Below are 45,103 nucleotides of genomic sequence, written 5' to 3' on the forward strand. Positions count from 1 at the left end.
GTGGGGGGCAGTCCTCCCGCGGGGGCGGGAGGTTGAAGTGAAGAAGCGGGCAGCCCTGAGAACAGGACCGCCCGCGCGGGAAACGGATGTGTTGATTCTACGTCAGTCACCGGCCTGCTTGAAGATGAACGGGTAGGTGACGATCACGGAGCCTCCACCCTTGGGCTCCGGGAACTTCCAGGTGCGCACGCGGCCAGCCACGCAGGTCTCCAGGTCCGAGTTGCCCGCCGTGGACTGCGCGACGTTGGACGTGGCCACCGAGCCGTTGGCGCTGATGACGAACTTCACGGAGACCTTGCCGCCCAGCTTGGGGAAGCGGTTGAGCAGGCTCTCGTAGCAGTAGCGGATCTGCCCGCGGTTGCGCTGGATGACCTGGCGGATGAGCTCCTTGTCCAGCGAGCCCATCACTTCCGGATCCGACGAGGTGATGCCCACGTCCACGCTCTGCTTGCCGCCGAGCGTGCCCACGCCGGTGCCGTAGCTGCCGCTGCCGCCGCCACGGCCCTTGGTGCCGATGCCGCCGATGCCGATGCTGTCACCGGTGCCGCCGCCACCGCCGCCGCTGCCGCGCAGGCCCATGCCGCCGAAGCCGCCCGCGTCGCCCGCCTTGGCGCCGAACATGTTGCCCATGGCGCTCTTGAGCTCACCGCCCAGGCCCGACTTGCCGAAGATGGTGGAGATGCCGCCCTTGCCACCGCCGAAGATCTTCGCGGTGAGGGCGCGCGCCTCGTCCTTCTTGTTCGGGTCGCCCTTGGGCGCCGCGCGGTTGTTGGTCTTGGGCGCGTCCTTCTTGCCCATCTGACCTTCGTCGTTGCGCTGCTTCTGGGCCATCTCGCCCGACTTCTTCTCCTTCTGCTGGTTCAGCTTCTCCAGGAACTTGTTCTTCTGGGTCTCCGGAGCCTTGATGATCAGCTTCGCGATGCGCGCGTCGTTGCCCGCGAGCTCATCCGCGTACTCGTCCCCTTCCCCACTCTGGTTCATGGAGTGGATGACGAACGCGGTGCCGATGAAGAACATCACCAGGAAGATGTTGAGCGCCGTGTAGTCGATGTTCTCGCCCACCGGCACGGCGACGCGCTTGGGCACCGGCTGGAACTGCGCCTCCAGCGTGAGGCCGCCCAGGTCCACCCAGACGAAGTCGTCCGCTTCCAGCGTGAGGCCGTAGGCGTCGCCGTCCTGGGAGGCCTTGCCGGACTCCATCACCGCTTCCAGGTCCAGCGTCTCGCCCTTGCGGGTGAGCTCGCCCTTCATCTTGCGCGCGAAGCGCACGGTGAAGGACTGGCCGTCGGTGCGCAGCACCTCGAAGGTGGGGGCGCCCAGCTTGGCGTCGCCCATCACGAAGTCCACGCCCTTGGCGCTGCCGACCGTGAAGGCCTTCTTCGCGCCGGGGGGCACGAAGAACTCGCCCACGCGCTGGTCACCCCAGAGCAGGCGCAGCGACACGCCCTGCGGGCCGTTGGACTTCGTCTTGCGCACGGTGCGCACGCGCGGCGCGGCTTCCTGCTCCTCGTGCGCGTCGTCCGACTCCGGAGCCTTGGGGGCCTTGGGAGCCCGCGCGGGCGCCACGGCGTTCTTCTGCGTGGGCGCGACGGAGGAATCCAGCGCGGCGACGGGAGCCGGAGCCGGCGTCGCGGCGGGCGCGGGCGTCGCGACCACCGGAGCGGGCCCGGCAACGGCCTGCGCGATGGCGGCGGCGGGGGCCACCGGCGCGACCGTGGGGTTCTTGTCCGTGGGCGCGTCCGCCTGGGCGACGGCGGCGGCCAGGTTCACCGCGGCGACAGCGGCCGGGTTCTCCAAGCGGATGGTGGTGCCACCCACGCGGACCTCGTCACCGAAGGAGACCTGCCCCTTGTTGACGCGCTTGCCGTTGACGTAGGTGCCTTCGACGCTGCCCATGTCGATGATGGACATGGAGCCGTCGGCGGCAACTTCGATGACGGAGTGGATGCGGCTGACCTTGTCGTCCTCAAGGCACAGGTGCGCGGAGGAAAGACGACCAATCTTGATGATGTCGCGCTCGTAGTCCTTGGAGGCGACCAACGTGTCGCCCTTGAAGACCTTGAGTGTCAGGGGTACGGCCATGGAGGGCTCCCGGTAGGCTTTGGCGCTCTTGGACAACGGTGCCGGCGGAAGGTTCCCGCCGTCGATTCAATCCGTGGTGGGGGGATTACAGCTCGCCCACGGACTGCATCACCTTGTCCTCGAAGTCTTCGCGGATGCGGATGAGGTTCGAGTGCTTCACGGTCTTGCGCGCCTCGACGTACTCGCCATCCGGCTTCGTGAGGTCACCTTCAATGGTGTCGTCCTCGAAGTCGACGCTGGTCGTCTTCTGCATCCTGGCGCCGCCACCCTCACCCGCCGCCTTGCCGCCCTCGTCCTGGGCGAAGGCCGGGGCCACCGACAGCGTCACCAACAGCATCAGCCACTTCCGCATCCTGCCTCCACGTGGGGCCTTCCCAAGGCCCACTGGTGTTTCCGCATGGTGGGCCCCTGCCTCGAAAAGCGAGGGGCCCACAAGGTTCGCATCTTCCCGAGCCGCGCCGCCAGCGTGAAGCCACTGGCGGGCGTCTCCCACATCACAGCAGGTCGTCGGTGGGCTCGTCGGAGTCCGCCGGTGCTGCATTCTTCTGGGCAGGGGCCGTCTGCGTGCCACCCGCCGGAGTGGCGGCCGGCTGCTGCGCCCCCGTGCCCGAGGCCGGCGTGGCCTGCGGAGCGGTGCCGTTGCCGGACGCGGGCGTCGCTCCACCCGGAGGCGGCTGGCCCTTCTGCTTCGCCTCTTCCGCCTTCATCGCGGCCTGCTGCTGCGCCTGGAGCGCCTCCATCTGCTTGGCCTGGGCCTCCGCGGCGGACGCCTCGCGCTTGGCCTGCACGATGCTCTCCGCCTCGCGCAGGAGGCCGAAGACAGGCGCCTCCGCGTTGATCGCGACCTCGCCGCCGGCGAGCGCGACGTACTTCTTGTAGAGCTCCACCGCGCGCTCGGGGGCGTCCTTCACCTTGTGCAGGATGATGCCGCGGTTGAGGTACGTGGCGCCCAGGTCGGGGTTGAGCTTCTCCGCCTCGTCGTACTCCTGCATGGCCTTGTCGTACTGGCCCTGGCCCTTGAGCGCGATGCCCAGGTCCACGTGCGCGGCGGCGTTCTTGCCGTCCGACTGCAGGATGCGGCGCAGGTGCTCCTCCGCGCCGGGGAAGTCCTCCGCGTTGAGCGCCAGTTGGGCCAGCTCCACGTGCGCGGGCACGTAGTCCGCCTTCGCCTCCAGGGCGCTCTTGAACTGCAGGCGCGCGCCCTCGGTGTCGCCCTCCTTCAGGAGGATGAGGCCCACGGCCTGGTGCAGCTCGGGGTCCGTGCCGTCCAGCTTCACCGCGCGCAGCGCGACGAGCTTCGCCATGGCCAGCTGCTTGCGATCCAGGTAGCTGCGGATCATGACCTTGAGGGCGTTGGTGTTCATCGGGTCGCGCATGAGCGCGGCGCGAGACAGCTCCATCGCCTTGTCGTGGTCGTTGTTCTGCCGGTAGATCTCCGCGAGCCGCGCGCGCGAGCCCGCGTCATCCGGGTAGCGCGTGAGCACGTCCTGGTAGAGCGCCACGGCGCCGGCCACGTCGCCGCCGTTCTGCTTCATGATGGCCAGGTTGTCGGACGCCTGGCGCAGGGACGGCTTCTTGGTGAGCGCGGACGCGTAGCGGGCCTTGGCCTCGTCGCCCTTGCCCATGCGCTCGGCGATGACGCCCAGGTTGTACTCGGCCTCCGCCAGGTTCTGGTCCGCCTCCAGGGCGGCCTTGAACTTGCGCTCCAGCGACGGGTAGTCGAAGGCCTTCGCCTTCTTCTGCGCGTCGAAGGACTTCACCGCGTCATCGAACAGCAGCATGGCGCGGTTGGAGATGGACACCGGGCCCGTGGGGGCGGCCACCGGCTTGGCGACAGCCGCCGGGGTGTTGGTCTGCGTGGTGGAACAACCGACGGCGGTCAGCGCCAGCGTGGCCAGCAGGAGGGGGCGGAACGGGTGCATGCGGCGATTCATTAGAGGAAGTCCTCCGGCTCCTGATCATCAACGGTCTTCTTGGGGGCGCCGTCCTTGGACGCGGCGGCGGGCTTGGCGACCTCGGACTCGGTCTGCTGGCGAAGCGCGTTCGTCAGCGCGGACAGGTCCTCGTTGAGCGCCTCGCTCTTGGCCATCTTCTCCGGCTCGGACTTGGAGACCGGGGGCGGGATGTCCTGCACGGCGGCCAGCAGGTCGCCGCCCAGCACCAGCTCCTTGTTCTTCAGCGCGAGCTTCTCCTCCAGCACCTCCGGGTAGCGGTCCGGCGCGTAGGTGGTGCGGAGGATCTTCAGGCTCGCCGCGGCGCAGTCGTTGAACACGCCCAGCTCGCGGCTCTTGGCCACCGCGCCGGAGAAGGCCTCCGTGGCCTTGTCCTTGAGCGGCTGGGCCTGGTTGGCGAACTCGTCGCGCAGGGCCTGCTGCGACTCCTCATCCAGGCCGCGCGGCATGGGCGCGTTCACGACGAGCTCCGCCATGTGGTCATACGCGAGGCCAATGCGCTGCAGCGCGCAGATGGCCGGCTCCGGGGCGCCCAGGGCCACGGTCTGCACGTACTTCTTCTGGACGACCTCCAGCGCGCGGCCCTTGTCGGCCAGCGAGCCCTTGAAGCGCTCCGGCGACGGCGGCACACCCCAGTACAGCTTCAGGCGCTTGAACTCGTTCCAGTCCGGCTCGATGGCCAGCAGGTTCGCCTGCGCGGCGGCGGCCAGCGCGGGCTTCTCCAGCGCGGTCTGCTGACGGCGGGGCAGCTGGTCGAAGTACTCGAAGATGCGCTTGTTCATGCGGCGCACGTCGTTCGTCTTCCGCATCTTCGCGTAGATGTCGGTGATGCGGCCCTCGGCCATGAGGAACTTGCTCTGGCTGCGCATGTTGTCGCGCTCGTACTCCTCCAGGAGCTTGATGGCCTTCATGTACGCGCCCTGCTTCACGTACAGGTCCACGACGGACAGGAAGGCGGCCTCCGCGTCCTTCGACTTGGGCCACAGCTCGATGTAGTGCTCGCGGTTCTTGAGCGCGGCCTTCAGCTGGCCCAGGCCCTCGCGGTAGGTGGCCGCGTTGAACAGGGCGATCTGCGCCTTGGACTCGTCCCACTTCTGCACCACCGCGGGCTTCGCGGGGCCGTCGTCGTTGGAGGCCTGCTTCGCGCGGCCCTTGGCCTTGCTCTTCGCCTTGGCCTTCGCGGCCGGCGCGCCGCCCTTCTCGTTCAGGTTGCGCTCGTAGCCGCGCACGTAGAGCTCGTAGGTGCCCGCGGCCTCCTCGAAGTCACCGATGGCCTCCAGCGCCTCCGCGTTCGCGTAGATGGAGTCCGGCACGTACTTGGACCGGGGGTACTCCGCGAACAGGCGCTTGCGGACCTCGATGGCCTTATCCAGGCTCTTCGCCTTGTAGTAGTCGACGGACGCGTTGTAGAGCGCCAGGTCCGCGATCTCCGTCTGCGGGAAGTCGTGGACGAAGTTCAGGTACGCCTCGGCCGCCTTGGAGAACTCCTTCTTCTCCTCCAGCTGGCTGACCAGCTTGAACGACGACTGCTCGATGAGCTTCGCCAGGTCGTCGCGGAACTTGCCGGTGGCCAGCTTGTCGTTGGAGTAGAAGCGGCGGGCCCACTCGTTGACCTTCGCGAAGTCGCCCAGCAGGTTGTACGAGTCGAGGATGAGGTTGGCGGCGATTTCAGCGGCGCGCTGCCCGTCCTCGAACTTGTACTCGGGGTAGCCGAGCGCGATTTCGGAGAAGCGCAGCACCGCTTCGTCGAAGTGGTTGTGGCGGTAGTAGATGTTCGCCGCCTTGAAGGCGATCTCCACGCGCTTGTCGCCCTTGGGGACGTACTTGAGGTAGCGCTCGCACGCGTCCAGCAGCGACTTCTTCAGCGTGGGGATGGCGATCTTCTTCTGGATGTCCGTGCCGGCGGACTCGGACTTGGCCTCACCGCGCGCTTCAGCGGCCTTCACGACTTCGTCGTAGGCGAGCACGGCGTTGTAGGAGGCGTTGGTCAGCCACTTGCCCGGCTTGCCCGGCTTGGGCTTGCCCTTGTCGTCCTTGGCCTCCAGCACCTTGGCGTCCTGGAGGACGACGAGCGTGTAGTTGGCGGCGGCCTTGTCGAAGTTCTGGAGGTTGTCGTTGAGGAGCTCCGCCCAGAAGAAGCGCAGGTCGTACGCCTTGGGGTTCTCCGGGAAGAGCGTGAGGTAGTCGCTGTACACGGCGTCCGCGTACTTGAAGGTCTCCTCGCTGCGCGTCTTCTTGCCCTCGTTGTGCCAGGTGACGGCGAGGTTGGAGAGCGTGCGCTCGGACAGCTCCTTCGCCTCCGCGAGCGCCTTCTTGTCCTTGTCGTCCTTGATGACGCCAGAGGACTCGACGTCCTTCATGATCTTCACGAGCCGGCGCACCTGGGCCACGGTGCGCTCCTTGTTGCCCATGCGCAGGATGCAGTCGACGATCTTGCCCTGGAAGCCAGGGGCCTCCGGAGACAGCGGCTTCTCCTTGATCAGCGAGTTGTAGGTGATGGCCGCTTCGCGGTCCTTGCCGTCGCCGTAGTACAGGTTCGCGAGCTGCTTCATCATCGCGAAGCGGTCTTCCGGATTGGTGGCGACCTTGCCGAAGTCCGCGCGGGCCTGCGTCACGTCACCCTCGCGGGCGAAGGCGCGCACGTAGTCGGCGCGCGCTTCACGCACCAGCGAGCCCTTCGCCTTGGACTTGCCGTCCTTCTCCACGGCGGCGGCGCCAGCCAGCTCACCGTAGAGGACCACGGTCTTGTACTTGTCCTTCGCGGACTCGTACTCGCCCATGTTGAAGTAGCACCAGCCCTGCTTGTAGAGGGCGAAGGCGTAGACCTGGTTCTCCGGGAACTCGGCGGCCTTCTTGTACGCGGCGAGCGCCTTCTCCAGCTCCGGGCGCTTGCCCTTGGAGTTGTTGAAGTAGTACTCGCCGAAGGCGAAGTACGCGTCCGGGATGTACTTGGACGTGGGGTGCTTCTCAATCAGGCGCTTGAACGCGACGAGCGCCTTCTTGTCCTGGCCGTCCTCCATCAGGTACTGGCCGAGGAAGAAGAGCACTTCGTCCGTGCGCTCGAACTTCGGGTACTCCTGGACGATCTTCGTGTACTGCTCGACGGCGTACTTGCCGTTCTCCTTCACCTTCGCCATCAACTCCGCCTTCTCCGCCTTGGCCTTCTGCTGGGCCGCGGCGTCGTTGCGGTTCATGGCGACGATGAGCTCGTCGTCCTTCCGGTTGGCTTCGAAGAAGAAGAACTTCGACTCCTCCCAGTAGAGCTCGCCCAGGCGGAACAGCAGGCTGGGGGCCTCCTTCTGATCAGGAGACAGCGAGATGATCTTCCTCAGCGATTCGATCTGTTCGCGGCGCTTGGAAGCGACCTGCACTTCCACGCCCAGGCGGAACTGATCATATTGAAGCGCGGGAGCGGCCTGCTGGGCTTCCTTCGGGCGCGTGATGTCGCCTGCGAGGGACTTGTCCACGGTGGTGGTGGACTTCTTGCCCAGGTCAGCGTCGCGCAGTGCTTTCTTCTCCTGGGCCGAAGCCATGGAAGTCAGGAGAACGAGGCAAACGAGTAGCGAGCGGCGCATGGTCTTCCTAGGAGCGGGTGACCGGTGTCCACGGATGCCTGCTTGCTTGGCAAGTGTCCGGGAATCTTCGGGAATTTCCATGAGGGGACTCGTACTATGCGCGGTTTGCGCAAGGCGGGTCAACCCAGACGACGGGACGTCCGGTCCGTTGGATAGCAAGCGGGAAAACTTCAATTTCGCTGTGCGCCTGCACCGCTCCAGGCAGCGACAGGAAGGTTGCACCGGCTGTCCCAACGGGTATGGGAGGCTGGCGGCTGTTCGTCTGGTCGCCCTGCCTGGAGTGGTTGTCGGATCATGAGTCTTCTGCCGGAGAGCGCCAGCTTCGAAGAGCTGGTGCAGGACTACTTCCTCGCGGTGCGCGGCGCGGGCCTGATGTTGTCCGCGCTGGACACCGAGCTCGTCATCGCGTGGGCTCGGGAGGGCGTGCCCTTCGAGGTCGTGGCGCGCGGCATCTCGCGTTCGGCGGAGAAGGCGCTGTGGGACGCGCGGCCCGGAGAGCCGGTGCTGCGTTCGCTGCGCGCGTGCCGGCGCCAGGTGGAGACGGAGATCCGTAAGTACCGCGACCTGTCCGCGGGCCAGGGAGAAGAGGCGCCTGCGGCCTCCTCGAAGAAGCGCCCTGCCCGTTCGTGGGAAGAGGTGCGGCACGCGCGGTTGTGCGCGGCGCTGCGGGCGCTGACGGAGCGCGAAGCCGCGATGGCGCCGCGGGTGCACCGGCTGCTGGACACGGTGCTCGCGTGCGTGCCTCGCGAGCCCGCGGCCATGGATCAGCAGGAGGCCTGGGCGCTGCTGGTGCTGCTGCGCGCCCTGCCCTTCTCGGAGCGACGCACGGTGTGGCGAGATGCGCGCACCGGTGAACAACAGCTGATGACCGCCCGCGCGCGGCGTGTGTCCCGGCGCTTCCGGCTCCAGGCGGCCGTCAGACGGCGGCTGGACATGAAGGAAACCTGAAGGGTTGTCCTCCCACCACGGGCCTGAACGAAAGTTCAGCAGGCTGACGAGCAAGGGGGACGGTGTTATGGCTGGGCGCGATGGCTGCCAAGGCGAACGGCGAGGCGTGTGGGCTGTGCGGCGGGCGGACGTACGTCATCGAGCGGCGCGGAGAGCTCGCGACCGCTCGGGTGTGTACGTGCTCGGTGGACTGCCCGATGTGCGGTGGACGCGGGCACAGGCTGGTGCAGAAGGAAGGCACCTTCAGCGCGAAGGTGGGCCCCCGGATGTATGAGGTCCTGGAGCCGTGCGTGTGCACGCTCCGGCGCACGCGTGTGGCGCTTTACAACGATGTGCAGATGCCGGGCGTCATGGCGCACGCGTCGTTCGACAACTACCGGCCCTTCAACGAGGCGCAGGACCGGGGCCGCGGCGTGGCGATGCACTTCGCCAATCAGTACGTGAAGGGCGCCACCAACAAGGGCTTCGTGCTGAGCGGACCGGTGGGCACGGGCAAGACGCACCTCATGGCGGCGACGCTCGGGCACCTGGTGCTGGAGATGGGCGTGAAGACCCGCTACGTCGAAATCTCGCTCCTGTACGCGACCATCCGGCGCGGCTTCCAGGACGGCAAGAGCGGCGGAGAGATCATCGGGCCCTTGTCGGAGGTGGAGGTCCTCGCCATCGACGAGCTGGGCAAGGGGCGCGGCAGTCCCTTCGAGATGGAGACGCTCGATGAGCTGATCGCCCGGCGCTACAACGCGGGGCGCACGACGCTCTTCGCCACGAACTACTCGCTGGAGCCAGAGCGCAAGGGCGTGCGGAGCAGCGCGCCTTCAGGCTACCGCACCACGGACGACGCCCGCTCCGCCATGAAGGACGCGGAGCTTCTGCGCGAGCGCGTGGGCGAGCGCATCTACAGCCGCCTCTGCGAGATGTGCACCTTCGTGGAGCTGCCGCGCGACACCCCGGACCGGCGGCGCACGCGGCAGGAGATGGACGCGCCGCCGCCCATGGGTGGCATGCGCAACCCGGGCCGGTGATCAGCGCTTGATGGCGCGCACCAGCGAGTTGCCCGCGTCCGCCACGTAGAGGGTGCCATCCGGCCCCACCGCGAGCCCGGCGGGCAGCACCAGCTGGGCCTCCCTGCCCGCGCCGTCATCCGCGCCATAGCGGCCACTGCCCGCGAGCGTGGTCAGCTTCTCCGGTTCACCCGACGCGTTGAAGGTCAGCCGGCGCACGCGGTAGTTGCCGGGGTCGGAGATGGCGAGCGAGCCGTCCGGCAGCAGCGCCAGTCCCAGGTACGGCAGCAGCTGGCCCTCCTTCGGATCCCCGTCGCGGAAGCCGGGCGTGGAGCCCGCCACCACGGTGGTGACGCCGTCGCGCACGCGCACCACGCGCGCCATGCCACTCTCCACGACGTAGGTGGTGCCGTCCGCCGTCTGGGCCACCGCGGAGGGACGGTAGAGCCAGTCGCCCTGAAGCGTCGTCACCGGGTTGCCGGGCGTCACCATGTCGATGCGGCGGATGACGCTGTTGTTGAGGTCCGCCACGAGCAGCGCCGTGCCGTCCGGCGTGAAGGACAGGCCCGCGGGCTGGTTGAAGGCCGCCGACAGCGCGGGACCGTCCTGGTAGCCGAACGAGGTGCCCGCGAAGACCTGCGCCTTTCCGTCCGGGGTGATGCGGCGGATGAGCGCGTTCTCCGTGTCGGACACGTAGAGGTTGCCCAGCGCGTCCGAGGCGATGCCCATGGGGCCGTAGAGGCCGGTGAGCACCGTGCGGATCTTCCCGTCCGGCGACACGCGCTTCACGGTGTTGCCCAGCGAGTCCGCCACTGCCCAGCCCCCATCCGGCAGCACGGCGACAGCGAGCGGCGCGCCCAGTTCGTCCGGCCCCACCTTCGCGCCCGAGTGGCAGCGCTTGCCGGGCTGTCCCGCCACCGTCGTCACGGACGCGGCGAACGGCCCCATCGGAGTGGGCGCCGCCGGGGGCTGGAACTTCACCAGGTCGCCCGGCAGCTTCCGGCCCAGCGCCTTGTAGAGCACGTTGGCCACGATGCGGCCCGCGCGCGGATCCGCCACGCGGTCCCCCACCCCGGCCAGCTTCTGCACGAAGTCGATGCCTCCCGAGGAGAAGACGTACGCCTCCCCCTGCTTGCGCACCACCATGTGCGCGAAGCCGAAGCCGCCCTGGAGCGACAGCGAGGGCGACTCCGCGAGCACCTCCACGCCGGAGGGCTGGCGGCCGTTGGACACCAGCTGATCCACTTCGTAGCCGTTCGCCATCCACAGGGTGTCACCGGCCTTCAGGCCCGTGCCGTTGAAGGCCCAGTGCTCCGGATGGGTGATGACGGTCGGGAAGGGCCACTGGTGCCAGCGCGCGGCGAACTGCACGCCCAAGAGCGCGTTCTCCGGACGGGGCGCGGGCAGGTCGCGGAACTTCACCGTCCTGCGCTGGTCCTTGTACGGGTCCTCGGGCGCGCCCTTGTAGCAAGTCACGACGCGGCGCGGGCGGCCGTCGGCGGAGGGCTCGAAGCGCACCTGCCAGTAGGCGTTGTTCGCGCCCAGGTTGATGATGGACCGCTCTTCGGACAGCGCGCGGTCCGCGTGGTCGCGCTGCTTGGAGGACCAGTACTCGTCGTGGCCGGACATCACGAACACCTTCGCTCCACGAAGGAAGTCGTAGCTTTCGTCCATGTCCTCGTCGGTGAAGTAGCCCACGTCCAGGTCTTGCGACTCCAGCCACGTGACCAGGCTCAGGTCGTCCGTCATCAGGTGCCCGGAGCCCTGGCCCCGGTAGTAGGGCCGGTCGTAGGAGGACTGGAAGGCACGCGAAACGCCGTGCGCCTTCATCACGCCCTTCTGATCATCGTAGAGGCTGGTGCCGCCCCAGGTGTTGTACGCCGCCCAGTTCGCGGTGGGGATGAGCACCGCGACCTCCGAGCGAGGGTTGGCGTCCCGCACGTAGAAGGGCACGTAGCGCGATGGCCGGTCGTCGCGCACGAGCTTCACCACGTACACGCCGCGCACCCAGTCCTCGCCGATGGGGATCTCCAGCGTGGGGGACCAGGAACAGGCGATGATCCCCGTCGTCGGATCCGCGGGGCAGTCCGCCTGCCGCGTGCCCTGCACCGGGCCGCCGCGCGCGACCTCGCGGGCACCCACGCCGCCGTAGTAGCCCAGGCGGTAGACGAACCAGCTGAACTTGCGCTCCTCGGACAGGGACACCGCCACGCGCAGCGACTCGCCCTGCGTCAGGGTGGCCTTGAGCGGGTAGCCTTCAATCTCACGGCTGTTGGCGTTCTTGTCGATGCGCCAGCCCGTGGTGCCCTTCTTCTGATTCTCCTTGTGGACGGCGTCCGGGTCGCGCTCGGGCAGTGAGCTGCCGCCGTCGGGCAGCGTGCCCGCGTCCGGCTCCTCTTCTGGAGTGCCCGCGTCGTATTCGGGAACGACGATGCCGCCGTCCGGACCGATGACGCCCGCGTCGTCGTTGCTCAGCGGCGGATCATCATGGCGGTCGCCAGGGGGAGGCGTGCCGGGTGCCGGACCGGAGTCCTTGCAGCCCGAGGTCCCCGTCACCAGGAGCGCCAGCACCACCCCCAGTCCCATCCAGCGACGCCCCTGAGCCATGGCCCAACCCTCCAAGGTGTTCGGGGAAGAGGGTAGGCATCGACTTCTCAGAGGGAAGCGCGCTGCCCCCAATGGGAAAGGAGGTTCGACAGACGATGTCGACTCGTCCCCAGGGACAACCCGCAAGTCCTCGGATCAACGGAGGTTGCGCGGGCGCGATGCGTGTCAGCTACCGAGCAGTTCGCGGTGCAGCCGGGCCGTGAGGGTCTTCAGATGCGTCTTGTCCACCAGGAGGGTCACCTGCAAGGGCGAGGTGCTCACCGCATGGACCCGCGCGGACAGGGCTTCCGCGGCGGAGAGGGCCTTGCGCAGCGGCACCCAGTCCGCGTTGAGGCCCACGCCCACACAGGTGACCGTGCCCCAGCCGTCCTGCCAGTCCACGCCCGCGCCAAAGCGCGTGGCCAGCTCACGCTGGAGCGCCTCCGGGCCGTGAATGTCCGCGAGTGGAACCGCCAGGTACGTGCGTCCCGGCGCGCCCGGCAGCCCGTCGTGGGCGAGCGTGCGGCCTCGGACGGCGCGCGCGTCCAGGAACTCCAGCAGCTCCTGGAGGGGCACGCTGGCGTGCGCGACGAGCACGGCCATCTCCGCGTCCGCCGTCACGCCCTTGACGCGGCTGTCGGTGGGCACGGCGAGCTCCTGCACGCGGGTGCCGGTGCCCTGGCCGTGCGCGGTGCGCGCGAGGATGGTGATGCCGCGCGCTTTCGCCCACTCCACGGCCTGCGCGTTGAGCACCTTGGCGCCGGCGCTCGCCAGCTCCTGCATCTCGTCGTAGCTCAGCGACTCCAGCTTGCGTGCGTCCGGCACCACGCGCGGATCCGCGCTGAAGACGCCGTCCACGTCCGAATAGATTTCACACGCCTCCGCGTCCAGCGCCGCCGCCAGCGCGACCGCGGTCGTATCGGAGCCGCCGCGTCCCAGCGTCGTCACCTCCTTCTTGTAGGAGACGCCCTGGTAGCCCGCGACGATGACGACCTTGCCGTGCGCCAGCTCGTCCTGGATGCGGTAGGGCCGCACCTCCACGATGCGCGCCTGGGCGTGCGCGTCGTTGGTGATGATGCCGCTCTGGCTGCCGGTGAAGCTGATGGCCGGGACGCCCTGCTCCTGGAGCGCCATGGACAACAGCGCCATGGAGATGCGCTCGCCGCAGGTGAGGAGCATGTCCAGTTCGCGCCGGGGCGGGTCCTGGGACACGCTCTTGGCCAGTGACAGCAGGTCATCCGTGGTGTCGCCCATGGCGCTCACGACGACGACGACCTGATAGCCCGCGTCCCGCTTCTGCTTCACGCGCCGCGCGACCTTGCCGAGCTTCTCCGCGTCAGCGACCGATGAGCCGCCGTACTTCTGCACCACGATTGGCATCCACGCCTCGCTTCCGGGGCAGTGTAGAGTTCGCCCCCGCGCATGCCAATCACCGAGAAGCCCATCATCGAGGTGCGCAACCTCACCCGGCGCTACCGCGATCGCGTGGCCATCGAGGACCTGTCCTTCACGGTCGGTGAGGGCGAGCTGCTGGGCTTCCTGGGCCCCAACGGCGCGGGCAAGTCCACCACGATGAAGATCCTCACCGGCTTCCTGCCCCCCTCCGAGGGCAGCGCGAAGGTGGCGGGCTTCGACGTGTCCACGCACCCCATGGAGGTCAAACGGCGCATCGGCTACCTGCCGGAGACGCCGCCGCTGTACCCGGAGCTGACGGTGCACGGCTACCTGGCGTTCGTCGCGGCGCTCAAGCAGGTGCCCGGCCGCGCGGTGAAGGCGGAGGTGGCGCGGGTGGCGGGGCTCACGGGCATCGACGACGTGATGGGCCGCGTGCTCCAGAACCTGTCCAAGGGCTACCAGCAGCGCGTGGGCATCGCGCAGGCGCTCATCGGTTCGCCGCCGGTGCTCATCCTGGACGAGCCCACCGAAGGCTTGGACCCCGCGCAGCGCGCGGACCTGCGCGCGTTGATCCGGAGCCTCAAGGGCAGGCACACGGTGCTGTTGTCCACGCACATCCTCCCGGAGGTCACGGTGACGTGCGAGAAGGTGCTCATCCTCCACCAGGGCCGCGTGGTGGCCCATGACGCCATCGACCAGCTGGCGAAGGCGCATGGCCAGGCCGAGCACGCGTCGTTGGAAGAAGTCTTCATCAAGCTGACCGCCGCCTGAACAGGAACCCACAGCGCATGCGCACCGCCCTGGCCATTGCCCGCAAGGAGCTGGCCGTCGCCTTCACCACCCCGTGGGCCTACGCCGTGTTCACGGCGATGGCGGCGCTCTCGTCGTTCTTCTTCGTCAGCCTGCTGGAGCAGTTCCAGCAGGTGCAGTCCCTGGCGCGCGAGCACGGCTGGAGCAAGCTGCCGCCGGACTCCATCGTCTACCGCAACCTCACGGACGGCGTGGTGGTGCAGCTGTGGGGTGTGGTGTTGATCCTCACGCTCTTCGTCGCGCCCTTCCTGTCCATGCGGCTGTTCGCGGAGGAGAAGCGCCAGAAGACGTTCGCGCTGCTGCTCACGACGCCGGTGCGGCCGGTGGACATCGTGCTGGGCAAGTACCTGGGCGGCCTGGGCCTCATCTTCGTCACGCTGGGGCTGACGCTGGTGTTCCCGGTGCTGCTGTCGGTGGTGGGCACGGGCCCGTCCGGCTCCGCGCTGGAGTGGCCCACGGTGCTGCTGGGCTACGGCGCGGTGCTGCTGTGGGGCGCGACGTGCATGGCCGTGGGGATGTTCATCTCCGCGTTGACGGAGAGCCAGATGCTGGCGGCGTTCCTCACCTTCACCGTGCTGTTGCCGTGGATGCTCCTGCGCGGCGTGGCCCAGTCCACCGCGGAGCCGCTGCGCTCGTTCCTGAACTACCTGTCCTTCGACACGCAGTTGCAGGGGATGATCCAGGGCGTCCTGGAGGTGCAGGCGCTGGTGTTCTTCGCGTCCGTCATCCTGTTCTCGCTGCTGCTCACCCACCGCGCGGTGGAAGCGCAGCGCTACGCATGACCATGAGAGCGACCCACGTCACCCGGGTGCTGGGGCCCTTCGGCCTGCTGCTCCTCGCGTCCAGTCCCTTCACGCTGTTCCTCACCTCCGGCAGCGTGGCGCTCGCCGCGGGCAAGGCGGTGCTGGGCGCGGCGATGCTCACGGCCTACGTCGTCACGCACCGGCAGGAGCTGGGGCGCGCGGGCACCCGCCGCACGGGACGGTTCCTCGCGTCGTCCGTGCTCACCACGCTGGCGGTGCTGGGCGTGCTGGTGACGCTCAACGTGCTCGCGTTCCGCAAGAACCAGCGGTGGGATTTGACGCAGGAGCGCATCTTCTCGCTCGCGCCGCAGACAGTGCAGACGCTGGCGGGGTTGAAGGAGAAGGCGCACGCGCTGGCGCTCGTCCCGCCCACGCATCCGTCCTATGGCGAGTTGGAGGAGCTGTTCCGGCGCTACCACGAGGCGGCACCGGAGTCCTTCGACTACGCCTTCGTGGATCCGCGCCGCGAGCCGACCCTGGCCGCGAAGTACCAGCTCAAGGACAAGCAGACGCTGGTCGTCGTCTCCCGCGGCGAGGGCGATGCCGCGCCCCACACCACCCTGCCCGTCCCCTCCGAGCAGGAGCTGACCAACGCCCTGCTCCAGCTGAGCGCGACGGGCGCGCAGAAGGTGTACGTCCTCGAAGGACACGGCGAGTGGTCGCTGGAGGCGGCCGGTGAGGGGCTGACGGAGCTGCGGCGCCAGCTGCTGCGCGAGGGCTACCGCCCCGAACCGCTCAACCTCCTGGGCCGGAAGGAGGTGCCTCGCGACGCGGGCCTGTTGATCATCGCTGGCGCGAAGCAGGCGTATACGGCGCCGGAGGTGGCGGTGTTGCGCACCTATCTGGGCGAAGGCGGCCGGCTGCTTTACTTCACCGACGCGAACACGGACGACGGGCTGGGCCTGTTCCTCGCGGACTACGGCGTGCAGGTGGACGAGGGCGTGGCGGCGGACCCGCAGTTCAACTCGGGCAACCCGTTCGTCCTCCTGTCGAACTTCTACGGCAAGCACCCCATCACGCGTCCGTTGCAGGAGCGCGGCTTCAACATCCAGCTGCCCACGCCGCGCAGCTTCACGCTTGTCCGCGAGGGCTTCCTGCTGCCCGGCGTGACGGTGGAGCCCGTGCTGCTGAGCTCACCGTATGCGTGGGTGGAGTCGCGGCCCCTGGAGGACACCACTCCGTCCAGCGGCGAGAAGATGGGGCAGCTCACGCTGGTGGCCGCCGCGTCCCGGGACACGCGCACCGCGGAGCACAAGCGCTCCGACGAGGCGCGGCTGGTGGCCGTGGGAGACTCGGAGCTGCTGTTGGATCCGAACTGGGGCTACGAGGCAAACCGCAACCTGGTGATGAACTCCCTGGGATGGGCGTCCCATCAGGCGGAGAAGATCACCCTGCGCCCTCCCGACCGTGAGACGTCCACCCTGGAGCTGGGCGAGGAGCAGATGCGGACCCTGCGCTTCGTATCCACCGACCTGCTGCCCTTGTCGCTGCTGGGCGTGGGACTCGCGGTCTGGTTGTCACGGAGGAACCGGTGAGGACTTCCACCGTCTTGATGCTGGGGCTTTTGACCGTGGGCTGTTCGCGCGACGCGGAGAAGCCCCCTGCTCCGCCGAAGCTCTTCGCGACGGAGCCCGCCGAGCTGCCACGTGGTGCGACTCCGGACCCGACGCCCGTCTTCACGCACCTGACGGTGAAGGCTCGCGGCGCCACCACGGAGCTGGAGCGGACACCGGAGGGCTGGCGGCTTGTTTCTCCCGTGGAGGCGAAGGCGGATCCGTACGCGGTGGAGGCCCTGGTGCAGCAGCTCACCTCGGCGAAGTTCAAGTCCACCGTGAACGCGTCACCGACGGACGCGGACCTGAAGAAGTACGGGCTCACGTCCCCGGCGTTCACCGTGACGGCGCGGGCCTTCCTCCCGGATGCCAATGGTGAAGGCGCGGAGAATCCATCCCGCCAGCGCACCGTGACGCTGGCCGGTGGAGATGAGAACCCCTTCGATGGCTCCGTCTACGTGCGCCGTGAAGGCGATGCGACCGTGTACGCGGCCGACGGTGCCGTGCGGTACTCGCTGGACAAGGGACCGTTCGAACTGCGCGCCAAGGAGTTCCTGGGGCCGCTGGACCTCGCGTCGCTCCAGTCCATTGAAGTCAAAGCGAAGGACCACGCGTACGTGCTGACGCGCGAGGCGGACGGCAAGTCGTGGCGGCTGGAGAAGCCGGAGCCCACCCGCGCGAACACCAGCCGGCTGACGGACCTGCTCAAGGCGTTCGAGGCCCATCAGGCCCTGTCCTTCCCGCAGGACACCGCCGCCAACCGGAAGGCTTTGGGGTTGGACACGCCCGTCGTGGACGCGCGCTTCGTGCCTGCATCCGGTGAGCCCATCCGCGTCAGGCTGGCGCAGGTGACCCGCGACGACGCGAACGTCGTTCATGCACTGCGGGAACAGGGTTCGCGGTCCACGCTGGCGGAGGTCGAACCCCGCGCGCTGACGACACTGGACTTGGGCGTGCAGGAGTTGAAGGACCGCCGTGTGCTGTCGTTCCCACGCGACGACGTGCGGCGCATGGAGTTCCTCCCCGGAGGCAAGGCCGCCCCCGTGGTGGTGACGCGCGGCGCGGGCAACAGCGACGCATGGCAGGTGGACGGTCCCGGCGGTGGACGCGCCCCGCACTTCCGCGTGGTGAAACTGCTGGGCCGGCTGGAGGCGCTGAAGGCCGCCGCGTTCGGCGAGCCCAAAGTGAAGCACTGGGATCGCTATGGCATCAGCGACACGTCGCGGGGCGTCGTGCTGCGCGACGCGGACGGGCGCGAGCTGGCGCGGCTGTGGCTGGGTGACGCCGTGCCGGACACGGAGGACCGGCTCTACGCACGGGGCTCCGGTCCGGACCTGGTGGAGGTATCCATGGGCGCGGTGGCGGACCTGCCCACGCGCGCCGCGGACCTCCAGGAGGCGCCGCCCGATGCTACGGACGGCGGACCTCCCGCGCCCTGAGCCAGCGCTACACTTCCATCAAGGCGAAGCGCTGCTCGGGCGTGAACTTGGTGAGCAGCGGCATGGCGACGTTGAACACAGGGATGCCGCTCTTCGTCTTGCCCTCGAGCGCGCCGTGGTGCGCGTGGCCGTGGAAGACGTAGGCCGCGCCGTAGTGGTCGATGGGCATCGACAGACGGCTCGTCCCCAGGAAGGGGCGGATCTCGATGTTCTCCCCCTCCAGCGTCTCCGGGATGGGGGCGTAGTGCATGATCACGACCTTCTTGGGCGTGTCCAGGTGGCTGAGCGCCGCCTCCAGCTTGAGCGACTCGGTGACGGCCTCCTGCACGAAGGACTTCGTCTGTCCCTCGCCGAACGCCTGCAACGTCGCGTTGCCGAAGCCGCCTCCGAAGCCCTTCACCCCCGCGACGCCCAGCACCTTCTCGAAGATGAAGTGGTCCCCGTCGAGGATGTGCACGCCGACCTTGGAGAGCTCCGTGCAGATGTCCTTCACCTGCCCGTGCTCGTAGTCGTGATTGCCCAGCACGGCGGCGCACGGGACGCGCAAGGCCGAGAGCTCCTCGGCCAGCACCTTGCCCTCTTCAATCATCCCGCGGTCCGTCAAATCCCCGCACAAGAGCAGCAGATCCGCCGAGGCGTTCACCTGTTTGACGAGCTGACGGAAGCGCCCGTGCTGATCCTCCCGGCAGTGCAGGTCACCGACCGCTGCCAGTCGAATCTTCGAGTTCGGATCTCGCGCCACGGGTTCCCCCCTCGGGTCTGTCCTGTTCGTCCCACGCCCTGCCGTCCCCAAAGCCCCAGTGGTGGATGTCCACGTGATAGTTCACCTTGGACACCAGGTTGCCCCGGCACAGCTTCTCGTCCCAGCTGCCGTCGCGCACCGTCTGGAGCGTGCGGCTCATCAACTCCGTCATCACGTAGTTGGGCACGCTGTCGCGCTCGCTCGGGTACGCGAAGCGGAACATCATCAGGTGGCTGAGCAGCACCTCCCAGTAGCGGTCGAAGCGCCGGAGGATGCGGTCCCAGTCCATCTCCCGCCCCGCCTTGAGGATGAGGTGGTTGATGTCCGCGCCGTCATAGCGCTCGCGCTCGGTGACGAAGGCCTTGGACCAGATCATCTCCTCGGCCGGTGCGATGAGGCACTCGTAGCCGAAGATGGTGGCCTTCCTGGCGTTGGTGAACCACTCGTCGTCCACCGTCGCCACGCCGTTGCCGGAGGAGAAGATGAAGTCGACGAAGTAGTCGCCCTTGTACGCCTTGTAGAGCCAGACCTCGTCCGGCCGTTCCGTGCGCCAGCCATCCTTCTCCAGCACGTCCAGGGCGCGGATGGCGTCCTGCTTGCGCGGGAACAGGTCCAGGTCCTTGGTGTCGCGGTAGATGCCGGTATAGGTGGCGTAGGCATACGCACCCCCCACCACGAACGGCACCCCGGCCTCATGCAACAGGCCAACGGCTCTGGCGCGGGCGTTGATCTCGTCCGGCGCACGCTCCCGCTCGGCCAGCGTGGCGTCCGTACCCATCTCCCCGGGATGGTTCGGGTGTCGTTTTTCCATGGGCGAAAGGTAGGGATGGCCCATTTCAACCGTCAGGCAGGCGGGCGCGGGCGCCCGGAGAGCAAGCAGCCAGGCTCCAAGCGCTTGGTTTCACTGCGCTTTTCCACTCCTAGCGAGCGCCTTTTCTGTTTTTCGCACGGCCTGTGTCCATAGGGGCGAATTCACTGACGCACGGCCCGCACGAGACGGGCCCTGAAAGGACGCCCGACCATGCTGCGCAAGAGCCTGCTGTGTGCCTCCCTGTTGTTCGTGGGCTGCAACGACGCCGGGAGCAACGACGCGGACACGTTCCGTGACGGCCTGCCCTCCAAGGAGATGACGCAGGTGAAGGCGCCGAAGGCGAACGGCCAGGGCCTGACGGCGGCCGGCCCTTCCGCGCAGTACGGCCAGGGGCAGAAGGCGGAGTACTACCAGGCGACGGTGAACGCCACGGTGGCGGTGAACGGCGGCACGCTGTGGGTGCTCAACCTCATCGAGCAGATCTCCAAGTATCCGCCGACGACGCTGGAGGAGAACAAGGCGGTGTGGGGCCCGAGCACGGAGGCGCTGAGTCCCACCACGTGGCGGCTGACGGTGACGAAGTCGGGGGAGGCGTCGTTCTCCTGGGTGCTCGAGGGCAAGGCGAAGGGCGAGGAGGACAGCGCCTTCCGCGCGGTGCTGTCCGGCGCGCAGCAGGTGGCGGTGGACGCGGACGGCGAGCGCGTGAAGGGCTACGGCTCCGGCGAGCTGTTCATCGACTGGGACGCGGCGCACACCCTGCCGGATGCCGACGACAACGTGGGCACGGTGGAGATCCGCTACGCGCGCCCGAGCGCCTCCGCGGAGGCCACGGTGGACGCGGACTTCCACCAGGTGCGTGACGAGAAGGACGCCAACAAGCGCGTGGACGGGACCTACCACTACAAGGCGTCCGCGACGGCGGGCGGCGAGTTCGAGTTCGCGACGAACGAGGACATCGACAACGGTGACCCGCTGCGCGCGAAGCTGGAGAAGCTGTCCATCAAGAGCCGCTGGACTGCGACGGGGGCGGGCCGCTCGGACATCAAGGTGACGGGGGGCGACCTGGTGGGCGAGGCCACGCTGAACGAGTGCTGGGACACGAACTTCCTCAGCACCTACTTCCGCGTCAGCCTGGACCCGCGCCTGGGCTACGGCGAGGCGGAGGCGGCCTGCGGCGGGTTCTCGGCGGCGGTGTACTCGTCGCTGTGAGCCGGGTCGCGGTAGGCTTGCGCCGCGCGTGACCGGACCGACCCCGCTGGCCCTGAAGGTGGTGCCTCCCCGTCCCAACGAGGACCGGCGGGCCGTCCTGCGCGAGCTGTATGTGAAGTACGGCGGCAGCGTGCGTGAGCGCTGCCGCTACCTGCTGAAGGACGCGAGCCGGGCGGAGGACGCGATGCATGACGTCTTCGCCCGCGCGCTCGTGCACGGGGAGTCGTTCCGGGCGGAGGCGTCTCCGCTGACGTGGCTGATGAAGATCGCCACGCACCACTGCCTCAACCAGCTGCGCTCGGAAGGGGCGGCGTGGAGGAAGTGGTTCGCGCGGGACGAGGCGGCCCGTTCGGAGGGCCATGGCGGCGCGGAGGCGATGGAGACGCGCGACCTGGTGCGCAAGCTGCTGGCCCGGGTGGACGCGGAGACGCAGGCGGCGGCGATCCACTACCACGTGGATGGGATGACGCTGGAAGAGGTGGCCGCGGTGCTGGGGCGTTCGGTGCCCACGGTGCGCAAGCGGCTGGAGCAATTCGCGGAGCTGGGTGGAGAGGAGCTGAGCGTCCGATGAGCGCGCACGAGTCGAACTGGACATTGCGCCGCCTGCACGCCGGTGAGCTGCCCACCCACGAGGCGAACCGCGTCCGGGAGCATGCGGAGGCGTGCGAGGCGTGTGGCTCGACGCTGAAGTCCTTCGCGGATGCGCAGGCCGCGTTCGAGGCGGACGTGCCCTTCGAAGGTTTCGAGGCCGGAGTGGAGCGGGCCCGCGCGAGGCAGGCTTCTTCGAAAGAGCCGGCGACGCGCTCGCAATGGGTCCGGCCGCTGATGGCGGTGGCGGCGTCCGTGATGGTGCTGGTACTCGCGCGTCCGCTGCTGGAGACCGGAGGGAGGACGGATCCCATCCCACCGCCCGTCGCGGGCAATCGCATCAAGGGCGGCGCGGGCGCGGAGCTGCGAATCGGTGGAGGCGTGGATCCGCAGCGGGTGGCGAGCACGGAGGCGCCGGAGGCGTTGCAACCCGGTGAGCGTGTGCGGCTGGGCTACACGGCGGACGCGTTCCGCTACGTGGCGGCGCTGTCGGTGGATACGCAGGGCGAGGTGACGCCGCTGTATCCGGAGTCCGGGGACAGCCTCGCGGTGGAGCCGGGCGCGGGACAGCACTGGCTGCCGGAGAGCGTGGAGTTCACCGGCGCGGGTGCGGAGCGCGTGGTGCTGGTGCTGACGGACGCGCCCGTGTCCATGGATGCGCTGAGCGACGCGGCCCGGAAGTCCTTCGTCGCGGCGGGCCGGGACGTCACGCGCATGGCGCCGCTGGACGTGGCGGGCGCGCAGACGCAGTGGATCTTGCTGAAGCCATGAGCGACGGCCCCGTGAGACAGGTGCTCGCTCCCGTGGCGGCCTGGGCACGGGCCCTGGGCTCGGCGATGCGGGCGTCGATTCCCGCGCTGGTGCTGGCCTCCACCGCCGCGCACGCGGACACGCTGCACCGCTTCGCGCTCATCGCGGGCAACGACACGGGCGGAGCGGACACGCGGCCCTTGAGCTACGCGCGCGACGATGCGCGCAAGATGCACGACCTGCTCACGCGGCTGGGCGGAGTGTCCCCGGCCGACGCGAAGCTCCTCCTTGATGACGACGCGAAGGACTTCCTCGTCGCGCTGTCGGAGCTGGAGCAACGGGCCCGCGCGGCCCAGGCTCGCGGCGAGCGCACCGCGCTGTTCGTCTACTACTCCGGCCACGCGAAGGACGGCGCACTGCGGCTGGGTGATTCGCGGCTCGCCTTCGACGCGCTCAAGCGCCGGCTGGCCGACGCACCCGTGGACATCCGCATCGCCATCCTCGACTCCTGCCGCTCCGGCGCGCTCACCCGCACCAAGGGCGCTCGCAAGTCCCCGGCCTTCGATGTGGAGTCCGGCGCGGCACGCGATGCGCGGGGCGTCGTCATCCTCACCTCCAGCTCCGCGGACGAGGACTCGCAGGAGTCGGACACGCTGGGCGGCAGCTACTTCTCCCATCACCTGGCCAGTGGCCTTCTGGGAGACGCGGACCGCAGCGGCGACGGACGCGTGACGCTCTTCGAGGCGTATTCGCACGCCTACGCCCGCACCGTCGCGGACACGGCCGACAGCAGCGCGGGCCCGCAGCACCCCACGTTCAGCTACGACCTCGCTGGCAACGGAGACCTGGTCCTCACCGACCTGCGCGCGAGCGCCGAAGGACTGGTCGTCCCCGGCAACGCCCCCGCGGGCTCCTACTACTTCGTGGATCCGGGCGGCCTCGTGGTCGCGGAGCTGGACAAGGCCGTGGATACCGAGCGCCGCGTGGCCCTGGCCCCCGGCACCTACCGCGTGAAGCGCCGGCTCAGTGACCGGCTGCGCATTGGCGAAGTGGAAGTCGCGCGTGGACGCACGACCATCCTGCAGGAGCCGCGCTTCAAGGACGCGCCCTTCTCCGACGACCCCGTGAAGGGGGCGATGCTGGACAAGGGCGCGTGGTGGGCGTTCGGCCTCACCGGCGGCTTCCAGTCCTTCTTCGACCCCCAGACGCGCCAGTCCCTCTTCCTCTCCGTGCCCCTCTTCGGCGCGGAGGCCGAGCTGCACGACTACTTCCGCCGCGACTGGGTCTGGGGCTTCGACGCAGCGGTGGGCGGCACGAATGGCGTGCTGTCACTGCCCACGCTGGCGGGCCCGGCGTACCGCTACTCCGTGGTGAACGTGGGCACCAGCCTCACCGCCGAATGGCCCGTGGGCCGCTTCGCCCCCTTCGTAGGCGTGCGCGTCGCGTACCTCATCATGGGCCGCAAGTTCGACGACGCGGCGTTCCCGGACCAACGCTTCGCCATGGTGTCTCCGGGCCTGGCGACGGGCGCGAGATTCCAGCTCACGCGCAAGCTGAACCTCACCGCGCGCAGCCGCCTGCAGTACCTCCAATACACCGTCGACGCGCAGCGCTCCCTGGGGTTCTGGGAACTCGCCGCGCTCCTCACGTACCAGCCATGAGGGAGCACGTGATGCGAACCTTTGCCCTGGCCCTCCCCTGTCTCCTCGCGGTCGCGTGCGGCGGCGACTTCTCCAACGACGACCTGGAGTTCCAGAACGCCCTGCCCCAGCGCGAGGATCTGGCCGCGAAGCTGCCGGACACCGCCCGCTCCGGCCAGGGCCTGGGCACTCAGGCCCAACGGCTGAGCGCGTCGCAGGTGCTGGGCGGCACATCGCCTCTCGCGCTTCAGGCCTATGCGGCGGGCACGCAGTTCAACACCAGCGTGGACGGCCTGCTCGCCCTGCTGGAGCTGTTCCGCAACGCCCCGCCCACCACGCGCGAAACCGACCAGCGCATCTGGGGCCCCTTCCCCTCGGACGACCACCCGGGCCACGAGCTGCGCTTCGTGATGGAGCGCCAGGGCGCATCCTTCGCGTACCTCCTCCAGTTCCGTCCCCAGGGCGGTGGCGAGGACACGTGGTGGACCTACCTGCCCGGCACCTTCAAGGCGGACGGAGGCATCCGCAAGGGGACCGGCACGCTCGCGCTGGACCTCAAGGCGGCCCGCGCGCACGGCTTCGACACGGGGGACGCGAAGACCGTGGACCGGCTGGACATCGACTACCAGACCCGGGCACTGCCCACGCGCGTGGAGCTGCTCTTCACCGGCGCGGGCGCCGCGACCCCGAACACCCGCTATGCGTCGCGTCAGACGCCCGAGGGCCTGGGGGAGATGGCGTTCCGGTTGCCGAACACGGACCTGATTCCTGGCGGGCTCCTGGAGACGCTGGACATCCTGGCGCGCTGGACGCCGGATGGCCGGGGCGTGCTGGTGCTCAACATCCTGGACGGGGACGCGAAGGGCGCGCAGTACACGGAGTGCTGGGACGCCCGGACGCGCATCACCTTCATGCAGCGCAACTGGGACTTCATCACCCCCACCGAGGGCGACCGCCGCACCTGTCCGGACGTGTCCGCGCTGGACCCGAAACCCTGAAGAGGCCGCCCGCGCTTCGCCCGGGCTTAGGGCCGGACAGCAGCCGGGCGGACAGTCCCGGCCCCTTGGAAGGTGACGCGCGGGGTGGATTCTCTATGCTGGCGGCGGTTTCCCGCGCCCCCATGCCCAACTCCTCGCTTCTCACCGTCTTGAAGAGCCGGCGCATCTGGCTCCTGATGGCCGTCGGCTTCGCGTCCGGCCTCCCCCTGTGGCTGACCGGCGTCACGCTGTCCGCGTGGATGAAGAACGAGGGGGTCAATCTCAAGACGATTGGCATCTTCAGCCTGGTGGCGCTGCCCTACACCTTCAAGGTGCTGTGGGCGCCGCTGATGGACCGCTACACCCTGCCCTTCCTGGGCCGGCGGCGCGGCTGGATGCTGCTCACGCAGGTGCTGCTCATGGGCGCCATCGCCGCCATGGGCCTGGTGAACCCGAAGGACACCCCGATGGCCATGGCATGCATGGCGGTGGTGGTGACGTTCCTGTCCGCCAGCCAGGACATCGTCGCGGACGCGTGGCGCACGGACATCCTCACCCTGGAGGAGCGCGGGCTGGGCAACTCGCTGTACGTCACCGGCTACCGGCTGGGCATGCTCGTGGCGGGCGGGCTCGCGTTCATCCTGTCGGACCACCTGGGCTGGTCCCAGACGTACTACGTGATGGGCGTGCTCATGGGCGTGGGCGTGGTGGCCACGCTGCTGGCCCCGGAGCCCCAGAGCGTGCGGCCTCCGCGCAACCTGGCGGACGCGGTGGTGCGGCCCTTCGTGGACTACTTCCGCCGCGAGTACGCGCTGGGAGTGCTCGCGTTCCTGGTGCTCTACAAGCTGGGGGATGCCATCGCCGCCAGCATGGTGACGCCGTTCTACATCGAGCTGGGTTTCTCCAACACGGAGATTGGCGCGCTCAGCAAGACGTTGGGCATGCTGGCCACCATCGGCGGCGGACTGCTGGGCGGCGTGCTGATGGTGAAGCTCAGCATGCGCCGCGCGCTCTTCATCTTCGGCGCCGCGCAGGGCCTTACCAACCTGGCCTTCATGGCCCTGGCGCTGGTGGGCAAGAACGACCTGATGCTCGCGGCAACCATCGCCGTGGACAACGTGTGCACGGGCCTGGGCGTCACGGCGTTCGCGGCCTTCATCATGTCGCTGTGCCACAAGAGCTTCAGCGCCACGCAGTACGCGCTGCTGTCCGCCCTGGGCACCATCGCCAACCGGCTCATCGGTTCCGTGTCCGGCTACCTGGCCACGTGGATGGGCTGGCCCACCTTCTTCGCCTTCACCGCCGCGGCGGCCATCCCCGCGCTGGTGCTGCTGACGTTCCTGCCGGAGAACGCCGCCCAGCCGAAGGAGGACGAGCCTCCCGCGCCCGAATCCATCCCGCCCGCGTCGTCTTCCGCGGCCTCCGTCGCCGTGGCGCGCTGACAGCTTCCGGACACGCCTCCCCGTCCCGACAGCCCGCGCCCCGCCCGCTACTGGACGGAGCGCGTCAAGACGGGTGAGGCGCGCGACAGGGCCACGACTTGGGCTCCCCTCCCAGAGCGCGCGCGGCTAGGGTTGCCTCGACATGGCCCACCCCTCCGCTGGCAAGCCCCTTTCGCGCGACCTGCTGATCAATCCCGAGAAGCTGCGCGCGCAGTACTACGACGACACGCCCGACGCGTCCGTGGCCGAGCAGCGCGTGGCCTTCGGCACCTCCGGTCACCGGGGCAGCGCCGCGCGCCGGAGCTTCAACGAGGCGCACATCCTCGCGGTGGCACAGGCCCTGTGCGAGTACCGCAAGCAGCAGGGCTATGACGGCCCACTCTTCATGGGCATGGACACGCACGCCCTCTCCGAGCCCGCCCAGCGCACCACGCTGGAGGTGCTGGCCGCCCACGGCGTGGAGGTCCGCTACACGGACGGCGCCACGCCCACGCCGGTCATCTCCCACGCCATCCTCACGTACAACCGGGGCCGCACGAGCGGGCTCGCGGACGGCATCGTCATCACCCCGTCCCACAACCCGCCGGAGGACGGAGGCATCAAGTACAACCCGCCCAACGGCGGCCCCGCCGACACCAACGTCACGTCGCTGGTGGAGAAGCGCGCCAACGAGCTGATGGCCTCGGGCAACAAGGGCGTGCAGCGCGTCCCCTACGAGAAGGCGCGCGCGAGCGCCACGGTGAAGCCCTACGACTTCATCACCCCGTACGTGGCGGACCTGGCGAACGTGGTGGACCTGGACGTCATCCGGGGCGCGAAGCTGAAGCTGGGCGCGGATCCGCTGGGCGGCTCCAACCTCCAGTACTGGGAGCCGATCGCTCGAAAGTACGGCCTGGACCTCACGGTGGTGAACCCCACCGTGGACCCCACCTTCGGCTTCATGCCCGCGGACCATGACGGGAAGATCCGCATGGACTGCTCGTCGCCGTACGCGATGGCGAACCTGGTGAAGCTCAAGGACCAGTACGCGCTCGCGTTCGGCAACGACACGGACTCCGACCGCCACGGCATCGTCACCCGCAGCATGGGGCTGATGAACCCGAACCACTACCTCGCGGTCGCCATCAACTACCTCTTCCGCAACCGCCCGGGCTGGAAGGCGGACGCGGCGGTGGGCAAGACGCTGGTGAGCAGCAGCCTCATCGACCGCGTGGGCAAGGACCTGGGCCGCCGCGTGGTGGAGGTGCCGGTGGGCTTCAAGTGGTTCGTGGACGGGCTCCTGGACGGCTCGCTGGGCTTCGGCGGCGAGGAGAGCGCGGGCGCGTCCTTCCTGCGCAAGGACGGCACCGTGTGGACCACGGACAAGGACGGCATCATCCTGGACCTGCTCGCGGCGGAAATCCTCGCGCGCACCGGCAAGGACCCCGGCGAGCACTACCAGGAGCTGGCGAAGAAGTTCGGCGCGCCGCTGTACACGCGCATCGACCAGCCGGCCACGTCCGCGCAGAAGGCGGCGCTGAAGAAGCTGTCGCCGGAGGCGGTGAAGGCCACGTCGCTCGCGGGCGAGCCCATCCTCCAGCGCCTCACGCGCGCGCCGGGCAACAACGCGGACCTGGGCGGCCTCAAGGTGACGACGGAGAATGGCTGGTTCGCCGCGCGTCCGTCCGGCACGGAGGATGTGTACAAAATCTACGCGGAGAGCTTCCGCGACCAGGCGCACCTGGACGCCATCGTCCAGGAGGCGCGCGCCATCGTCTCGGAGGCGTTCGCCGGAAAGTAGGCGTGGACTCAGGCGCCTCGCGCGGGCTTCGATGCCGCGCGAGGAGCCCCACCGCCCATGGACGTCAAAACCATCCTTCAGTACGTGCTCGCGCTGTTCATGGTCGTGGCGGGGGTGAACCACTTCCTCAAGCCCCGCATGTACATGCGCATCATGCCGCCGTACCTGCCCCGGCCCCGGGAGCTGGTGCTGCTGAGCGGCGTGGCGGAGGTGCTGCTGGGCATCTTCCTGCTGGTGCCCGCCACCACGCGGCTCGCGGCCTGGGGCCTGGTCGCGCTGTTCGTGGCGGTGTTCCCCGCGAACATCTACATGGCCCAGCACCCGGAGCAGTTCCGGAAGATTCCCCGGGGCATGCTCTGGGCGCGGCTGCCGCTCCAGGTCGTGCTCATCGCCTGGGCGCTCTGGTACGTCTGAGCACGCCGGAGCCTCGTCAGCGCCAGAGCGGCGCGTGGTCCTCGATGTACTGGCGCACCGTGCGCGTGGGACGGCCCAGCAGGTAGGTGAGCGTGGGGTCCACCTGCTCCGCCTTCCCGAAGCGAAGCCCCACGTGCATCAGCGTCTGCATGCCCAGCTGGCCCCATGACAGCCGGCGCTGGTGCAGGTGGCGCACGTAGCCGGGCACCGACGCGGGCACGTAGCGGATGGGCCGGCCCAGCACCTCCGACAGCACGGACGCGACTTCCTCGAACGACACCGCCTCCAGGCCGGTGAGCGTGAAGGCGCGGTTGCGCAACGACGTGTCCAGGAGCGCCCGCGCCGCCACCTCTCCCACGTCGCGCACGTCCACGAAGGCCACCTTGCCGTGGCCCGCGGGCATGTAGAGCCGGCCGTCCTGGCGGATGTCCTCGCGGTACGCGTCTCCCAGGTTCTGCGCGAAGAACGCCGGGCGCAGCAGCGTCCACCCGACGCTGGAGCGCATCAGGTGCTCCTCCACCGCGTGGTGCGGCGCCCACGCGCGCGTCTCCGCACCCGCCATGGACAGGAACACCACCTGCTTCACGCCCTGCGTGGCGGCCGCGTCGATGAACGCGTTGAGCGTCCCTTCCGCGTGGGCGATGGCGGGCGGATGCATCAGGAACACGCCCCGCACGCCCTCCAGCGCGGGGAGGAACGTCTCCGGCCGCAGGAAGTCCAGCGGCGTCGGCATCACGTCCCCGTCCATCTCCTTGAGCAGCGACACCGTGTGCTCCGGCGACTTCACCGCCGCGCGCACCGCCACCCCTTCGGCCAGGAGCGCGCGCACCACCGCACGCCCCACGTTGCCCGTGGGCCCCGTGACGAGCACCGGCCCACTCACCACGGCCAACCCTCCGCAACCCGCCGGACCCGGCCGGCGCCAGACGACGCTCCTGCGCTCATGCGGAACTCCTCCCACCCACCCGCCACCCCGGAAACCGGCCGGCGACGGGGTGATTTAGACCCACTCTGGCGTCCCATTCCCTACTCGTGAAAACGCACCCGTTTTGATCCGTTGCGGCCTTCGCTCTCAAATTCCGGAAGTTGAGAATGAAGCGTACGTCAGCCAACACCTCGTGTGTGGGATGGTCGGCTGCCGAGCACACGGCAGGGGGTGGAGGGCGGGCAGGGAGGCGGTGCCTGGCCAGGCCCCCGGTGGAGCTTCTGGCCCGCCATCCTTCCTTGACTGATCCGAACCCGCTCTTTAGGTTGAGAGGCTTCCACCGGCTCAGTCAGAGCCAAGAAGGATGTTCCATGGCCCGCGTTACCGTTGAAGACTGCCTTCCCTACGTGGACAACCGGTTCGCGCTGGTGCTCCTGGGCGCCAAGCGCGCGCGCCAGCTGATGGCCGGCGCCCGGCCCATCATCGAGACCTCGAAGAACAAGCCGCCCGTGCTCGCCCTGCGCGAGGTCGCCACCCAGCGCGTGAAGTTCGACCGCGACGTGCGCGAGGCGCTGTCCGGCAAGTACGTGGGCGAAGAAGGCAAGAAGTAGCCTTCCGACCTACCCCGGCTCCTTCCCCTCCATGGGGGGAGGAGCCCCGGGCGCCAGGCCCTGGGCGCGCATCCACCGCAGCGCCCGGCCGGCGACGGCCTTCTCACCCTTGTAGCCCAGCGCCGGAATCAGCCCCTCGAGCGGCATCCAGCGCACCTCGTCCACCTCCACGCGCGGCCCCGGCAGCGGCCCCAGCTCTCCCGCCTCGTAGCGGAAGAGGAAGAAGTGGACGCGCTTGAAGATGCGCTGCCCCCGGAACTGGTAGACGTAGCGGATCTCCCCCAGGGGCGCGAGCAGCGCCACGGCGGTGAGGCCCGTCTCCTCCTTCACCTCGCGCCGCGCGGTCTGCTCCGGCGTCTCGCCGGGGTCCACGTGGCCCTTGGGCAGCGCCCACAGGTGACGCCCGTGCGGACGGATGACGGCGACCTCCCAGGCCCCGTCCTGGAAGCGGATGACAATGCCTCCTGAGGACGCCTCGCGCGGCATGCCTCCACCCTACCCGATGCAGGCGGCGGCCGGGACCCTCAACCGCCGTGCGCGAAGTGGCGCAGCTTGGCCTCCGCCCCCAACCGGTAGGCATAACGCAGGTCGCCGAGGAGCCGGTCCAACCGCCGGCTCAGGACATGCCCCATGAGCCGCGCGCAGAAGCGCCGGGACAGCCGGTTCGCCTCCTCGTAACGCCAGCGCTCCTCCACGGACAGCAGGGGCTGGTACGCGACCTGGTCGAAGAGACGCCCCAACAGCTCCCGCGCCCACCCGGCCACGCCTTCACCCCAGCGGTGCATGAGACACACGACGAACTTGTCCACCTCCGCCTGGGCCTCCAGCTCCAGCAGCGACACCGTGCGCTCGTAGTGCGCCGTGTGCGCGACGTAGAGGAAGTGGCTGACCCCTTCGGTCACCTGGCAGTACCCGTCCAGGTCGCCCTCCAGCACGGAGCCCAGGGGGCTGCTCGCGTAGCGCTCCATGCGCTCGCGCAGGCCGGGGTCCAGGTAGAGCGCCACCTCCAGTTCGCCTCGGGCCTCCAGCACCAGCAGCTCCTCCGGCGCGCGCCCGGTGCCGCCCAGGAGCGCGGCGACCTCCGCGTCCACGACCACGAAGGCCTCCGCGCGGGCCTCGCATTTGAAGCCGTAGATGGCCTCCAGGTGGGCCTGGAGGCGCCCCACGAGCGGGAAGTCCCCGGCGTCAGTTGGCAAGTGGCCCCTTGCGCGGGATCCAGCCCGCGTCCACCAGCACGCGCTCCAGCTTGTCGTTGCCCGTGCGCACCCAGGACTCGTAGACGCGCAGCGCGCCCGCGGGCCCCGCGCTCACCAGGCCGCGCGCGCTGATCTCCTCCAGCACCTCCACGAGCGAGCGGAACTTGTCGCACAGCTCGCGGTACACGCCGGTGAAGCCGCCCGCGGGCACCAGCTCCGCCACCTGCCCGTAGGCCGCGCCGCCCATCTGGATGTAGTAGTCCGGACCCACCATCCCCTGCTGCAGCGCGCCGGAGAAGAAGCCGACCTTGTAGAGCGACACGTCGCCCAGCCGCCGCAGCGTGCGGATGCGCTCCTCGCGCTCCTGCTGCAGCGAGCGGTGGTACAGCTCCGCCAGCGGCTCGTGGTCCCGCCGGCCCTCCGCGTCACGGACGAACAGCTTGTCCGTGGCCGCGAACTCCGCCAGCAGGTTCACCAGGTAGAACTCGGTGGACTCGCCCAGCGCCACCCGCTGCCGGGCCGCGACCTCCAAGAGGAGCTCCCGGAAGAACTCCTTCAGCGAGGAAGAGGACGTCACCAGTCCGCTCATCGAGCACACCTCCCGGATGAAGCCTGAAAGGCCTCCGGGCCGGCGCCCGGACCTTCCAGGACACGCTTCCGACAAGCGTAGCCATGTCGCAAGGCGTTAGCAAAACAGACCCAAGTCTTATCAAGCACTTACGCTGGCACTCGCCCGGGGCGAGTGCCAACGTCCGGACACCCCACACGGCCTGGCGGGCAGGTGTGACAGGTGGGAATGTTTTTCGGAAAAGCCCAATCAGGACGGGAGTTTAGCGGCATCCGGACAGATGTCCCGACGTCGCTTGACGAGGTGAAGTCCCTGGTTATTATCCGCCGCGCCTGGGCGTTAGCACTCAGTAGGTGCGAGTGCCAACGCCGGGGCCCACAGGACCTTTCAATCACCCCTGCGGCATCCCGGTCCGGACCTTCCGTCCGCCTCCGGCAGCCGCGATTCACAGGAGCAAGCCATGAAGATTCGTCCCCTGCAGGATCGGCTCATCATCAAGCGCGTCGCCGAGGAGAACAAGACCAAGGGCGGCCTCTTCATCCCCGACACGGCGAAGGAGAAGCCGCTCGAGGGCAAGGTGATCGCCGTCGGTAACGGCAAGGTGCTGGAGGACGGCAAGGTGCGCGCCATGGACATCAAGGCCGGCGACACCATCCTCTTCAGCAAGTACGCGGGCACGGAGATCAAGCTGGACGGCGAGGATCACCTGATCCTCCGCGAAGAGGACGTGCTGGGCATCATCGAGAAGTGAAGCCCGCCGTTCGTCTTCCCACTCACAACTTCTAGAGGTTTCAGACCATGGCGAAAGACATCATTTTCGAAGTGCGCGCGCGTGACGCGATCCTGCGCGGCGTGAACATCCTGGCCGACGCGGTCAAGGTGACCCTGGGGCCCAAGGGCCGCAACGTCGTCATCGAGAAGAGCTTCGGCTCCCCCACCATCACGAAGGACGGCGTGACGGTGGCGAAGGAAATCGAACTGGAGAACAAGTTCGAGAACATGGGCGCCCAGATGGTCAAGGAGGTCGCCTCCAAGACGTCTGACGTCGCGGGTGACGGCACCACCACGGCCACCGTGCTGGCGCAGGCCATCTTCCGCGAGGGCGCGAAGCTGGTCGCCGCGGGCCACAACCCGATGGACATCAAGCGCGGCATCGACAAGGCCGTCGCCGCCATCATCGCCGAGCTGAAGACGCTGGCGAAGCCGACCAAGGGCAACAAGGAGATCGCCCAGGTTGGCACCATCTCCGCGAACGGTGACACCACCATCGGCCAGATCATCGCGGACGCGATGGAGAAGGTCGGCAAGGAGGGCGTCATCACGGTGGAAGAGGCCAAGGGCCTGGACACCACCCTGGACGTCGTCGAGGGCATGCAGTTCGACCGCGGCTACCTGTCCCCGTACTTCGTGACGGATCCGGAGCGCATGGAGGTCGTGCTGAACGACCCCCTCATCCTCATCCACGAGAAGAAGATCTCGTCGATGAAGGACCTGCTCCCCATCCTGGAGCAGGTGGCGCGCGCCGGTAAGCCCCTGCTGATCATCGCCGAGGAGGTCGAGGGCGAGGCCCTGGCCACCCTGGTGGTGAACAAGATCCGCGGCGTGCTGAACGTGGCGGCGGTGAAGGCGCCGGGCTTCGGCGACCGCCGCAAGGCCATGCTGGAGGACATCGCGGTCCTCACCGGCGGCCGGATGATCGCCGAGGACCTGGGCATCAAGCTGGACACGCTGACGCTCCAGGACCTGGGCCGCGCGAAGCGCGTCACCATCGACAAGGACAACACCACGGTCGTCGACGGCGCGGGCAGCCAGTCGGAGATCGAGGCGCGCGTGAAGCAGATCCGCGCCCAGGTCGAGGAGACATCCAGCGACTACGACCGTGAGAAGCTCCAGGAGCGCCTCGCGAAGCTCGTGGGCGGCGTGGCCGTCATCAACGTGGGCGCCGCGACCGAGACGGAGATGAAGGAGAAGAAGGCCCGCGTGGAAGACGCGCTCAACGCGACCCGCGCGGCCGTGGAAGAGGGCGTCGTTCCTGGCGGCGGCGTGGCGTACATCCGCTGCCTCAAGGCCCTGGACACCCTGAAGGTCGCCGACGGTGAGAAGTCCGGCGTGGACATCATCCGTCGCTCCGTCGAGGAGCCGCTGCGTCAGATCGTCGGCAACGGCGGCCTGGAGGGCAGCGTGGTGGTGAACAAGGTCAAGGAGGGCACGGGTCCCTTCGGCTTCAACGCCGCCACGGGCGTCTACGAGGACCTGCTGGCCGCGGGCGTCATCGACCCGGCCAAGGTGAGCCGCACCGCGCTGCAGAACGCGGCGTCGGTCGCCTCGCTGATGCTCACCACGGAGGCCATGGTCGCCGAGCGCCCGAAGGCGGACGACGACAAGGGCGGCGGCGGCGGTGGTGGCATGGGCGGAATGGGTGGCATGGGCGGTATGGGCGGCATGGGCATGTAGTCGCCCCACCCGTCCCCAAGCAGTCCAGGGGATGGACTTGATGGCCTCCGGCGCCCACCAGGGTTCCGGGGGCCGTCGTGTTTTCAGGGACCAGGCACAAGGGAAGGCCCGTGGCCACCCGTGCAACGGCCCCTTAGGTTTGGCATCAAGAGAGCCAGGAGGAATTCCATGAAGCCCGTGAAGATCTACACGACGACCTACTGTGGCTTTTGTGTGCGCGCGAAGGACCTGCTCAAGCGCAAGGGCGTGGCCTACGAAGAGGTGGACGTCACCGGAGACGACGACGCCCGCACGAAGCTGGTGGAGATGAGCGGCGGTCAGCGCACCGTGCCGCAGATCTTCATCGGCGACACGCACGTGGGCGGCTACTCCGACATGGCCGCGCTCGACCGCGAGGGCAAGCTGGACCCCATGCTCCACGCTTGAGCAGCCAGGCGGCCGGGCCCCGTGCCCGGACGCCACCCGCGTTCCCCGTGCCTACCTTCTTCGCCAAGGCACTCACCCCTTTCACGGGAGGAACACCATGGCGGGCGGACAGGAAGTCACGGGGACCCGGGATGAACACCACGACCTCATCAGCACGCTCTACCACCTGCTCAAGGGCGCGTCGGTGAGCGCGCAGTACCTGCGCGACGCGGAGGCCGCGGGGGACCAGGAGCTGGCGCAGCTCTTCCGCGACTGGCAGGACGAGCAGCGCAACCTGGCCGAGCGCGCCAAGAACCTGCTGGGCACGCGCATGGTGAACGCGCAGGCCGGCACGGGCCGTGCGGCCACGTCGGGCGCGGAGCCCAAGAGCACGAAGCGCAGGACGAACGCGGAGGTGCCGACGCGCGAGGTGAAGGGCCCCACCAACGCGAGCGTGCGCTCCGGCGGAAGCCCCGGCGACGACGAAGTGGACGAGCAGTCCAAGGAGTCGTTCCCCGCGAGCGACGCACCCTCGAAGTACTGAGGCGGGGGGAAATCCGGAGGGCAGGCCCGACGTCCCTGGTTGGGGCGGCCGGGCCCCTTCTGTCTTCATCTTCAACGGACGTTTCCGCGTCTACTTGTTCCACTTGCCCCCTGTGTGCAGTCCCCCCTAAAGAGGCGGGATTGAGGGCGACGAGGGGTGTTTTTGCCCCCCACGCCCCGTTGCGACCAGGGGTCCGTGACCATGATTGACAGACCGGATGTCACCGAAACCGTCCACGCGGAGCGCGAGGCCCAGGCCACCCGCGTCCCCCTTCACGAGTGGACGGTGGAGGTGGTGGGCGGTCCGGACAAGGGCAAGAAGGTCACCACCCGGGACTCGCTGGTGCGCGCGGGCTCCGACGCCGCGGGCGACCTGGTGCTGAGCGACCCGACGGTGAGCCGCCGTCACCTGGAGGTGGAGCGGCTGCCGCAGGGGCTGCTGCTGCGCGACACCGGCAGCCGCAACGGCACGTTCCTGGACGGGCGCCGCATCATCCAGGCCTTCGTCGCCAGCGGCGACAAGGTGGAGCTGGGCAAGACGAAGCTGGTGGTGAAGGTGGCCGCCCGCGCGACGGAGGTGGAGGTCGCCGGCGCGGAGTCCTTCGGGCAGCTCGTGGGCAGCTCGGAGAAGATGCGCTGGGTCTTCACGGAGCTGCGCCGCATCGCTCGCGAGGACATGAACCTGCTCGTCGAGGGTGAGACGGGCACGGGCAAGGAGCTGGCCGCGCGGGCGGTGCACCAGCACTCGCTGCGCCGCCACGGCGCCTTCAAGGTCGTGGACTGCAACCTCATCTCCGAGGAGAAGGCGGAGCGCGAGCTGTTCGGCGGGCTGCGCGCCGGGGAGAACGAGGACAAGGGCGCGCGCGGCATCTTCGAGGCGGCGCGCGGCGGCACCCTCTTCCTGGACGAGGTGGGCGAGCTGCCCATGTCCGTGCAGGGCAAGCTCTTGCGCGTGCTGGAGACGCGCGAGGTGCCGTCGCTGGACGGGCAGCCGGTGGCGGTGGACGTGCGCGTCATCGCCTCCACGCACCGCAACCTGGAGGAGGACGTGCGCCAGGGCCGCTTCCGCGCGGACCTCTACTTCCGGCTCGCGGTGGCGCGCGTGAAGCTGCCGCCCCTGCGCACCCGCCGCGACGACATCCCCACGCTGTCGCAGGCCCTGTCGCGCGGCATGAAGGCCGCGCTGGAGCTGACGCCGCAGACGCTGGCCCTCTTCGAGGGCTACGACTGGCCGGGCAACGTGCGCGAGCTGCGCAACGTGCTGGAGCGCGGCGCGCTGATGCAGGAGACGGGCAACACCAGCTGGCTGGACTTCCTGGCGCACGCGCCCAAGCTCACGGAAGGCACGGAGCCCGCCACCAACGTGGCCGCCATCGTCACCGGCATGCCGTACCACGAAGCGAAGGACCGGGTGCTCGCGGACTTCGAGCGGCTGTACTTCGCGGAAGTCATGCGCGAGGTGGCCTTCGACATGAAGGCCGCGGAGCAGCGCACCGGCCTGTCCATGCAGAGCCTCTACCGCCTGTTGAAGAAGAACGGGCTCCGCCTCAAGGACCTCAAGAACGCCGAGGGCCTGGAGAAGTGAGCGCCCGACCGCAGTCCCAATCACCCCAACCGGGAGAAAGCCTCACCATGCTGAAGCGTCTCGCCGTCGCCTCCGTCATCCTCACCGCCGCCTGTGCCGGCCAGCAGAAGACCGAAGCCACCGAAGGTCAGAAGCAGATGACCAAGGAAGAGCGGCTGCGCATCACCAACCAGCCCCCCTTCGACCTGGCGACCTGCTTCCCGCACGAGCAGACCCTGCCCACCCCCGCCAACGAGGGTGTCCTCGTGGGCGCGCTCCTGAGCGTCCGTCCGGACGTGCTGGAGTGCCTGGTGGACCCCGCCAACCGCGGCCCCGCGGCCAGCACCAAGGTGATGGTGAAGTCCACCGTCAACGCGCAGGGCGCCACGCACGCCGTCTCCGGTGAGAACCTCACCCCGGCCGGCACGGCCTGCATCCAGCAGGTGCTGGACACGCACGTGAAGCCCGCGGCGCTGGCGGCGGACGCGAAGCCGGTGGAGGCCTCGTACGAGTACGACCACGCCACCGCCAACAACCCCTCCGTCACCATGGGCATCAACGAGGGCTCGGACTTCTCCGGCACGGTGCGCCTGGCCCAGAAGAGCTGGTGTGACTGCTTCGCCGGCTTCAAGGCGTCCACGCCGCCGGTGCTGGCCGCCGACATCCACATCGTGAAGGGTCAGCCCAACCCGACGGAGGTCGTCTTCAAGCCCTCCGGCAGCACGGAAGGCGACCAGCTGGCGTCCTGCATGCAGGCGAAGATCGCCGCCATGCCCGCGACGACGACGGGCGAGCTGAAGTTCCCCTTCCGCTTCGTGTTCTTCAACTCGCAGGCCCCGGTGGAGGCCTCCACGACCATGCCGCCGGAGCTGCGCTTCTTCCAGCTGGAGCTGGCGCGCACCCAGACGGCCGCCGCGTCCGCCATCGCCTTCGGCGCGCGCACCAACGCGGCGGACACGTATGACGCCGTCGTTCAGAAGTACACCAAGACGAAGGACTACAAGCTCTTCGACGAGCTGTCCTCCAAGTGCCAAGCGCTGGTGGACTCCGCCGGCAAGTGGGTGGACGCGCTCAAGGCGCAGGAGACGGTGGACCAGACGACCCTGACGCTGGTGCAGCAGCTCAAGGCCCAGAAGGAAGACTGGGCCCCGGTGGAGACCGCCAGCCAGGAGGCCCTGGCCAACACCCAGAAGGACCTCTCCGCCGCCCAGCAGCGTCTGGCCGCGGACCAGGGCGCCTGCCCGAAGAAGAGCTACGCGCCGGCGAAGAAGAAGTAGTCCTTCGACGTTGAGCCGCTGAAATGACAACGGGCGCTCCGGGGAACATCCCGGGGCGCCCGTCTTCTTTTCAGCGACCAGCCCTGCCCTGCCCTGCCCCGCGCCCTTAAGACGCGGCGGGGACCTTGTCGTCATTGTGCGCGGAGGCCTCGCGCATCTTCACGCTGACGAGCTTGGAGATGCCGGGCTCCTCCATGGTGACGCCGTAGAGCGTGTCGGCGATCTCCATGGTGCGCTTGTTGTGGGTGATGAGGATGAACTGCGACTGGCTGCTCATCTCCTTCACCATGTCGTTGTAGCGGCCCACGTTGCCCTCATCCAGCGGGGCGTCGACCTCGTCCAGGAGGCAGAAGGGGGTGGGCTTGATGAGGAAGATGCCGAAGATGAGCGCCACGGCGGTGAGGGCCTTCTCGCCACCGGAGAGCAGGTTGACGCTCTGGAGCTTCTTGCCCGGCGGCTGGGCGACAATCTCCACGCCCGGCTCACCGTTGGGGCCCTCCTGCGTGAGGATGAGGCTGGCGCGGCCACCGCCGAACAGGCGCGGGAAGATGGCCTGGAACTTGTCGTTCACCACGTCGAAGGTCTGCTTGAAGCGCTCGCGGCTCGTCGCGTCGATGCGGACGATGGCTTCCTTCAGCTGGCTGATGGACGCCAGGAGGTCCTGACGCTGGGTGGAGAGGAACTCGAAGCGCTTGGACAGCTCCGCGTGCTCGTCGATGGCGGTGAGGTTGATCTCCCCCATCTTCTCCACCTGCGCGCGCAGGTCCTTGAGCTCGCTCTCCACTTCCGGCGAGAGCGGCGCCAGCAGGTGGTAGTTGTGCAGCTCCGTGGCCAGCTCCAGCTGGTAGCGCTCGCGGATGCCGGCGGCCAGGTGCTCCAGCTCCAGGCCAATCTCCTTCTCGCGCAGGGTGATTTGCGACAGGCCCTGCATGAGCTCGTCCAGCCGGCCGCGCAGCTCGCGGAAGGAGGTGTCCTGCTCGCGCACTTCCGTGGTGGCGGTGGTGTGCGCGGTGCGGCGGGCCTCCAGGGCCTCCGCGCCCACGCGGTGCTCCTCCGCCCGCTGCTCCTTGGTGGACTCCAGCTCCGCGAGCCGGCCCTGCAGCTGCTCCACCTTGGTGCGGCCGTCCGTCACCGTGGCCTGCAGGCGGCTGACGCGCGACTCCATGTCCCGGCGCTGCGCCACCAGGCTCTCCAGCTCCTTGCGCGCGGACTCACCGCGCTCGCTGCCGGCGGCCACCTTCACGCGCAGGCCCATCAGGTTCGAGGACGCGGTGTCCGCGCGCTGGCGCAGCCCCTCCAGCTCCCCGGCGTACTGGCGCACGCGCTCCTCGCGCGCCTCGCGGTCCGCCTGGCCGTGGGCGACCTCGCCGCGGCTGGACTCCTCCTCGTTGGTGAGCGCGGTGTGGCTCTGCGACAGCTGGCCCTCCTCGCCCTCCAGCGAGCGCAGCCGCTCGCGCACCCGGGCCAGGTCCTCGCTCGCCTTGTGGAGGTCCTTCTCCTGGCTGGCCAGGTTGACCTCCTCCGCGTGCTGCTCCTTGCCCAGGCCCTTGAGGACGGCCTCCGCCTGCCCCATCTGCTTCTGGAGCGTGTAGTGGCGGGTCAAAATCTCGTTGTAGCGCTCCTCCACCCGGGCCACTTCGGCCGCCAGCTCGGCGATTTCGCGCTTCTTCTGGAGCGCGCCCACCGCCGCGCCCTCGCGCTCACCGCCGGTGATGGAGCCGTCCGCGCGGAACACCTCGCCGTCCAGCGTGACGAGCGTGACGGGCACGGGGGTGGTTTCCGCGTACTCGCTCGCGGCGACCATGTCCTGGACGATGACCACGTCGCCCAGGAGCAGCTTGAGCACCGGCTCCAGCGCGGGCTCGCAGGACACTTCCTTGAGCGCGTGCGCCAGGACGCCCGGGCGCGAGAGGTCCGGCTCCACGTACGCCCGGGCCTGCTCGCCGGAGGGCACCGGCAGGAAGGTGCCGCGCCCTTCCGCGTGGCCCTTCAGGTACTCCACCAGCTCCACGCCCTTCTCGCGGCTGTCCACGATGACGTGCTGGAGCCGCTCGCCCAGGGCGGCCTCCACCGCGCGCTCGTAGCGCGCCGAATTCACCGTGAGGACGTCCGCCACCAGGCCGAAGATGCCCTGCTCGCGAGCGGCCTCCGCGGCGCGCACCATGACGGCGCGCACGCCCCGGTCGAAGCCGTCGTAGTTCTTCTGGATGTCCTCCAGGGAGGACAGGCGGCTGCGCTTGTCGCTCAGCTCCTCGCGCAGCGCGATGACCTGGACCTCGTTCTCCGTGAAGGCCTCGCGCGTGCGGGTGAGGGCCTCTTCTTCCTGGCCCCGGCGCTCGGCCAATTCGGAGGCCAGGTGGCGCGTGTCCTCCACGTGCCTGGCCGCCTGGGTGCGCACGGTGTCCAGCTCCTGCTCCTGGACGCGCAGGGCCTCCAGCTCACCGCCCAGCTTCGCGCGGCGCGCCTCCAGGTCCGTGCGCTGGCGCGCGAGATTGACCAGGTTGCTCTCGTGGTTCGCCAGGCGCGTGGCCACGGCGACCAGCCCGGCCCGCTCCTGCTCCAGGCGCAGGGAGATTTCCGTCTGGAGCACGGAGACGCGGCGCTGCTCCTCCAGGGCCACCGCCATGGCCACTTCGTCTTCCTTGTACGAGCCGGCGATGCCCGACAGCTCCGCCTCGCGGGCCGTCATGGTCCGCACGACTTCGGCCTGCCGCGCGAGCAGCGCGTCCAGCTCCGCCTGCGCGGACTCCACGCGCGCGCCGGTTTCCTCGAAGTCGCGGCGGCCGTAGGACAGCTCCTGCGCCTCGCGCTGCAGGGCGCTCTCCAGCGCGTGCACCTCTCCGGCGTACTGCTGGAGGGCCGCCCCTTCCGCGTCCAGCTCCGCGCGGCGCCGGGTGATGACCTCCTCCAGCTCCTTCACCTTGTCCAGGCCCTCGCGCTCCTCGCCGCCCAGGTTCTCCAGGCGAGACTGGAGCACGCGCTTCTCCGCCATCAGCTCCAGCGAGCGGTGGCTGGTGGAGTGCAAATCAATCTCCCGCATGCGCGCCTTGAGCTTGCGGTACTTCTCCGCCTTCTTCGCCTGGCGCGACAGCGTGTCGAGCCGCTTCTCCAGCTCGCCCGTGATGTCGTTGACGCGCAGGAGGTTGGCCTCGGTGGCCTCCATCTTGCGCTCGGCGGCCTTGCGGCGGGCCTTGTACTTGGTGACGCCCGCGGCCTCTTCCAGCAGGTGCCGGCGGTCCTCCGGCTTGCTGGAGACGATGAGGCCCACGCGGCCCTGCTCGATGATGGAGTAGGCCTTGGTGCCCACGCCCGTGCCGAGGAACAGCTCGGTGATGTCCAGCAGGCGGCAGAGCGTCTTGTTGATGAGGTACTCGGAGTCGCCGTTGCGGAACAGGCGCCGCGTCACCGTAATCTCGCTGAAGCCCTGGTACTGGGGCGCCAGCGTGTCCGTGTCGTCCACGAGGAAGGTGAGCGACACCTCCGCCATGGACAGGGGCGGCTTGTTCTCCGAGCCGTTGAAGATGACGTCTTCCATGCCGCGGCCGCGCAGGTTCTTCGCGCTCTGCTCGCCCATCACCCAGCGGATGGCGTCCACGACGTTGGATTTGCCACACCCATTGGGGCCGACGACCCCGGTGACGCCCTCGTCGAAGGAGAAGACGCTCCGCTCCATGAACGACTTGAAGCCGGTGATGTCCAGGCGCTTGATTCGCATGCCAGCGGGCTCCCTACAGGCCGACGGTGAGACGGGGTGAAAACGCGCGCGGGGCCGGAAAATCGGCTCCGCAGCGTTTGGCAGGAGTACCAACGCACCCCGCCCCGGATCAAGCGTGACCATGCCACGCATGACCCTATGTGCAGTGCTACAGGTTGGTGTGCGAGCGGCCTTGCACCACCCTTGCAAAGCAACCGACCCACCCTACCTTCCTCTTGATCTTTCTGGAGGCGTCCTACGTTTCAGCCCTTGCTCGCCATGTCGCTCCTCGTCGGTGCGTCCCCGACGTCCCAGGTAGCACCCCGGTCTGACATGGTCGTGGCGGCGGCGCCGGCCCCCTGTCCGAACCCCTGGTTTCCCATGGAGGAAGGCCTGTCGCTGACCTACCGGGCGGGCCGCTCGTCGGAGCTGGTGCTGGCGACGAAGGACGTCGCCCCCGCCGCTGACGGGACGGTGAAGGCCACGCTGGCGGTGAGCCTCAAGGGGCGCAGCGGCCAGACGGACCTGACCTGCGACTCCGAAGGCGTGCGCACGGGCCTGGGCGGCCTGGAGGGCACGCTCCTGTCCGCGTCCGGCATGGACGTTCAAGTCGTGAACGCGGAGGGCGCGGCCGTGCCGGCGCCGTCCGTGATGGTCCTCGGGGGCACCTGGAAGAACAGCCTGTCGGTGAAGCTCCAGCCGCCGGCCAGGAAGGGCGGCCTGCGCCCCATCATCGCCACGACCTTCGACAAGGAGGCCACGGTGGTGGGCGAGGAGGAGGTCACCGTCGCGGCGGGCACCTTCAAGGCGCTGAAGATCAAGAACATCACCACGGCGCGCGCCAGCCGCCCCGGCTCGGAGGGGCGCTCCATGGAGAGCTTCATGTGGTTCGCGCCGGACGTGGGCATCGTGAAGCTGACCACGGACGGAGAGACGAACCTGGAGCTGCTCAAGGTGGACCGGCCGAACGCCAAGGTGAAGCCGGCGGCCATCCAGGGCGGCGCGAAGAAGAAGGCCGTGAAGCCCACCAAGAGCTAGCGCTTCACCCCGTCTCGCCGGAGGGCACGGGCGGCTCCGTGGGGCGGCTGCCGTCCTTGGGCACCGCCGTGGGGCGCGACTGCGGCTCCACCGTGACGCGCACCACGCGGGGGCCGTCCACCTCCTCCACGAGGATGCGCCACATGTCGAGCTTGAGGCTGTCGCCCTTCTCCGGCACCCGGCCCAGCTTCGTCATCAGGTAGCCGGCGATGGTCGTCACCTCGCCCTTCTCGTCGTCGCTCAGGTCGAAGGTGACGTCCAGCTGGGCCTCCAGGTCGTCCAGCTGCGCGGTGCCGGGCAGCTCGAAGCGGCCTCCCGGCAGCGCCCGGACCTCCTCCACGCGCCGTCCCAGCTCCGCCACGTCGCCCACCACCTCCGCCACCACGTCCGCGATGGTCACGAGCCCGGACGTGCCGCCGTGCTCGTCCACCACCATGGCGATCTGCCGGCGCCGGCGGCGGAACTCCGTCAGGAGCTGCTCCAGCGTCGCGTTCTCCGGGATGAAGAGCACCGGGCGCTGCACCTGGGACAGGCTGCGCAGCTCGCCGCGCGACAGGAGGAAGAACAGGTCCTTCACGTTCACCACGCCCTCGACCTCGTCGAGGTTGCCCCGGCACACCGGCAGCCACGTGTGCCCGGACGCCCGCGCGTCGATGACGTTCCTGTCCAGCGCCTCCTCCACGTCCAGGTAGCGCATCTGGTTGCGGGGCACCATCACCTGCCGCGCCGTCTTCTGCGCCATCTCCAGCGCGCGCTCCAGCAGCTCCGCCCGCGCCGTGGTGATGGCGCCGGCCTGCGCGGAGCTGTGCAGGATGACGCGCAGCTCGTCCTCGTTCGTCGCCTCGTGCGACTCGCTGGCGGAGTGCAGGCCGAAGGCCTTGAGCACCAGCCCCGCCAGCCAGTTGAGCAGCCGGATGGCCGGGTAGAAGAGGAAGTAGAACGCGCGCATGGGCAGCGCCACCGCGAGCGTCGTCTGCTCCGCGCGCTGGATGGCGACGCTCTTGGGCGCCAGCTCCCCCATCACGATGTGCAGGAACGTGATGATGCTGAAGCCGATGATGCCCGCCGCGGTGGAGCCGTACTTCGCCGCCATCGCCTCCGGCAGCACCTTCTCCACCACCGGGTGCAGCAGGTGTTCGAACGCGGGCTCACCCAGCCAGCCCAGGCCCAGCGACGCGAGCGTGATGCCGAACTGCGTGGCGGACAGGTACGCGTCCAGCTCGGTCACCATCTTCAGGGCCGTGGACGCGCCGGGCGTGCCCTCGTCCACCAGGGACTGCAGGCGCGTGGCGCGGATCTTCACGATGGCGAACTCCGTCGCCACGAAGAAACCGTTCGCGACGACCAGCAGCAGCGCCAGCCCCAGGAAAACCCATTCCATGTGTGATTCCCTCAGAAGAGGGCTTCGAAGTCCGGATCGCCCTTGAGCACGTCGAACATGGGGTCCGCGGACAGCCACCCCAGGACCTTCTGCCGGTCCGCCGCCAGCGCCTTCTGCAGGTACTGGACGGCGTCCTTCGGACGGCCCCACAGCGCGTACAGCGCCGCCAGGTTGTAGTTGAGCAGGAGGTCTTCCGCGTTGAGCGCCCGGGCGCGCTCGTAGGCGCGCTCCGCTTCCGCGTAGAAGCCCTTCTGGGCGTAGCAGATGCCCAGGTCCAGCTGCGCCTCGAAGTTGTCCGGCTCCAGCCGCACCACTTCCTTCAGCTGGGTGATGGAGGAGCGGTAGTCCCCCTCATCCATCATCAGCGCCGCCAGCTCGTGCCGGGGGAAGGCGTCCTGCGGGTCCAGCTCGATGGCGGCCTGCAGCTCCCGCATCGCCTCCTCCACCCGCCCCTGGTCCGCGTAGGTAAGCCCCAGGTTCAAGTGGGCGTCCGGGTACTCCGGATCCAGCTCGATGGCTTCCTTGTACTCCTCCACGGCCATCTCGCTGGCGTGGGTGGAGAGGAAGCAGGCCAGGTTGTAGTGCGCGGTGGCGCTCTCCGGCTCCAGCTTGAGCGCGGTGAGGTACTCGCCCAGCGCCTCGCGGAACTGCTTCTTCTCCGCGTAGACCGTGGCCAGGTTGTCGTGCGCGTGCGCCGACGTGGGGTCCAGGTCGATGGCCTTCTTGAACTCCTTGACGGCCTCGTCCAGCCAGCCCCGGTCCGCCAGCTCGATGCCGCGGGTGTTGTGCTCATCGGACAGAGCGATGTTGTCCTTTTCCCGGGCCATGGGCGCGCGGCAATCTACGCGTCGCGCGTTTCCCCGTGCAAGGTAGAGTTTCCCCTTGCCCATGCGCCACGCCGCCCTGCTGCTCCTGCTGTCGCTTTCCGCCTGCCATCCCCGCCCCGTGAC

37 protein-coding genes are annotated in these 45,103 nt (G+C 68.9%); 22 read left to right on the forward strand and 15 right to left on the reverse strand.

What is annotated here, in order from left to right:
- Positions 1 to 102: 102 nt before the first annotated feature.
- The 4 genes from gltG to D7V77_RS09815 form a co-directional block, all read right to left on the reverse strand.
- The gene (gltG, locus tag D7V77_RS09800) at positions 103 to 2,082 is read right to left on the reverse strand and encodes an adventurous gliding motility protein GltG (protein ID WP_120576029.1); all 1,980 of its coding nucleotides are present in this window, start codon (positions 2,080 to 2,082) and stop codon (positions 103 to 105) included.
- 85 nt (positions 2,083 to 2,167) lie between these two features.
- Complete coding sequence (cglF, locus tag D7V77_RS09805) at positions 2,168 to 2,434, reverse strand: adventurous gliding motility protein CglF (RefSeq protein WP_120576002.1); 267 nt, start codon at positions 2,432 to 2,434, stop codon at positions 2,168 to 2,170.
- Between the two features lie 142 nt (positions 2,435 to 2,576).
- Positions 2,577 to 4,016: an adventurous gliding motility TPR repeat lipoprotein GltE gene (gltE, locus tag D7V77_RS09810; RefSeq protein WP_120576003.1), complete on the reverse strand. Its 1,440-nt coding sequence runs from the start codon at positions 4,014 to 4,016 to the stop codon at positions 2,577 to 2,579.
- Positions 4,016 to 7,609, reverse strand: a complete 3,594-nt coding sequence (locus D7V77_RS09815; protein ID WP_169820127.1) for a tetratricopeptide repeat protein — start codon at positions 7,607 to 7,609, stop codon at positions 4,016 to 4,018. The genes gltE and D7V77_RS09815 overlap by 1 nt, the downstream gene beginning before the upstream one ends.
- 294 nt (positions 7,610 to 7,903) lie before the next feature.
- Here D7V77_RS09815 and D7V77_RS09820 point away from each other — a divergent pair, with 294 nt between their 5' ends.
- Positions 7,904 to 8,557 carry a hypothetical protein gene (locus D7V77_RS09820; protein WP_120576005.1) on the forward strand — a complete coding sequence of 218 codons (654 nt, stop codon included), beginning with the start codon at positions 7,904 to 7,906 and terminating at the stop codon, positions 8,555 to 8,557.
- Between the two features lie 80 nt (positions 8,558 to 8,637).
- Positions 8,638 to 9,579: an ATP-binding protein gene (locus D7V77_RS09825; RefSeq protein ID WP_120576006.1), complete on the forward strand. Its 942-nt coding sequence runs from the start codon at positions 8,638 to 8,640 to the stop codon at positions 9,577 to 9,579.
- Here the strand turns inward: D7V77_RS09825 and D7V77_RS09830 are convergent, their stop codons facing one another.
- Together D7V77_RS09830 and D7V77_RS09835 are read right to left on the reverse strand one after the other, a co-directional pair.
- Positions 9,580 to 12,165: a N,N-dimethylformamidase beta subunit family domain-containing protein gene (locus D7V77_RS09830; RefSeq protein WP_120576007.1), complete on the reverse strand. Its 2,586-nt coding sequence runs from the start codon at positions 12,163 to 12,165 to the stop codon at positions 9,580 to 9,582.
- Between the two features lie 165 nt (positions 12,166 to 12,330).
- Positions 12,331 to 13,524 (reverse strand): aspartate kinase, encoded by a 1,194-nt coding sequence (locus D7V77_RS09835; RefSeq protein ID WP_120576008.1) that lies wholly within the window; start codon positions 13,522 to 13,524, stop codon positions 12,331 to 12,333.
- A 42-nt stretch (positions 13,525 to 13,566) separates the two neighbouring features.
- On the opposite strand from D7V77_RS09835, the gene D7V77_RS09840 reads away from it, so the two are divergent.
- Genes D7V77_RS09840 through D7V77_RS09855 form a run of 4 tightly spaced genes read left to right on the forward strand, consistent with a single transcriptional unit; the run spans position 13,567 to position 18,144 of the window.
- The gene (locus tag D7V77_RS09840; RefSeq protein ID WP_169848470.1) at positions 13,567 to 14,310 is read left to right on the forward strand and encodes an ABC transporter ATP-binding protein; all 744 of its coding nucleotides are present in this window, start codon (positions 13,567 to 13,569) and stop codon (positions 14,308 to 14,310) included.
- 17 nt (positions 14,311 to 14,327) lie between these two features.
- Complete coding sequence (locus D7V77_RS09845; RefSeq protein ID WP_120576009.1) at positions 14,328 to 15,131, forward strand: ABC transporter permease; 804 nt, start codon at positions 14,328 to 14,330, stop codon at positions 15,129 to 15,131.
- 2 nt (positions 15,132 to 15,133) lie between these two features.
- Positions 15,134 to 16,687 (forward strand): GldG family protein, encoded by a 1,554-nt coding sequence (locus D7V77_RS09850; RefSeq protein WP_120576031.1) that lies wholly within the window; start codon positions 15,134 to 15,136, stop codon positions 16,685 to 16,687.
- The gene (locus D7V77_RS09855) at positions 16,684 to 18,144 is read left to right on the forward strand and encodes a DUF4340 domain-containing protein (RefSeq protein ID WP_120576010.1); all 1,461 of its coding nucleotides are present in this window, start codon (positions 16,684 to 16,686) and stop codon (positions 18,142 to 18,144) included. Before D7V77_RS09850 ends, D7V77_RS09855 begins: the two co-directional genes overlap by 4 nt.
- A 7-nt stretch (positions 18,145 to 18,151) precedes the next feature.
- On the opposite strand, the gene D7V77_RS09860 is transcribed toward D7V77_RS09855, so the two are convergent.
- Complete coding sequence (locus D7V77_RS09860; protein ID WP_120564201.1) at positions 18,152 to 18,856, reverse strand: metallophosphoesterase; 705 nt, start codon at positions 18,854 to 18,856, stop codon at positions 18,152 to 18,154.
- The gene (locus D7V77_RS09865) at positions 18,840 to 19,697 is read right to left on the reverse strand and encodes a nucleotidyltransferase (RefSeq protein ID WP_233596783.1); all 858 of its coding nucleotides are present in this window, start codon (positions 19,695 to 19,697) and stop codon (positions 18,840 to 18,842) included. Before D7V77_RS09865 ends, D7V77_RS09860 begins: the two co-directional genes overlap by 17 nt.
- Before the next feature lie 210 nt (positions 19,698 to 19,907).
- Here D7V77_RS09865 and D7V77_RS09870 point away from each other — a divergent pair, with 210 nt between their 5' ends.
- The 8 genes from D7V77_RS09870 to D7V77_RS09905 all read left to right on the forward strand — a co-directional run bounded on the left by D7V77_RS09870 (position 19,908) and on the right by D7V77_RS09905 (position 28,497).
- Positions 19,908 to 20,906, forward strand: a complete 999-nt coding sequence (locus tag D7V77_RS09870; protein ID WP_120576012.1) for a hypothetical protein — start codon at positions 19,908 to 19,910, stop codon at positions 20,904 to 20,906.
- Between the two features lie 28 nt (positions 20,907 to 20,934).
- On the forward strand, positions 20,935 to 21,477 hold the full coding sequence (locus tag D7V77_RS09875; RefSeq protein ID WP_233596784.1) for an RNA polymerase sigma factor: 543 nt from the start codon (positions 20,935 to 20,937) through the stop codon (positions 21,475 to 21,477).
- On the forward strand, positions 21,474 to 22,265 hold the full coding sequence (locus tag D7V77_RS09880) for a DUF4384 domain-containing protein (RefSeq protein ID WP_120576013.1): 792 nt from the start codon (positions 21,474 to 21,476) through the stop codon (positions 22,263 to 22,265). Before D7V77_RS09875 ends, D7V77_RS09880 begins: the two co-directional genes overlap by 4 nt.
- Positions 22,262 to 23,905: a caspase family protein gene (locus D7V77_RS09885; RefSeq protein ID WP_233596785.1), complete on the forward strand. Its 1,644-nt coding sequence runs from the start codon at positions 22,262 to 22,264 to the stop codon at positions 23,903 to 23,905. The genes D7V77_RS09880 and D7V77_RS09885 overlap by 4 nt, the downstream gene beginning before the upstream one ends.
- 11 nt (positions 23,906 to 23,916) lie before the next feature.
- Complete coding sequence (locus tag D7V77_RS09890; RefSeq protein WP_120576014.1) at positions 23,917 to 24,882, forward strand: hypothetical protein; 966 nt, start codon at positions 23,917 to 23,919, stop codon at positions 24,880 to 24,882.
- 122 nt (positions 24,883 to 25,004) lie between these two features.
- Positions 25,005 to 26,303, forward strand: coding sequence for an AmpG family muropeptide MFS transporter (locus D7V77_RS09895; RefSeq protein WP_120576034.1), 1,299 nt, complete (start codon positions 25,005 to 25,007; stop codon positions 26,301 to 26,303).
- Positions 26,304 to 26,445: 142 nt separating this feature from the next.
- Complete coding sequence (gene pgm / locus D7V77_RS09900; RefSeq protein WP_120576015.1) at positions 26,446 to 28,083, forward strand: phosphoglucomutase (alpha-D-glucose-1,6-bisphosphate-dependent); 1,638 nt, start codon at positions 26,446 to 26,448, stop codon at positions 28,081 to 28,083.
- Positions 28,084 to 28,140: 57 nt separating this feature from the next.
- Positions 28,141 to 28,497 (forward strand): DoxX family protein, encoded by a 357-nt coding sequence (locus D7V77_RS09905; RefSeq protein ID WP_120576016.1) that lies wholly within the window; start codon positions 28,141 to 28,143, stop codon positions 28,495 to 28,497.
- A gap of 16 nt (positions 28,498 to 28,513) precedes the next feature.
- Here D7V77_RS09905 and D7V77_RS09910 read toward each other — a convergent pair whose 3' ends face one another.
- The gene (locus tag D7V77_RS09910; RefSeq protein ID WP_199733760.1) at positions 28,514 to 29,383 is read right to left on the reverse strand and encodes an SDR family oxidoreductase; all 870 of its coding nucleotides are present in this window, start codon (positions 29,381 to 29,383) and stop codon (positions 28,514 to 28,516) included.
- 410 nt (positions 29,384 to 29,793) lie between these two features.
- On the opposite strand from D7V77_RS09910, the gene rpoZ reads away from it, so the two are divergent.
- Entirely contained in the window at positions 29,794 to 30,033 is a 240-nt protein-coding gene (rpoZ, locus tag D7V77_RS09915; RefSeq protein WP_120576017.1) for a DNA-directed RNA polymerase subunit omega, read from the forward strand.
- Between the two features lie 9 nt (positions 30,034 to 30,042).
- On the opposite strand, the gene D7V77_RS09920 is transcribed toward rpoZ, so the two are convergent.
- From D7V77_RS09920 to D7V77_RS09930, 3 genes are read right to left on the reverse strand one after another with little or no spacing between them, the layout of a single operon-like run.
- Positions 30,043 to 30,519, reverse strand: a complete 477-nt coding sequence (locus tag D7V77_RS09920; RefSeq protein WP_120576018.1) for an NUDIX hydrolase — start codon at positions 30,517 to 30,519, stop codon at positions 30,043 to 30,045.
- 38 nt (positions 30,520 to 30,557) lie between these two features.
- Positions 30,558 to 31,229 carry a hypothetical protein gene (locus tag D7V77_RS09925; protein ID WP_120576019.1) on the reverse strand — a complete coding sequence of 224 codons (672 nt, stop codon included), beginning with the start codon at positions 31,227 to 31,229 and terminating at the stop codon, positions 30,558 to 30,560.
- On the reverse strand, positions 31,219 to 31,818 hold the full coding sequence (locus tag D7V77_RS09930; RefSeq protein WP_120576020.1) for a hypothetical protein: 600 nt from the start codon (positions 31,816 to 31,818) through the stop codon (positions 31,219 to 31,221). Before D7V77_RS09930 ends, D7V77_RS09925 begins: the two co-directional genes overlap by 11 nt.
- A gap of 439 nt (positions 31,819 to 32,257) precedes the next feature.
- Here D7V77_RS09930 and groES point away from each other — a divergent pair, with 439 nt between their 5' ends.
- From groES to D7V77_RS09960, 6 genes are all read left to right on the forward strand, one after another.
- Positions 32,258 to 32,548, forward strand: a complete 291-nt coding sequence (gene groES / locus D7V77_RS09935) for a co-chaperone GroES (RefSeq protein WP_014395362.1) — start codon at positions 32,258 to 32,260, stop codon at positions 32,546 to 32,548.
- A 47-nt stretch (positions 32,549 to 32,595) separates the two neighbouring features.
- Positions 32,596 to 34,251 (forward strand): chaperonin GroEL, encoded by a 1,656-nt coding sequence (gene groL / locus D7V77_RS09940; RefSeq protein WP_120576021.1) that lies wholly within the window; start codon positions 32,596 to 32,598, stop codon positions 34,249 to 34,251.
- Between the two features lie 168 nt (positions 34,252 to 34,419).
- Positions 34,420 to 34,677 carry a glutaredoxin 3 gene (gene grxC, locus D7V77_RS09945; RefSeq protein ID WP_120564118.1) on the forward strand — a complete coding sequence of 86 codons (258 nt, stop codon included), beginning with the start codon at positions 34,420 to 34,422 and terminating at the stop codon, positions 34,675 to 34,677.
- A gap of 97 nt (positions 34,678 to 34,774) precedes the next feature.
- Positions 34,775 to 35,200: a hypothetical protein gene (locus D7V77_RS09950; protein WP_120576022.1), complete on the forward strand. Its 426-nt coding sequence runs from the start codon at positions 34,775 to 34,777 to the stop codon at positions 35,198 to 35,200.
- Between the two features lie 201 nt (positions 35,201 to 35,401).
- Positions 35,402 to 36,784 (forward strand): sigma 54-interacting transcriptional regulator, encoded by a 1,383-nt coding sequence (locus tag D7V77_RS09955; protein WP_120576023.1) that lies wholly within the window; start codon positions 35,402 to 35,404, stop codon positions 36,782 to 36,784.
- Positions 36,785 to 36,831: 47 nt separating this feature from the next.
- A complete protein-coding gene (locus D7V77_RS09960; protein ID WP_120576024.1) occupies positions 36,832 to 38,040 on the forward strand; it encodes a hypothetical protein in 1,209 nt (402 codons plus the stop codon).
- Between the two features lie 106 nt (positions 38,041 to 38,146).
- Here D7V77_RS09960 and smc read toward each other — a convergent pair whose 3' ends face one another.
- Complete coding sequence (smc, locus tag D7V77_RS09965; RefSeq protein ID WP_120576025.1) at positions 38,147 to 41,755, reverse strand: chromosome segregation protein SMC; 3,609 nt, start codon at positions 41,753 to 41,755, stop codon at positions 38,147 to 38,149.
- Positions 41,756 to 42,115: 360 nt separating this feature from the next.
- Between smc and D7V77_RS09970 the strand changes: the two genes are divergently transcribed.
- Complete coding sequence (locus D7V77_RS09970) at positions 42,116 to 42,772, forward strand: hypothetical protein (RefSeq protein ID WP_233596786.1); 657 nt, start codon at positions 42,116 to 42,118, stop codon at positions 42,770 to 42,772.
- Between the two features lie 4 nt (positions 42,773 to 42,776).
- Here D7V77_RS09970 and D7V77_RS09975 read toward each other — a convergent pair whose 3' ends face one another.
- A complete protein-coding gene (locus D7V77_RS09975) occupies positions 42,777 to 44,153 on the reverse strand; it encodes a hemolysin family protein (RefSeq protein WP_120576027.1) in 1,377 nt (458 codons plus the stop codon).
- Between the two features lie 11 nt (positions 44,154 to 44,164).
- Complete coding sequence (locus D7V77_RS09980) at positions 44,165 to 44,980, reverse strand: lipopolysaccharide assembly protein LapB (protein WP_120576028.1); 816 nt, start codon at positions 44,978 to 44,980, stop codon at positions 44,165 to 44,167.
- Between the last annotated feature and the right edge of the window lie 123 nt (positions 44,981 to 45,103).

The organism is Corallococcus sp. CA041A (genome assembly GCF_003612075.1).
Taxonomy (GTDB): Bacteria; Myxococcota; Myxococcia; order Myxococcales; family Myxococcaceae; genus Corallococcus; species Corallococcus exiguus.

Excerpts from the sequence above, each read along its gene's own strand:
- gltG (WP_120576029.1), bottom strand. The coding sequence starts at position 2,082 with ATGGCCGTACCCCTGACACTCAAGGTCTTCAAGGGCGACACGTTGGTC.
- cglF (WP_120576002.1), bottom strand. The coding sequence starts at position 2,434 with ATGCGGAAGTGGCTGATGCTGTTGGTGACGCTGTCGGTGGCCCCGGCC.
- gltE (WP_120576003.1), bottom strand. The coding sequence starts at position 4,016 with ATGAATCGCCGCATGCACCCGTTCCGCCCCCTCCTGCTGGCCACGCTG.
- D7V77_RS09815 (WP_169820127.1), bottom strand. The coding sequence starts at position 7,609 with ATGCGCCGCTCGCTACTCGTTTGCCTCGTTCTCCTGACTTCCATGGCT.
- D7V77_RS09820 (WP_120576005.1), top strand. The coding sequence starts at position 7,904 with ATGAGTCTTCTGCCGGAGAGCGCCAGCTTCGAAGAGCTGGTGCAGGAC.
- D7V77_RS09825 (WP_120576006.1), top strand. The coding sequence starts at position 8,638 with ATGGCTGCCAAGGCGAACGGCGAGGCGTGTGGGCTGTGCGGCGGGCGG.
- D7V77_RS09830 (WP_120576007.1), bottom strand. The coding sequence starts at position 12,165 with ATGGCTCAGGGGCGTCGCTGGATGGGACTGGGGGTGGTGCTGGCGCTC.
- D7V77_RS09835 (WP_120576008.1), bottom strand. The coding sequence starts at position 13,524 with ATGCCAATCGTGGTGCAGAAGTACGGCGGCTCATCGGTCGCTGACGCG.
- D7V77_RS09840 (WP_169848470.1), top strand. The coding sequence starts at position 13,567 with ATGCCAATCACCGAGAAGCCCATCATCGAGGTGCGCAACCTCACCCGG.
- D7V77_RS09845 (WP_120576009.1), top strand. The coding sequence starts at position 14,328 with ATGCGCACCGCCCTGGCCATTGCCCGCAAGGAGCTGGCCGTCGCCTTC.
- D7V77_RS09850 (WP_120576031.1), top strand. The coding sequence starts at position 15,134 with ATGAGAGCGACCCACGTCACCCGGGTGCTGGGGCCCTTCGGCCTGCTG.
- D7V77_RS09865 (WP_233596783.1), bottom strand. The coding sequence starts at position 19,697 with ATGGAAAAACGACACCCGAACCATCCCGGGGAGATGGGTACGGACGCC.
- D7V77_RS09870 (WP_120576012.1), top strand. The coding sequence starts at position 19,908 with ATGCTGCGCAAGAGCCTGCTGTGTGCCTCCCTGTTGTTCGTGGGCTGC.
- D7V77_RS09880 (WP_120576013.1), top strand. The coding sequence starts at position 21,474 with ATGAGCGCGCACGAGTCGAACTGGACATTGCGCCGCCTGCACGCCGGT.
- D7V77_RS09885 (WP_233596785.1), top strand. The coding sequence starts at position 22,262 with ATGAGCGACGGCCCCGTGAGACAGGTGCTCGCTCCCGTGGCGGCCTGG.
- D7V77_RS09890 (WP_120576014.1), top strand. The coding sequence starts at position 23,917 with ATGCGAACCTTTGCCCTGGCCCTCCCCTGTCTCCTCGCGGTCGCGTGC.
- D7V77_RS09895 (WP_120576034.1), top strand. The coding sequence starts at position 25,005 with ATGCCCAACTCCTCGCTTCTCACCGTCTTGAAGAGCCGGCGCATCTGG.
- pgm (WP_120576015.1), top strand. The coding sequence starts at position 26,446 with ATGGCCCACCCCTCCGCTGGCAAGCCCCTTTCGCGCGACCTGCTGATC.
- D7V77_RS09905 (WP_120576016.1), top strand. The coding sequence starts at position 28,141 with ATGGACGTCAAAACCATCCTTCAGTACGTGCTCGCGCTGTTCATGGTC.
- rpoZ (WP_120576017.1), top strand. The coding sequence starts at position 29,794 with ATGGCCCGCGTTACCGTTGAAGACTGCCTTCCCTACGTGGACAACCGG.
- D7V77_RS09920 (WP_120576018.1), bottom strand. The coding sequence starts at position 30,519 with ATGCCGCGCGAGGCGTCCTCAGGAGGCATTGTCATCCGCTTCCAGGAC.
- D7V77_RS09930 (WP_120576020.1), bottom strand. The coding sequence starts at position 31,818 with ATGAGCGGACTGGTGACGTCCTCTTCCTCGCTGAAGGAGTTCTTCCGG.
- groES (WP_014395362.1), top strand. The coding sequence starts at position 32,258 with ATGAAGATTCGTCCCCTGCAGGATCGGCTCATCATCAAGCGCGTCGCC.
- groL (WP_120576021.1), top strand. The coding sequence starts at position 32,596 with ATGGCGAAAGACATCATTTTCGAAGTGCGCGCGCGTGACGCGATCCTG.
- grxC (WP_120564118.1), top strand. The coding sequence starts at position 34,420 with ATGAAGCCCGTGAAGATCTACACGACGACCTACTGTGGCTTTTGTGTG.
- D7V77_RS09950 (WP_120576022.1), top strand. The coding sequence starts at position 34,775 with ATGGCGGGCGGACAGGAAGTCACGGGGACCCGGGATGAACACCACGAC.
- D7V77_RS09955 (WP_120576023.1), top strand. The coding sequence starts at position 35,402 with ATGATTGACAGACCGGATGTCACCGAAACCGTCCACGCGGAGCGCGAG.
- D7V77_RS09960 (WP_120576024.1), top strand. The coding sequence starts at position 36,832 with ATGCTGAAGCGTCTCGCCGTCGCCTCCGTCATCCTCACCGCCGCCTGT.
- smc (WP_120576025.1), bottom strand. The coding sequence starts at position 41,755 with ATGCGAATCAAGCGCCTGGACATCACCGGCTTCAAGTCGTTCATGGAG.
- D7V77_RS09970 (WP_233596786.1), top strand. The coding sequence starts at position 42,116 with ATGGAGGAAGGCCTGTCGCTGACCTACCGGGCGGGCCGCTCGTCGGAG.
- D7V77_RS09975 (WP_120576027.1), bottom strand. The coding sequence starts at position 44,153 with ATGGAATGGGTTTTCCTGGGGCTGGCGCTGCTGCTGGTCGTCGCGAAC.
- D7V77_RS09980 (WP_120576028.1), bottom strand. The coding sequence starts at position 44,980 with ATGGCCCGGGAAAAGGACAACATCGCTCTGTCCGATGAGCACAACACC.